Source organism: Schumannella soli (assembly GCF_006517435.1).
GTDB lineage: Bacteria > Actinomycetota > Actinomycetes > Actinomycetales > Microbacteriaceae > Schumannella > Schumannella soli.
On record NZ_VHQG01000004.1, the window covers coordinates 56533 to 112546 of the forward strand.

Annotated in this window: 52 protein-coding genes and 1 tRNA gene (1 of these 53 cut by a window edge); 15 read left to right on the forward strand and 38 right to left on the reverse strand. The window is 71.5% G+C overall.

Features of this window, described 5'->3' with window-relative positions; all coding sequences use genetic code 11:
* A protein-coding gene (locus tag FJ657_RS12935; protein WP_141164143.1) for an alpha/beta fold hydrolase crosses the window boundary here: on the reverse strand, nt 1–703 show its 5' portion. Its footprint begins 269 nt before the window's first position; the window shows 703 of its 972 coding nt (coding positions 1–703); its start codon is at nt 701–703; the stop codon falls past the left edge of the window.
* A gap of 90 nt (nt 704–793) precedes the next feature.
* Between FJ657_RS12935 and FJ657_RS12940 the strand changes: the two genes are divergently transcribed.
* Nucleotides 794–2026 carry an FAD-binding protein gene (locus FJ657_RS12940; protein WP_219995929.1) on the forward strand — a complete coding sequence of 411 codons (1233 nt, stop codon included), beginning with the start codon at nt 794–796 and terminating at the stop codon, nt 2024–2026.
* A 37-nt stretch (nt 2027–2063) separates the two neighbouring features.
* On the opposite strand, the gene FJ657_RS12945 is transcribed toward FJ657_RS12940, so the two are convergent.
* Nucleotides 2064–3158: an LLM class flavin-dependent oxidoreductase gene (locus tag FJ657_RS12945; protein ID WP_141164145.1), complete on the reverse strand. Its 1095-nt coding sequence runs from the start codon at nt 3156–3158 to the stop codon at nt 2064–2066.
* 119 nt (nt 3159–3277) lie between these two features.
* Here FJ657_RS12945 and FJ657_RS12950 point away from each other — a divergent pair, with 119 nt between their 5' ends.
* From FJ657_RS12950 to FJ657_RS12960, 3 genes are all read left to right on the forward strand, one after another.
* Complete coding sequence (locus tag FJ657_RS12950; protein WP_141164146.1) at nt 3278–4033, forward strand: DUF1353 domain-containing protein; 756 nt, start codon at nt 3278–3280, stop codon at nt 4031–4033.
* Between the two features lie 201 nt (nt 4034–4234).
* Nucleotides 4235–4924 (forward strand): endonuclease/exonuclease/phosphatase family protein, encoded by a 690-nt coding sequence (locus FJ657_RS12955; protein WP_255447331.1) that lies wholly within the window; start codon nt 4235–4237, stop codon nt 4922–4924.
* Between the two features lie 4 nt (nt 4925–4928).
* On the forward strand, nt 4929–5402 hold the full coding sequence (locus tag FJ657_RS12960) for an NUDIX hydrolase (RefSeq protein WP_141164147.1): 474 nt from the start codon (nt 4929–4931) through the stop codon (nt 5400–5402).
* Nucleotides 5403–5406: 4 nt separating this feature from the next.
* On the opposite strand, the gene FJ657_RS12965 is transcribed toward FJ657_RS12960, so the two are convergent.
* The 13 genes from FJ657_RS12965 to FJ657_RS13025 form a co-directional block, all read right to left on the reverse strand.
* Nucleotides 5407–5808, reverse strand: a complete 402-nt coding sequence (locus FJ657_RS12965) for an iron chaperone (protein ID WP_141164148.1) — start codon at nt 5806–5808, stop codon at nt 5407–5409.
* 28 nt (nt 5809–5836) lie between these two features.
* A complete protein-coding gene (locus FJ657_RS12970) occupies nt 5837–7168 on the reverse strand; it encodes a glycoside hydrolase family 26 protein (protein WP_141164149.1) in 1332 nt (443 codons plus the stop codon).
* Nucleotides 7146–7493, reverse strand: a complete 348-nt coding sequence (locus FJ657_RS12975; protein WP_141164150.1) for an STAS domain-containing protein — start codon at nt 7491–7493, stop codon at nt 7146–7148. Before FJ657_RS12975 ends, FJ657_RS12970 begins: the two co-directional genes overlap by 23 nt.
* Before the next feature lie 138 nt (nt 7494–7631).
* A complete protein-coding gene (locus tag FJ657_RS12980) occupies nt 7632–9554 on the reverse strand; it encodes a glycosyltransferase family 2 protein (protein WP_141164151.1) in 1923 nt (640 codons plus the stop codon).
* A gap of 594 nt (nt 9555–10148) precedes the next feature.
* Nucleotides 10149–10967 carry a hypothetical protein gene (locus tag FJ657_RS12985; protein ID WP_141164152.1) on the reverse strand — a complete coding sequence of 273 codons (819 nt, stop codon included), beginning with the start codon at nt 10965–10967 and terminating at the stop codon, nt 10149–10151.
* Nucleotides 10968–11086: 119 nt separating this feature from the next.
* A tRNA-Ala gene (locus tag FJ657_RS12990) sits at nt 11087–11159 on the reverse strand.
* A gap of 133 nt (nt 11160–11292) precedes the next feature.
* Nucleotides 11293–11664, reverse strand: a complete 372-nt coding sequence (locus tag FJ657_RS12995; protein WP_141164153.1) for a TFIIB-type zinc ribbon-containing protein — start codon at nt 11662–11664, stop codon at nt 11293–11295.
* Nucleotides 11665–11763: 99 nt separating this feature from the next.
* On the reverse strand, nt 11764–12144 hold the full coding sequence (gene rsfS, locus FJ657_RS13000; RefSeq protein ID WP_141164154.1) for a ribosome silencing factor: 381 nt from the start codon (nt 12142–12144) through the stop codon (nt 11764–11766).
* A gap of 61 nt (nt 12145–12205) precedes the next feature.
* Entirely contained in the window at nt 12206–14656 is a 2451-nt protein-coding gene (locus tag FJ657_RS13005; protein WP_141164155.1) for a hypothetical protein, read from the reverse strand.
* Nucleotides 14653–15255, reverse strand: coding sequence for a nicotinate-nucleotide adenylyltransferase (gene nadD / locus FJ657_RS13010; RefSeq protein ID WP_141164156.1), 603 nt, complete (start codon nt 15253–15255; stop codon nt 14653–14655). The genes FJ657_RS13005 and nadD overlap by 4 nt, the downstream gene beginning before the upstream one ends.
* A gap of 10 nt (nt 15256–15265) precedes the next feature.
* A complete protein-coding gene (locus FJ657_RS13015) occupies nt 15266–15499 on the reverse strand; it encodes a hypothetical protein (protein WP_141164157.1) in 234 nt (77 codons plus the stop codon).
* Between the two features lie 25 nt (nt 15500–15524).
* Complete coding sequence (locus FJ657_RS13020) at nt 15525–16799, reverse strand: glutamate-5-semialdehyde dehydrogenase (protein ID WP_141164158.1); 1275 nt, start codon at nt 16797–16799, stop codon at nt 15525–15527.
* A 55-nt stretch (nt 16800–16854) separates the two neighbouring features.
* Nucleotides 16855–17550 (reverse strand): GntR family transcriptional regulator, encoded by a 696-nt coding sequence (locus FJ657_RS13025; RefSeq protein WP_255447332.1) that lies wholly within the window; start codon nt 17548–17550, stop codon nt 16855–16857.
* Between the two features lie 64 nt (nt 17551–17614).
* On the opposite strand from FJ657_RS13025, the gene FJ657_RS13030 reads away from it, so the two are divergent.
* Nucleotides 17615–18844, forward strand: a complete 1230-nt coding sequence (locus FJ657_RS13030; RefSeq protein ID WP_181408974.1) for an MFS transporter — start codon at nt 17615–17617, stop codon at nt 18842–18844.
* Nucleotides 18845–18862: 18 nt separating this feature from the next.
* Here the strand turns inward: FJ657_RS13030 and proB are convergent, their stop codons facing one another.
* The 5 genes from proB to FJ657_RS13055 form a co-directional block, all read right to left on the reverse strand.
* Complete coding sequence (gene proB, locus FJ657_RS13035) at nt 18863–19720, reverse strand: glutamate 5-kinase (RefSeq protein ID WP_141164160.1); 858 nt, start codon at nt 19718–19720, stop codon at nt 18863–18865.
* Between the two features lie 62 nt (nt 19721–19782).
* Nucleotides 19783–21366, reverse strand: a complete 1584-nt coding sequence (obgE, locus tag FJ657_RS13040; protein ID WP_141164161.1) for a GTPase ObgE — start codon at nt 21364–21366, stop codon at nt 19783–19785.
* A gap of 140 nt (nt 21367–21506) precedes the next feature.
* The gene (gene rpmA, locus FJ657_RS13045; RefSeq protein WP_141164162.1) at nt 21507–21761 is read right to left on the reverse strand and encodes a 50S ribosomal protein L27; all 255 of its coding nucleotides are present in this window, start codon (nt 21759–21761) and stop codon (nt 21507–21509) included.
* Between the two features lie 11 nt (nt 21762–21772).
* Nucleotides 21773–22078: a 50S ribosomal protein L21 gene (gene rplU, locus FJ657_RS13050; RefSeq protein WP_141164163.1), complete on the reverse strand. Its 306-nt coding sequence runs from the start codon at nt 22076–22078 to the stop codon at nt 21773–21775.
* A gap of 187 nt (nt 22079–22265) precedes the next feature.
* Nucleotides 22266–22862, reverse strand: a complete 597-nt coding sequence (locus FJ657_RS13055; protein ID WP_141164164.1) for a hypothetical protein — start codon at nt 22860–22862, stop codon at nt 22266–22268.
* Nucleotides 22863–22904: 42 nt separating this feature from the next.
* On the opposite strand from FJ657_RS13055, the gene FJ657_RS13060 reads away from it, so the two are divergent.
* Entirely contained in the window at nt 22905–23180 is a 276-nt protein-coding gene (locus FJ657_RS13060) for a DUF4031 domain-containing protein (protein WP_141164165.1), read from the forward strand.
* Between the two features lie 39 nt (nt 23181–23219).
* Here FJ657_RS13060 and FJ657_RS13065 read toward each other — a convergent pair whose 3' ends face one another.
* A complete protein-coding gene (locus FJ657_RS13065) occupies nt 23220–25931 on the reverse strand; it encodes an Rne/Rng family ribonuclease (RefSeq protein ID WP_181408975.1) in 2712 nt (903 codons plus the stop codon).
* A 397-nt stretch (nt 25932–26328) separates the two neighbouring features.
* Between FJ657_RS13065 and FJ657_RS13070 the strand changes: the two genes are divergently transcribed.
* On the forward strand, nt 26329–26940 hold the full coding sequence (locus FJ657_RS13070; RefSeq protein ID WP_255447333.1) for a vitamin K epoxide reductase family protein: 612 nt from the start codon (nt 26329–26331) through the stop codon (nt 26938–26940).
* Nucleotides 26941–27004: 64 nt separating this feature from the next.
* Nucleotides 27005–27862, forward strand: a complete 858-nt coding sequence (locus FJ657_RS13075; RefSeq protein ID WP_141164168.1) for a DsbA family protein — start codon at nt 27005–27007, stop codon at nt 27860–27862.
* Nucleotides 27863–27940: 78 nt separating this feature from the next.
* Here the strand turns inward: FJ657_RS13075 and FJ657_RS13080 are convergent, their stop codons facing one another.
* The 7 genes from FJ657_RS13080 to FJ657_RS13110 all read right to left on the reverse strand — a co-directional run bounded on the left by FJ657_RS13080 (nt 27941) and on the right by FJ657_RS13110 (nt 35577).
* Nucleotides 27941–28288 (reverse strand): hypothetical protein, encoded by a 348-nt coding sequence (locus FJ657_RS13080; RefSeq protein WP_141164169.1) that lies wholly within the window; start codon nt 28286–28288, stop codon nt 27941–27943.
* A 189-nt stretch (nt 28289–28477) separates the two neighbouring features.
* Nucleotides 28478–28900 carry a nucleoside-diphosphate kinase gene (gene ndk, locus FJ657_RS13085; RefSeq protein WP_141164170.1) on the reverse strand — a complete coding sequence of 141 codons (423 nt, stop codon included), beginning with the start codon at nt 28898–28900 and terminating at the stop codon, nt 28478–28480.
* Between the two features lie 91 nt (nt 28901–28991).
* Nucleotides 28992–29384, reverse strand: coding sequence for a DUF4233 domain-containing protein (locus tag FJ657_RS13090; RefSeq protein WP_141164171.1), 393 nt, complete (start codon nt 29382–29384; stop codon nt 28992–28994).
* Nucleotides 29381–30766, reverse strand: coding sequence for a bifunctional folylpolyglutamate synthase/dihydrofolate synthase (locus FJ657_RS13095; RefSeq protein WP_255447334.1), 1386 nt, complete (start codon nt 30764–30766; stop codon nt 29381–29383). Before FJ657_RS13095 ends, FJ657_RS13090 begins: the two co-directional genes overlap by 4 nt.
* A complete protein-coding gene (gene ileS / locus FJ657_RS13100) occupies nt 30763–34047 on the reverse strand; it encodes an isoleucine--tRNA ligase (RefSeq protein WP_141164172.1) in 3285 nt (1094 codons plus the stop codon). The genes FJ657_RS13095 and ileS overlap by 4 nt, the downstream gene beginning before the upstream one ends.
* 223 nt (nt 34048–34270) lie before the next feature.
* Nucleotides 34271–35227 (reverse strand): DUF1648 domain-containing protein, encoded by a 957-nt coding sequence (locus tag FJ657_RS13105; protein WP_141164173.1) that lies wholly within the window; start codon nt 35225–35227, stop codon nt 34271–34273.
* The gene (locus FJ657_RS13110) at nt 35224–35577 is read right to left on the reverse strand and encodes a GntR family transcriptional regulator (RefSeq protein WP_141164174.1); all 354 of its coding nucleotides are present in this window, start codon (nt 35575–35577) and stop codon (nt 35224–35226) included. The genes FJ657_RS13105 and FJ657_RS13110 overlap by 4 nt, the downstream gene beginning before the upstream one ends.
* Nucleotides 35578–35694: 117 nt before the next feature.
* Here FJ657_RS13110 and FJ657_RS13115 point away from each other — a divergent pair, with 117 nt between their 5' ends.
* Both FJ657_RS13115 and FJ657_RS13120 read left to right on the forward strand, forming a co-directional pair.
* The gene (locus FJ657_RS13115) at nt 35695–37086 is read left to right on the forward strand and encodes an MFS transporter (protein WP_255447335.1); all 1392 of its coding nucleotides are present in this window, start codon (nt 35695–35697) and stop codon (nt 37084–37086) included.
* 157 nt (nt 37087–37243) lie between these two features.
* Entirely contained in the window at nt 37244–38329 is a 1086-nt protein-coding gene (locus tag FJ657_RS13120; protein WP_141164175.1) for a hypothetical protein, read from the forward strand.
* Between the two features lie 97 nt (nt 38330–38426).
* Here FJ657_RS13120 and FJ657_RS13125 read toward each other — a convergent pair whose 3' ends face one another.
* Nucleotides 38427–39383, reverse strand: coding sequence for a trypsin-like serine peptidase (locus FJ657_RS13125; RefSeq protein ID WP_141164176.1), 957 nt, complete (start codon nt 39381–39383; stop codon nt 38427–38429).
* A gap of 384 nt (nt 39384–39767) precedes the next feature.
* Between FJ657_RS13125 and valS the strand changes: the two genes are divergently transcribed.
* The 3 genes from valS to FJ657_RS13140 are packed head-to-tail and all read left to right on the forward strand — an operon-like array spanning nt 39768 to nt 43207.
* Nucleotides 39768–42386, forward strand: coding sequence for a valine--tRNA ligase (gene valS, locus FJ657_RS13130; RefSeq protein WP_141164177.1), 2619 nt, complete (start codon nt 39768–39770; stop codon nt 42384–42386).
* A complete protein-coding gene (locus tag FJ657_RS13135) occupies nt 42383–42901 on the forward strand; it encodes a GNAT family N-acetyltransferase (protein WP_141164178.1) in 519 nt (172 codons plus the stop codon). Before valS ends, FJ657_RS13135 begins: the two co-directional genes overlap by 4 nt.
* 57 nt (nt 42902–42958) lie before the next feature.
* Nucleotides 42959–43207 (forward strand): hypothetical protein, encoded by a 249-nt coding sequence (locus tag FJ657_RS13140; RefSeq protein ID WP_141164179.1) that lies wholly within the window; start codon nt 42959–42961, stop codon nt 43205–43207.
* 69 nt (nt 43208–43276) lie between these two features.
* On the opposite strand, the gene FJ657_RS13145 is transcribed toward FJ657_RS13140, so the two are convergent.
* Complete coding sequence (locus tag FJ657_RS13145; RefSeq protein ID WP_141164180.1) at nt 43277–43510, reverse strand: hypothetical protein; 234 nt, start codon at nt 43508–43510, stop codon at nt 43277–43279.
* Between the two features lie 2 nt (nt 43511–43512).
* A complete protein-coding gene (locus FJ657_RS13150; protein ID WP_141164181.1) occupies nt 43513–44220 on the reverse strand; it encodes a winged helix-turn-helix domain-containing protein in 708 nt (235 codons plus the stop codon).
* 93 nt (nt 44221–44313) lie between these two features.
* On the opposite strand from FJ657_RS13150, the gene FJ657_RS13155 reads away from it, so the two are divergent.
* The gene (locus FJ657_RS13155) at nt 44314–46347 is read left to right on the forward strand and encodes a M3 family metallopeptidase (protein ID WP_141164182.1); all 2034 of its coding nucleotides are present in this window, start codon (nt 44314–44316) and stop codon (nt 46345–46347) included.
* Nucleotides 46348–46539: 192 nt separating this feature from the next.
* Here FJ657_RS13155 and FJ657_RS13160 read toward each other — a convergent pair whose 3' ends face one another.
* The 7 genes from FJ657_RS13160 to clpX form a co-directional block, all read right to left on the reverse strand.
* On the reverse strand, nt 46540–47556 hold the full coding sequence (locus tag FJ657_RS13160) for an LLM class flavin-dependent oxidoreductase (RefSeq protein WP_141164183.1): 1017 nt from the start codon (nt 47554–47556) through the stop codon (nt 46540–46542).
* Nucleotides 47557–47858: 302 nt separating this feature from the next.
* A complete protein-coding gene (locus FJ657_RS13165; protein ID WP_141164184.1) occupies nt 47859–49067 on the reverse strand; it encodes a benzoate/H(+) symporter BenE family transporter in 1209 nt (402 codons plus the stop codon).
* A gap of 123 nt (nt 49068–49190) precedes the next feature.
* A complete protein-coding gene (locus tag FJ657_RS13170; RefSeq protein WP_141164532.1) occupies nt 49191–49943 on the reverse strand; it encodes an amino acid ABC transporter ATP-binding protein in 753 nt (250 codons plus the stop codon).
* Nucleotides 49944–50008: 65 nt separating this feature from the next.
* Complete coding sequence (locus FJ657_RS13175; protein ID WP_141164185.1) at nt 50009–51007, reverse strand: amino acid ABC transporter permease; 999 nt, start codon at nt 51005–51007, stop codon at nt 50009–50011.
* Between the two features lie 2 nt (nt 51008–51009).
* Entirely contained in the window at nt 51010–51906 is an 897-nt protein-coding gene (locus tag FJ657_RS13180) for an ABC transporter substrate-binding protein (protein ID WP_141164186.1), read from the reverse strand.
* A gap of 85 nt (nt 51907–51991) precedes the next feature.
* A complete protein-coding gene (locus tag FJ657_RS13185) occupies nt 51992–53647 on the reverse strand; it encodes an amidohydrolase (protein WP_141164187.1) in 1656 nt (551 codons plus the stop codon).
* Nucleotides 53648–53819: 172 nt separating this feature from the next.
* Nucleotides 53820–55097 (reverse strand): ATP-dependent Clp protease ATP-binding subunit ClpX, encoded by a 1278-nt coding sequence (clpX, locus tag FJ657_RS13190; RefSeq protein WP_141164188.1) that lies wholly within the window; start codon nt 55095–55097, stop codon nt 53820–53822.
* A 95-nt stretch (nt 55098–55192) separates the two neighbouring features.
* Between clpX and FJ657_RS13195 the strand changes: the two genes are divergently transcribed.
* On the forward strand, nt 55193–56011 hold the full coding sequence (locus tag FJ657_RS13195) for a hypothetical protein (RefSeq protein WP_141164189.1): 819 nt from the start codon (nt 55193–55195) through the stop codon (nt 56009–56011).
* The last annotated feature ends 3 nt before the right edge of the window (nt 56012–56014 follow it).

A 56014-nucleotide genomic window follows, 5' to 3' on the forward strand; every position in this document is an offset into this window, starting at 1 on the left:
TCAGAGCTATGCCGAAGACCAGAGGGGTCTCGTAGAACGCATCCTTCATCAGCAGCCGTGCCGCCCGAGCGAGTCGGCGCCGCGTCGGCTCGAGCGTCGGCGCCATCAGCACGATCCGCTCGGCGACCTCGGGATGCCGCTGCGCGAGCAGGGCGACGACGTTCGATCCCATCGAGTGGCCGACGACGATGGGCGGGCCGGCCGCCGGCCAGCGCTCGGCGACCTCGGCGATCACCGTGCCCAGCGCATCCGCGTGATCGGCGAGCCCGACGTCGCGACGCGGGTTCGGCGACGCGCCGTAGCCGGGCAGGTCGACGAGGTAGACCCGGCCGATCTGGGCGAGCTCGGCGGCGAGAGGCTGGTAGTAGCGCGACGAGACGCCGAGACCGTGCACGAGCACGAAGACCGGCGCCGTGGCGTCGTCGACGCCCTCCATGACGGGGAAGCGCTTGAGCATGACCGTGAGGTCCTGGTGCGCGATGCGGCTCGTGAAGAAGGTGGCGCCGTGATAGCGGCGGGTGCGGTACAGGGATTCGTCGGCGGCGGCGCGGCGCCCTCGGCGCTTCCAGCGACGAGGTCGACGGGTCGGCGAGGGCGCCTGCGCGGGCTGCGTCGACTGCGGCTGCACGGGATGCTGCTCGGGCGCGACCCGGGAGTCGGGAAGCGACTCTTGATCCTGCTCCTCCGGCGCCGACGTGCTCATGGATTCACTGTAGAGCGGCGGGCGGACGCGGCGCGGGCGGTCAGACCCCGCTCGCGGCGCCGCCCGGACCCGGATGCCTACGCTGGTCACGTGGCCGATGAACTGAACTGGGGACGCAACCTCGCCTACTCCGCCCGCGAGCTGCACCGCCCGACCTCGGTCGAGCAGCTGCGCGGCATCGTCGCCACCAGTCGCGGGCTCCGCCCGCTCGGCACCCGGCACAGCTTCAGCGCGATCGCCGACACGACGGGCGACCTCGTCGACATGACGCACCTGCCGCGCGTGTTCGAGCTCGACCCCGATGCGCAGACCGTGACCGTGGATGCGGGCATCCGCTACGGCGAGCTCGCCCCGCGCCTGCACGCCGAGGGCTTCGCCCTGCAGAACCTCGGCTCGCTGCCGCACATCTCGATCGGCGGCGCGACCGCGACCGGCACGCACGGCTCGGGGGATGCGAATCCGCCGCTCTCGGGTTCGGTGCGCGCCGTCGAGTTCGTGACGTCCGACGGCGGCACTGCGCGGCTGGCCCGCGGCGAGGAGGGGTTCGAGGGGGCGGTCGTCTCGCTCGGCGCCCTCGGACTCGTGACGCGGATCGCACTCGACCTCGTGCCGACCTTCGAGGTGCGGCAGGACCGCTATGCGACGCTCGCCTGGGGTGACGTGCTCGACCGCCTCGACGAGCTGTTCGCGGCCGGATACAGCGTGTGCGGGTTCACAACCTGGGCGGGCGACGACTTCGGCACCGTGCTGCTGAAGTCCACCGAGCGCGAACTGCCCGAAGAGCTGCTCGGCGCGCGTCGGGTTCCGGTCGTCGCGGCGAAGCCGGGCGAGGACCCCGGCAAGTCGACAGAGGTCGGCGGCGTGCCCGGACCGTGGCACCTCCGGCTGCCGCACTTCCGACTGGATGCGGTGCCGAGCGTCGGCGACGAGCTGCAGTCGGAATGGTTCGTCCCGCGGGCGCGGGCGCGTGAGTCGCTCGAGCTGGTGCGCGAGCTCGCCGACGACATCCAGCCCCACCTGCACGCGACCGAGCTGCGCACGACCGCGGCCGAGTCGCAGTGGCTGAGCGGCGCCTCCGACGCCGACACGCTCACGATCGGCTTCACCTGGAAGCACCACCCGGCCGAGGTCGGCCGGCTCATCCCCCGCGTTGAGGAGCGGCTGGTGTCGCTCGGCGGCCGCCCGCACTGGGGCAAGCTGACCGCCGAGCGGAACCTCGAGCAGCTCTATCCGCACCTCGACGACTGGCGCGCGCTCGCCGACCGCTTCGACCCGCGCGGCAAGCTGCGCAACCGCTGGCTCGACGAGCGCCTGTTCAGCTGAGCCGGCTCGCGGCGCTGCGACGCCGCGGCCCGGTGCGTCAGGACCCGGCGGGAGCCTCGCCGAGGATCGCGCGCACACGCGGCACGACCTCCTGGCCGTAGAGGCGCACGGCCTCGAGCAGGTGACGGTGCGGGATCGGACCGGAGGTGTACTTCAGGTCGAAGCGCTGGATGCCGAGCCCCTGCACGGTCGCCGCGATCTTGGTCGCGACGGTCTCCGGCGAGCCGACGTACAGCGATCCGCTCTCGATCTCGCCCTCGAAGTGCTCGCGGGTGATCGGCGGCCAGCCGCGCTCGGCGCCGATGCGCGCGTTCATGACCCGGTAGTGCGGCCAGAAGATCTCGCGCGCCTGCTCGTCGGTCTCGGCGATGAATCCGGGCGAGTGAACGCCGATCGGCAGCGCGGGCACCTCGAGCTGCGTCTGCGCGCGACGGTAGAGGTCGGCGTAGGGCTTGAAGCGCAGCGGCTCGCCGCCGATGATCGCGAGCATGAGCGGCAGGTTGTAGCGGGCGGCGCGGATGACCGATTCGGGGCTGCCGCCGACGCCGATCCAGGTGGGGATGCGCCCGCCCTCGGTCTTCGGGAAGACCTCCTGGTCGGTCAGCGGCGCGCGGACGGTGCCGTTCCAGGTGACCGGCCCTTCCTCGAGGAGGTGCGCGAAGAGGTCGAGCTTCTCCTCGAACAGCACCTCGTAGTCGGTGAGCGGGAACCCGAAGAGCGGGAACGACTCGGTGAAGGAGCCACGGCCCAGCTGCACCTCGGCGCGGCCGTTCGACAGCGCGTCCACCGTGGCGAAGCGCTCGAACACGCGCACCGGCTCGTCCGAGCTCAGCACGGTCACGCCGCTCGCGAGCGTGATGCGCTCGGTGCGGGCCGCGATCGCGGCCAGCACCACCTCGGGCGCGGTGACGGCGAAGTCGTCGCGGTGGTGCTCGCCGATCGCGATCGCGTCGACGCCGACCTGGTCGGCGAGCACGGCCTGCTCGACGACGTCGCGGATGACCTGCGCGTGCGGGACGGGGCTGCCGTCGTCGTCGCTCGAGACGTCGCCGAAGGTGCCGAGGCCGAAGCGCACGGGTCCGAGTTCGGCGGCGGGGATGTCGGGGCTGCTGTCGGCGGTGCTGTCGCTCATGATGACTCCATCTTCATGCGTTTGCATTGATCGGCACAACCTCGGCGAGGCGGACCGCATTCCCGCCGGCGTCACCGGCATCCGCTAGAACGGAGACGACCGCACGAACGGAGTGTTCCATGCCCTTCGTCGACCTCGACGGCCGACCGCTCGACCGCGTGCCGCTGCTCTACCGCGGCGGCCGCGACTTCCAGCTCGAGAGCGGGTTCGCCTGGATCGACCCGCGCGACGGCACACGTCACGAGGTCGCGCCGCACGATCCGAGCCGTCCGGCGAGCGGCCCGCAGAACGGCACCGATCTCGCGTCGGTGCCGCCGTTCCTCTGGGGTCTCGTCGCCAGTTACGGCCGTCAGACGCTGCCGGCGATCCTGCACGACCGGCTCGTGGACGCGGTCGACACCGCGGTCGACGACGCGGGACGCCCCGCCACCCCGGCCGGGCGGATGCGGCGCCGCGATCGCGCCGACGGCGTGTTCCGGCGCGCGCTCGAGGATGCCGGGCTGCCGCGCTCCCGGGCGACGGTGATGTGGTGCGCAGTGCGGGTCGAGGGCTACTGGCGGCACCGCCGCGCTCTCGGGGCGCTGCTCGTGGCGCAGCTGGCGCTCGGCGTCGCAGCCGTCGTCGCAGCCGTCGTGCTCGGCGCTGTCGCGCATCCGCTCGCGCTCCTCCTGCTGCTCGCCCCCGCGCCGTTCGCGCTCGCGTGGGGGCGCCAGGCGCGCTTCATGCTGCCCGCCGCCTACCTCGCCGCGCTCTACTCGCCGCTCGTGATCGCCGCGGCCCTCGCCTCGGGCGTCGAATACCTCGTCGCGCTGCTGCTCTGGCTCGGCGGCGGACGCACCGGCGCGACGCCACGCCCGGGCCCCACGATCCGCTGAGATCGACGCGCACGCCTGAGGGACCGCTATGCCGGGGCGGGCAACCGGCTGAGCGCCGCATGGGACTCCCCCTCGCTCGCGGGTGCGCGGTCTAGCGTCGAAACACGACAGAATGAACCGAGCTTCCGGCCACGGGACTCCGAACCCCTGGGGTACACCCCCGGTTCACCCGCGACCGCCACCGATCGAAAGAGCCTCTCCGTGCCGTCTGAACTGCGCATCGGCAGCTACAACCTCTACAAGAACGCCGCCGCCCACGAGCTCGAGCAGCTTGCGATCGATCACGAGCTCGACGTGCTCTGCCTGCAGGAGTGCGACAGCACCAAGCTGCCGGCCGCGATCGGCCCGCTGCAGCGCGCCGCCTCGACCGAACGCAATCGCCTCGGACTCGCGATCTATCACCGCGAGGACGCGTTCTCGGCGCTCGAGACCGCGGTCTTCACGCTGCCGAAGTCGTTCCACGACTACCTCATGTCTCCCGGCGAGGAGCGCCTGCTGGCGATCAAGCTCGTCGACCGCGCGACCGACGAGGAGGTCGTGGTCGCCTCGTTCCACGCGGCGCCGCTGACGACCATGAACTCGGCACGCCGCCGCCAGATCAAGCTCTCGCACCAGCTGCTCGCCGAGTGGGCTCCCGAGACGCCGATGCTCATGGTCGGCGACTACAACTACCCGCTCTTCCACGGCGGACTGCAGAAGCAGATCGACCGCTCGGGCCACGAGCTCACCTTCAGCGACTCGCACACCTACAAGCGCTACCGCTACATCCGCGGTCACTTCGACTTCGTCACCTCGCTGAAGATGACGATCGCGAGCGTCGCGACCCTGCCCAAGGGCGCGAGCGACCACATGCCGATCCTGGTGAAGGCGACGGCGCTCGGCGTCGCCTGAGTCGATGAAGAGCGCCGGGCTGCTGCTGCACCGCGACCGCGGCGCGGCATCGGGCGCGGGGCTCGAGGTCTGGATCGCGCACATGGGCGGCCCGTTCTGGGCCCGCAAACAGCAGGGCGCGTGGTCGATCCCCAAGGGCGAGTTCGGCGACGACGAGGAGCCGCTCGTCGCGGCGCTGCGCGAGTTCGCCGAGGAGGTCGGCGTGCCCGCGCCGACCGCCGACTACGTGCTGCTCGGCGAGTTCCGCCAGCGTTCGGGCAAGGTCGTGACGGTCTTCGCGGGCGCCGCACCCGAGTTCGAGGTGGATGCCGTGCGCAGCAACGCCTTCGAGCTGGAGTGGCCGCCGCGCTCGGGCCGGGTGCAGAGCTTCCCCGAGATCGACGATGGGCGCTGGATGCCGGTCGACGACACGCGTCCACTGCTCGTCGCCGGCCAGGTGCCAGCGCTCGACGCGCTGCTCGAGCGCCTCTCCGCCTAGCCGCTCAGGACTTGCGGCGGGCGGCGAGCAGCAGCGCGATGCGGTCGACGAGCTCCCACGGGATCGGCTCGCGCAACGGGAACCGCACCGTGTCCTTCGCGTGCCGGTACTCCGCGAGCGCGGCCTCGACGTCGTCGCCGCCGCGCGGCACCGGGTAGATGCCGACGTGCTTCGCCCAGGCGGCGAAGTACATCCGGTAGCCATTCGGCAGCTCGAAGGTCGGCATGCCGTACTTGATCGTCTCGCCGGCATCCGGAACGGCCGCGTGGATGCGCTCCCGCAGCTGCTGCAGCAGCTCGCGCACCTCCGCCGGGCGCCCGGCGATGTAGGCGTCGATGTCGGGCGGGGTGCTCGATGCGGTCGATGCGCTCGATCCGCTCGCTGAGGGCGTCGCTGCCGCGGTCATGGCCGCAGTGTAGGCGGCGCGACGGCGATCAGCATCCCCTCACATCCTCGGCGTAGCCGAACCAGTCGGGCAGCGCCTTCCGGAACGCGGACCGGGTGGCCGGACTGCTCGCGGCGCGCCAGTCGACCGTGTCGTCGATCTCGACCTCGACCTTGCTCCACTCGAACCAGTTGATCATCTTCAGCTGCGGGAACCGCGTCGGGATGTCGGCGGCGAACACCTGATCCCACCAGGCGCTCTTGACCGCGAGCTCGCTCGAGCTGTCGGGCTCGTCGGCGCGCGACGGGGTGTAGATCGCGGCCGTCTCGGGGATCGCGACCGGATGCCCGTGGTCGACGCCGTACTCCTGATAGAAGTCGGGCACCGCCGAGTCATCGCCGGCGGTGCCGTCGTAGGTGCCGGTCAGCATGTCCTCGAACTTGTTCGGCTCGGCGATGTCGTTGTCGCCCCACGGCCGCTGGTTTCCCCAGTGGTAGAGCGAGATGCCGACCCAGTCGACCGCGTCGTCGCCCGGGTAGTACGGCGCGTAGCTGTCGTCGGCCATCGTGAGCACCCCGTCCCCGTCGGTGTCGAGGTCGGCGAAGTCGGCCGTGCCGGGCTTCGCCGCGAACTGACCGCCGGTGAAGGGGTAGCCGCCGCCGTAGTTCGGCGCCCACATCATCGAGCTGAGCGGCGCCCGCTCGTGCACGGCCTGCGCGACGCGGCGGAAGGTCTGCACGTAGAGCTCGGGCTGCTGGCCCCAGGCGTACCAGGAGCCGTTCATCTCATGGGCGAAGCGCACGATCACGGGCACGCCCTCGGCGTTGATGTCGCGTAGATCCTTCGCCAGACGCTGGATGACGGTGTCGCTCAGCGTCGCGAGCCCGCCGTGCGGCTCGAGGGTGAGCAGCAGGATGCCGCCGTTCGCCTTCACCTGCTCGACGGCGCCGAGGGTGTGCTTCCAGGTCGCCCGGTCGTAGGGGATGTCGCTGAACTGCACCGACACCGCCGCCTTGTGGCCGATGTTCTTCGCGTGCTCGGCGAGCGTCTCGCTGTCCCAGTCGAGGTTGACGCCGAACAGCACGCCCGTCTTCGGCACGAGGGCATCGCGATCGCCGACGAGGCACGAGCCGATGCTCGAGGCGGGCGCGACGGCCTGCGAGGCGATCTGGTTCGAGCCGACGGCGACACCGCCGGCGACGAGCGCCATGATGACGAGCGGCACGAGGAGGCTGGGGCGTCGTCGGCGCTTCGGGTGCCCGACGAATCCCTGGTTCACATCGAATTCCTGGTTCGCGTCGAATCCCTGCTGCTGGTCAGATGCCGGCTCGCCGTCGGCGCGGGCGGCCGACGACGGGTCAGACGATGCCGGCGAGGGCATGAGCGCGTCCCCGGTAGACGGCGACGATCGTGGTGAGCTGCAGTGCGGCGCGGGCCGTCGCCAGTCCGGCGGAGTCGCCGATCACGCGCAGGTCGCCGCCCGCGGAGCGGACGATGCGCAGCAGTTCGAGCAGACCGGCGATGCCGGAGGCGGTGACGCGGTCGGCGGAGGTCACGTCGACGAGCACGACGGCGGGGCCGTCCTGCTGCGAGGCGATCACATCGGGACGCAGACGCAGCACGGCGGCGGCGTCGAGCGGTCCGTCGATCTCGAGTTCGACGGCGTCGGGGGCAGTGGTCGGCGCGGGGACGGTGAGCAGCGACACGGGGTTCTCCTGGGGGTTCGGCGGTGCGGGGGTGATGCCGTGGAGGGAGGGCGGCGGTGCGGGCTTCGGGGCGGGCGGTGGATCGGGCGGTCGGGTCGGGCGGTGGAGGCGGGCAGTCGGGCGGGAAGGGCAGTCGGATCAGTCGGGGGCGACCGGCAGTGCGGGCTCGCGGCGCGCATCCTCGTTCGAGACGAGCGCCACGACGCGGCGCAGCTCCTCCCCCGGCGGCAGCGGGTCGGAGATGTCGGCGGAGGGCCCGCGGTAGCGGGCGGCGCGGATCAGGGCACTGAGCAGGGCGAAGTCGAGTCCGACCCAGAGCAGCGTCAGCCCGGTCGCGATGAGCGGAGCCTCGCCCGTCGCCGCGCGCACGATGCCGATCACCGAAGCGACCGCGAGCAGGGCCAGCGCGGCGAGCTGCGGCCAGATCGCCCGGTAGTCGGCGCCGCCGTCGCCCTGCTTCTCCTTCGCGGTGACCGAGAAGGAGAGGTGCTTGCCCAGCAGCGACGCGGCAGCGCCCGAGAGCGCGGCCGAGATCCAGGTCGGGAAGAGCGCGAACGACATCTGCTGACCCCGCCACAGCCCACCGGCACCGCGCCCGGCGACCTGGAACAGCAGCTGGCACAGCAGGAACATCGGCGCGAAGTAGAGCACGAAGACGCCGGCGTCGGCGGCGAGCGGGAACACGCCGGTCGTGAGGAAGACGATCGGCGCCGCGAGGTAGACGAGCGCCGCGAAGCCGTTCAGGTAGCTCGTCATGGTCGCCAGGTACATGAGCCGCTGGGCGAAGCTGAGCCCGCGCAGCAGCATCGGGTTCTCGCCGAAGAAGACCTGCATCGAGCCGGATGCCCAGCGCTTGCGCTGGGTGAGCATCGTGCGCACGTCTTCGGGGGCGAGCCCGTGCACGAGCACCTCGTGGTGGTAGACGCTCGTCCAGCCCATCGCGTGCAGGTGCATCGCGGTGGCCATGTCCTCCGTGATGCTCGAGGTGTCGAGCGCGTGCACGGCGATCGCCTGATCGGTGCGGGCGACCTCGATCGACTCGACCACCGCATCCAGCTCGCTGATCACGGCCGGCGTCGCCTCGGCTTCGCCGTCGGTGACGGCCGAGCGGATGCCGCGCTGCAGCTCCCACGAGATCTCGCTCAGCACCTCGCCGGTGCGGTGCTGCCGTTCGGCGACCGTGAGCGCGGCGAGCGCGGCGTCGAGGACGGGCAGCTGGGCGGGATCGCGCAGCGCGAGCCGGCTCTGCAGGTCGATCAGCCGCCATCGCGCGCGACGCAGCGCCTGGCGCATGCGGCCGCGGGCGCCGCGCGAGAAGCGGGTCAGTCCGAGCGCCATGATCGCCTCGCGGCGCAGCACCGCGTTCGAGCCGCAGAAGAAGGCGGCGCCCCAGCCGTCCTTTCCCTGCTGGATCGGGCCGTAGAACAGCTCGGCCCGGCTGCCGAGCGGGTCGGCCGGGTCGACGTTCCAGAAGCTCTGCGGCGTCTGCACGAAGGCGACGGCCTCGTCGTCGAAGTAGCCGAGCACCCGGTCGAGGAACCGAGGCTCGGGAACCTGGTCGGCATCCAGGATCGCGATGAAGTCGCCGGCCGTGCCGTAGAGGGCGTTGTTGATGTTGCCGGCCTTGGCGAACCGCTGCCGCCCCTGCCACTCCGGCCCGCGCGTGATGTATCCGACGCGGATCGCGGCCGCCGCGCGCCGGAAGTCGGGCCGGTCGCCGTCGTCGAGGATGTACGTCGCGTGCGGGTAGTCGAGGTCGCGCGCGTGGATGGCGGTGTTGAGCACGAGCTCGAGCGGCTCGTTGTAGGTCGTGATGAACACGTCGACGCTGAGTCCCGGTCGGGCCGGGGGCGCGGTCGGGCGGCGCTTCGCGTTCCACATCGTCAGGGCGTACAGCACCGACTCGCCGAGGCTGTAGGTCTCGGCGATCACGAGCGGCACACCGATCCACCACACCGGCCACGGCACGGTCGAGCCCCAGCGCCAGCCGAGGTAGACGAGGCCGAAGGCGACGACCAGCACGGCGAGGATGCGCACCGCGACGAGGTGCCGCGGGCTCATCGTCGACTTCCGGGCGCCGCGCGGCGACGTCGGTCGGCGTCGTGGAAGCGCACGGAGCCGCACGATCGCGGCTCATTCGGGTACGCGGGAGTTCGGGGCGTCGCGGGCATGGGGGGATCCGCTCGAGCGTGGGGAGACTCGGGGTGCGCGAGGTTCGGGATGCGCGGGCACGACGTCGTCGGCGTGACGGCCCGGGTTCGGCCGACGTGGGTAGCGTGCGTGCAGTCTAGGCAGACGCGAGCATCCTGCAGGTTTCGGTGAGGTAAAACGTCGGCGCCGAGAGAAAGCTGGAGCGCCGCGGCTCCTTAATACATTTCCGAGCCATTCGCTCCTCGGAGACGCAGTTCATACGCGCTCGCGATGCAGTCGGGAACAGTCCTCAGCCACGATCGACGGGCCATGACGACCAGGCAGTCAGCCCCGTCATCGTGGAGGCAAGCAATCGGCGCGCTACTCGTGCCTGTCCGGGGCGGAGGTCGGTGCAAATTGGGAGTCCGCTCAAGGAAGACCGGCAACCCCAGATCGCTTCATTGAGCGCGCGAGTTCTCGGTCAAGACCGTCCGCTAGTCGCGATGGAGACCCGTTGTGCAGGGTCTATTCCCCCAGCTCAGGCCGACCAGACGAGTCGCTAGAGATCGCCTTGGGTGACTGAGAGTCGGAATCAATGAACATTCTCCGCGGACGCGTCTCGGGTTCGGGCAATGCGGAGAGCTCTCGCGGATCGTGACGTGCTATCTCGCTGACGCGTGGCCGGGTCTTCATCTCGCTGAGACGCGCCGACGCTTCAGATTCGAACTCCGCAGCTTCCAAGCGGGCCCTCTTGAGATCCGTCTTGCCGCGAACCTGTCTGGCACGTTGTTCGTGCCACTCAGCGAAGAACTTGGGAATGGCTCCGCCGAGGTCACCGGCGTTCTTCACAGCCAGGAGCAACAGACCAACCGCCACTGAGACGCCGGCTCCGATCGGGCCCACCTGGATCAGCAGATCGAGGGGCGATCCTGAACTCATTCGCTTGACAGATATCGGAGCGACTGATTCGGGGGGAACACCCACCGCTCGATTACACAAATTCCACAGCGCCTCCGTGGCGGCCAGCGTGCGGGCGATTTCCGCGAGTTTCCAGTCCTCTGAGTCAAATCGCAGCACAAATTCGCCCCACCCGGCGGGGACGAACGGGCTCTGCATCTCATCTGGCGCAATGATCTGATCCGAGTGCAAACGATCAAGCGCCAGGATTAGCCACTCCTGGGTGTAAACGCGCTCTACGCGCAATCCCTGCGTCATCCATTGAGGCTCGGGAAGCCTGTGGCTGTCGATCATCGCGCGAATTCCGCCCTGCGAGAGATCAAGAATCCGAGCGACGACACCGGTCGACAGCAAAGCGGCTTGATCGGGACGCGGCACCTCGGTCATGCCGTGAACCCTAGGCGGAACAATGCTCGACTAGCTTGTGGCGCGCCAGATGCAGAGGTTCGGGAGAGCGAAAGCCCCGCTCGAGGCGGGGCTTCGGTTCGTGCTGTCGGCTGTTTCGGTGGACCTGAGGGGATTCGAACCCCTGACCCCCTGCATGCCATGCAGGTGCGCTACCAACTGCGCCACAGGCCCGTGGCCCCCTGCGGGGCAACCCTTGAAGCTTACAACAGATCTGAGCGGGCGATGACCACCTCGTGAACGGAGCGCGGGCGGATGCGACGTCGTCGGCGCATCCACCCGGCCCTGATCAGGGGTTCGCCGCAGCTCAGTCGTCGAAGAGCTCGGAGAGCCAGTTCTTCTTCTTTCGGTGAGGCTGCTGTCCCCCGTAGCGCGGGTCGTAGCCGCGGTTGTCGTAGCGTCGGTCGTCGCGTCGATCGTCGTAGCGGCGGTCGTAGCCGGCGTCGTAGCGCGGATCGTAGACCGGCTGCGCGACCGGAGCCTGCTGCACTGGCGCCGCGGCGGCCACCGGAGCCACCGTCGGCGCGGCGGCGGCCGGCGCCTCGGGGGCGGCGCGCTCGATGATCTTGTCGAGCTCGCCGCGATCCAGCCACACACCCCGGCAGTCAGGACAGTAGTCGATCTCGATCCCGTTGCGCTCGCTCATCACGAGCGTGGTCTCGTCATTCGGGCATCTCATGCCCTCAGCCTCGTCGAGCCGCTTGTGGATCGGCACAGTTACTGCAGTGGATGCAGTTTGCGTCGCACTCACGTCCCCTCCGGACGCGACGCGGACGTCTCAGGCGGTGCGCTCGCCGTGCTCCGGCAGGTCGAGCGCGATGGCCGGGCAGTCCTTCCACAGCCGCTCGAGCGAGTAGTACGAGCGGTCCTCCTCGTGGAATACGTGCACGACGAGGTCGCCGAAGTCGAGCAGCACCCAGCGGCCCTCCGAGCGCCCCTCGCGGCGCAACGGCTTCGCGCCGGCCTCGATGAGCTTGTCCTCGACCTCGGAGGCGATCGCGAGCACGTTGCGCTCGTTGCGCCCGGTCGCGAGCAGGAAGACGTCGGTCAGCGGCAGCGGGCCGGTGACATCCAGCGCGACCAGATCTTCAGCCTGCTTGTCGTCGGCCGCGAGAGCGGCGATGCGCAGAAGCTCGAGGGCACGGTCGGATGCGGTCACGGATTCCTCAGGGTGGTGGTGGATGTGCGGGGTGCGAGTGCGGCGCAGGTCACGCGAGAGCTCAGAACTGGCCCGTGACCAGGCTGAACACGAGCACACCGGCGACGAGCACGGCGAGCGAGGCGCTCGCGATGATCAGCACCGTCAGCGTGCGGTTGCTGCGCGGCTTGGGATTCGACATCATTCCACGGGTCGACGTGTGCGTGCTGACGGCGCGGATGGCGCGCACCGGCTGCGAATCGGTCGACGCGACCTGGTGGTCGCCCGGGTCGAGCTCGTGATCGAGAGCCGATTCGTCGAGCTGAGTCGGGTGCGCGCCTGTCGACGACAGGCTGCGCGGCAGGTCGATCGAGCCGGTGATGATGATCTCGCCCGTCGTGGTGAGCGGGCCGGCCAGCTCGGGCTGCGGGATCGAGGGCAGCACGAGCGCGTTCGTCGTGACGACGCCGTGGCCGCCGATCACGTCGCGGCTGGCGACGAAGTCGCCGTGCGCGTCCTGGTCGGTGTCCGACCAGTGCGTCGCGGTCGAGGTCGCGTCGACCGGCGGGAGCGGCTCGGCCGGCAGCGGGGTCACATCGACGACGACCGGATGCGCCTCGACGGGAGCATCGGCGGGCGCCGGCTCGACGACGATCTCGTCGGCGTCGTCCTGCTGCGGGGGCTCGGGCGCGCGCCAGGCCGGCGGCGCCGGCATGTCGACGCGGTCGGAGACCGAGGGTGCGGCGCCGAGGAAGGAGTTCGGGTCGCCGTTCGGCTCGGCGGGAGCGGCACCGGGAGGCGGCAGGTCGCCGAGCGAGGGCAGCTGCGGCTCCTCGGTCGCGGCCTCCTCGTCGGCGGGGAGCTCGCCGGCCGCGGGCTCATCGGCGGCAGGCTCGTCGGCGGCAGGCTCGTCGGCGACGACGTCATCGGCCGTCGGCTCGTCCGCGACCGGCTCGGCGTCGTCGGCGTCCGCGACCTCGGGAGTCGGCTCCTCGGACCCGACAGGCTCGGACCCGACCGGCTCGGTCGCGGTCGACTCGGCGTCGTCGGCGGCGTCCGCCACGTCGTCGGACGACTCGGCGGGAGCCGCGATGACGGCGACCGGCGCCGTGTCCGGATCCGTCGACTCGAGGTCCACGGCGTCGACGGGAGCAGCGGCTTCGGCCTCGGCGGTCTCAGCCGCTTCCGGCTCGACGGCCTCGGGCTCGGGCTCGGGCTCGGGCTCGGGCTCGAACGACTCGACCGCGGCCGACTCGTTCGCGGCGTCGGCGACGACGCCGGCTTCCGCAGCCTCGGCCTGGTCCGCCTCGGTGGCGGGCGGCGGCGTCGGGGCGCCGAAGAGCAGCTCGTCGATGCTCGGGGCGGCGGGCGTCGCCGGAGCGTCGCCGCCGCTGAGCAGCTGGTCGAACACCGAGCTCTCGCCCGAGGCATCCGGGTTCCAGCGCGCGGGGGCCGGGGGCTCGACGAGCTCGACCGGGGTCGGGGGGCCGGCGATGACGGCGTCCGACGGAGCAGCGGGCTCGATCGGATCGACCACCTCGGCCTCGGTCGGCGTCGACTCGGAGACGGGCTCCGCGTCGTCAGCGTCCGCGGTCTCGGCGTCAGCGTCCGGCTCGGCGACGACGGCAGTGTCGTCATCCGCCGGCTCGGTCGCAGCATCCGCGCCGGCGTCACGACCGGCGAGGAAGGTCTCCTCCTCGGCGATCTCGGCCGCATCCGAATCAGCCGGAGCGGCGGACTGCGTGGGCTCGGCGACCGTCGGCGCGACGGCATCGGGCACGTCGGTGAAGACAGGAGCCCAAGCGGGGCGCTCGGTCGCGGGACGGTCGATCGGGGCCGGCTCGTCGACGACCTCCGGGGCGGAGGCCGGAGCCGCGACCGCGTCGCCGTCGCTCGGGCGCTCCTGCGGCAGGCCGGTGATCGAAGTCACGAAGATGTCGGGCGCGGGCACGCCGGTCTTCGCGGCCTCCGCGGCGCGAGCCTCGCGCAGAGCGCGCAGCTCGCGGCGGGTCATGGTGCGCTCGCCGTTGAAGATCGGGATCGACTCGGTGATGGGCGGCGGCTCGTTCACGCCGGTCTCGGCGGCCGGCGGCACGACCTCGTCGCGCCGTGCGGTCTGGTAGTCGAGCTCGCCGTGCTCATCCGCCTGACCCTGCGCGGCCTGGTCGGCGGTCGAGGCGAAGGGGTTGCGCGTCTGCGTGTACGCCGGAGCCCAGGAGGGGACGCCCGTACGTCCTTCGGGGCTGTAGTCGCGTGCCCGGTAGCCGGGGGTCTCGACCTGCTCGATGGCCTCGGTCGGCGGCTGCGTGTCGTCGTCGCGACGCGGGCGGAAGGCGCCGCCGTCAGAGCTGCCGCGCTCCTGAGTGATGTAGCTCAGCGGCTCGGCCGGACCCCGCGGCGACAGCGGCGTCGCCCGCGGCAGGTCGCCGGATTCGGCGGCGTCGGTCTCGGAATCGGAGCCGCTCGGGTCAGCACCGTGCGCCTCGTTACGGAGACGCCGACGCGACCACTGCTGGTCGTCGGGTTCGGTCATGTCTCACTCCGGTAGAGGTGGTGCTTGGAGATGTACTGGACGACCCCGTCGGGAACCAGGTACCAGACGGGATGCCCCCGCCCCACTCGTGCGCGGCAGTCCGTCGACGAGATGGCCAGCGCCGGTATTTCCAGAGAGCTTACGCCGTGCTCCGGCAATCCGCGAATGCTCAGCTGGTGCCCCGGGCGCGAGACGGCGACGAAGTGCGCCAGCTGCCACAGCTCGTCGTGGTCCTTCCATTCGAGGATCTGCGCGACAGCGTCAGCCCCCGTGATGAAGAAGAGATCGGCGTCGGGATGCTCGTCGCGCACATCCCTCAGCGTGTCGATCGTGTACGTCGGCCCGTGCCGGTCGATGTCGACGCGGCTGACCGTGAAGTCGGGGTTGGATGCCGTGGCCACGACCGTCATGAGGTAGCGGTCCTCGGCGCGCGAGACCTCGCTCTTCATCCACGGCTGACCGGTGGGGACGAAGACGACCTCGTCCAGCTCGAAGTGCTGCTTGACCTCGCTGGCGGCCACCAGGTGGCCGTGATGGATCGGGTCGAAGGTGCCGCCCATCACGCCGATCCGCCGGCGCCGCGGCTCGGATGCCGTCATGCGGGGAGGCTCAGTGAGCGCCCTGTCCGTGGGAGTGCCCGGCGGAGCCCTCGTCCATGCCCGAGGTGTGCTCGACGGCGTCGCCGACCTTGTCGCTGTGACGGTTCGCGACGTCGCGGTAGCTCCACACGACGAAGGCGGCGCCGATGAAGAAGACGGCCGCGATGAGCGGGAACACCCAGGTCGGGGCGAAGATCGGGTGGTGCTCCTCCGCTTCGGCGAGGACCAGGGCAAGCGTCGTCATGAGGCCGAGTCTAGCGGTCGCGGGATCAGCCGCGGACCTGCCCCGCGCCGCGCACGAGCCACTTCGTGCTCGTCAGCTCGGGCAGTCCCATGGGGCCGCGGGCGTGCAGCTTCTGGGTCGAGATGCCGACCTCGGCGCCGAATCCGAACTGGCCGCCATCGGTGAAGCGCGTCGAGGCGTTCACCATGACCGCGGCCGAGTCGACCTCGGCGAGGAAGCGCTCCGCGCGGGCGAGGTCGTTCGTCACGATCGTCTCGGTGTGGTGGGTGGAGTGGCGGCGGATGTGGTCGAGCGCCGCGTCCAGGCCGTCGACGACGGCGACCGAGAGGTCGAGGCTCATGTACTCGGTGTCCCAGTCGTCGGCGGTGGCCGGCTCGGCGTCGGCGACGATCGCGCGGGCGCGCTCGTCGGCGTGCAGCGTCACGCCCTGCTCGCGCAGCGCCGCGGCCAGCGGGGGCAGCAGGCGCTCCGCGTCGGCCGCGTCGACGAGCAGCGTCTCGAGGGCGTTGCAGACGCTCGGGCGGTGCACCTTCGAGTTGACGACGATCTCGACGGCCATGTCGAGGTCGGCGCCGCGATCGACGAAGGCGTGCACGACGCCGGCTCCGGTCTCGATGACCGGAACGGTCGACTCCTCGACGACGGTGCGGATCAAGCCGGCGCTGCCGCGCGGGATGAGCACGTCGATGCCGCCGCGGGCGCGCATCAGCGCGGTCGCGCCCGCGCGGCCGAAGTCGTCGACGGTCTGCACCGCGTCGGCGGGCAGTCCGGCAGAGGCGAGCGCCTCGCGCAGCAGGCCGACCAGCACGCGGTTGGTGTTCTCGGCGGCCGATCCGCCGCGCAGCACCACGGCGTTGCCGCTCTTCAGTGCGAGCGCGGCGATGTCGACCGTCACGTTGGGGCGAGCCTCGTAGATCGCGCCGACGACGCCGAAGGGCACGCGCACCTGGCTGAGCTTCAGACCGTTGGGGAGGGTCGATCCGCGCACGATCTCGCCGACCGGATCGGTCAGGGCGATGACCTCGCGCACGGCGTCGCCGAGGGCGCGCAGGCGGGCGTCGTCGAGCTTGAGGCGATCCTGCAGGCCGAGGCTCATGCCGTTCTCGCGGCCGTTCGCGAGGTCGAGGTCGTTGGCCGGCACGACGACGCCGGCCGAGGTCTCGACGGCCCGCGCGATGGCCTCGAGCGCCGCGTTCTTCTGGGCGGCGGTCGCGGTGGCGAGGATGCGGGCGGCGGCGCGGGCCGCATCCAGACGCTCGTCGATGGTGCGGGCGTCGGTGCCGGGCAGCGTGTCGGTCATGGCGGGATTCTAGGGCGTGGACGTCAGCCCGCGCGGGCGGGGGCGACCGGCGGGGTCAGGTGACGTGCAGGCCGCGCGTGCGGTCGGGGGCGAGCGCGGCCGCGGTGCGCTCGCGCGCCGCGCGGGCGTGCTCGCGCACGAGGCGCTCGGCCTCGTCGGCGTCGCCGGACTGCACGGCGGCGAGGATGGCGCGGTGCTCGGCCGCGCTGCGCTCGCGCGACTCGGCGGTGCGCACCTCGAGCCAGCGCGCCCGCTCGAGACGCGCGAGGGCCGCCGCGACGGCGTCGGCGAGGAAGCGGTTGCCGCCCGCCGCGGCGAGCCGGCTGTGGAAGCTGCGGCTCGCCCCGAGCAGCTCGTCCGGATCCCCCGGTGCGCCGTCGACGAGCGCGTGGAGGGTCGCGAGCTCGGACGCGGGCACCCGCCCGACGGCGAGCCGCACGGCGGCCGCCTCGACGGCCTCCCGGAACTCCGCCGCCTGGTCGAGCTCGTCGCGGTCGAGCGGCGCGACGATCCAGCCGCGGCCGTCGCGGCGCAGCAGCCCCTGCGCCTCGAGCCTCACCATCGCGGCGCGCACGGGCGTGCGGGATGCGCCGGCGAGCGTCTCGAGCCCGCGCTCGCTCACCCGATCGCCGGGCCGCAGCTCGAGTTCGAGCACGGCGGCGCGCAGGCGCCGGTAGGCGGCTTCGGCCTGGCCGGTCGCGGGCCTCGCGGACTCGAACGCCGCAGCGGCGGATGTGGTCTCACCGGTCACGCGGGGCTCCTTCGTCTCAGCGCTCGGTTTGGTATACCAACACGGTATCCCATACTCTCGCCGCATGACCACGTCCGCCGCGCCGCGCATCCGCCGACCGCTCCCCTGGCTCATGCTCGCGGTCAGCGTATTCGCCCAGGCCGCGGGCACCGTCGTGGTCGCGACGCCCGCGTTCCTCATCCCGCTGCTGCACGTGCAGCAGCACATGCCGCTCGAGCAGGCCGGCCTGCTCGCGACGGCGCCGAACCTCGGGCTCGTCGCCACGCTCATCGCCTGGGGCGGCGCCGCCGACCGCTGGGGCGAGCGCAACGTGCTCGCGATCGGCCTGGCCCTGGCCGCCGTCGCGGCCTTCGCCGCCACTCTCGTGCAGGGGCTTGCTCCGCTCGGCGCGCTGCTCGTGCTCGCGGGGGCCGGAACCGCCTCGGTCAATGCCGCCAGCGGCCGTGTCGTCGTCGGCTGGTTCCCGCCCGAGCGCCGCGGCCTCGCGATGGGCATCCGGCAGAGCTGTCAGCCGCTCGGGGTCGCCGTCGCCGCGCTCGTCGTGCCGGCCCTCGTCTCCGGCGGCGACGTCGCTCCCGCGCTCGTCTTCGGCGGCATCCTGGTCGCGGTCTCCGCGGTGCTCTGCCTGATCGTCATCATCGACCCGGCGCGCCCCGCGCGCGCCGACGCACCGGCCCGCCACACCGCGAACCCCTACCGCCGCGACGGGCTGCTGTGGCGCATCCACGCCGTCTCGGTGCTGCTCGTCGTGCCGCAGTACGCGCTGTCGACCTTCGGGCTGGTCTGGCTCGAGGTGGATCAGGGCTGGTCGCCGCTCGCCGCCGGCATCCTCGTCGCCGTCGCGCAGTTCCTCGGCGCGCTCGGCCGCATCGCGGTCGGCTGGCTCAGCGACCGCGTCGGCAGCCGCCTGCGGCCGCTGCGCTGGGTCGCCCTCGCCGGCATCGCGGCGCTGCTGCTCACAGCCGCAGCCGGCGGCCTGCACCTGGCGATCGCCGTCGCGATCACCTACGTGCTCGCGAGCTGCATCGCGGTCGCCGACAACGGCCTCGCCTTCACCTCGGTCGCCGAGATCGCCGGGCCGTTCTGGTCGGGCCGCGCGCTCGGAGCCCAGAACACCGGGCAGTTCCTCGGCGCCGCGATCGTCGGGCCCGGCGTGGGCGCGCTGATCGGCCTCGTCGGCTACCCGATCGCGTTCGCGCTCGTCGCCGTCGCCCCCGCGATCGCCACGCCGCTCATCCCGAAGGATGCGGCGGTCGCCCGACTGCGCGACACGCTCGAGTCGAGCCGCAGCTGACGCCGACCCGGCTGCGGGTCAGTCGCGGACGGCGCGCGGCGCGGCGTCGAACCAGGTGCCGACGACTTCCCCGGCGAGCGCGCGCGCGACGTTGGCCGTCGAGGTGAGGATCACCGGCGTGCCCGACCCGGCCGCGAACTTCGCCGCCTGGATCTTCGTGCCCGCTCCCCCGGTGCCGACGCCCGCGGCGCCGATGTCGCCGAGTTCCACCGTCGACAGGTCGTCGTCGGCGGCGACCACGTCGATGCGCTCGGCGCCGGGCTCCTGCGGCGGGCGCGTGTAGAGCGCATCCACGTCGCTGAGCAGCACGAGCAGGTCGGCATCCACCAGCTCGGCGACGAGCGCCGCGAGCCGGTCGTTGTCGCCGAAGCGGATCTCGTGCGTCGCGACCGTGTCGTTCTCGTTGACGATCGGCAGGATCCGCAGACCCAGCAGCCGCTCCATGGCGCGCTGTGCGTTGCCGCGCGGGGTCGCATTCTCGAGATCGCCGGCCGTCAGCAGCACCTGCCCGGCGAGGATGTCGTAGCGGTCGAGGCTGGTCTGGTAGCGCCACATGAGCACGTTCTGCCCGACCGCGGCGGCCGCCTGCTGCGTCGCCAGATCGGTCGGCCGGCCGTGCAGCTCGAGAAACGGGATCGCCGTCGCGATCGCGCCCGACGATACGAGCACGACCTCGACGCCGCGCGCGTGCAACGCGGCGAGCGCGTCGACGAGCGGCTCGATCTGACCGGCGTTCTCGCCGCTGACCGACGAGGAGCCGACCTTGACGATCACGCGGCGGGCCGAGAGCACCGGCTCGCGCAGAGCGCCGGCATCGCCCTGCGGCGACGCGGCGCGCTCGGCGGCGGACGCGGTCTGCTCTGCGGTGTCGGTCATCTCCGGCCCGCTCCTCTCGTCTGGAACTGCCTTGTGGTTCAGCGCAGCGGCGCCGCGGTGCGTCAGCTCTTCTCGACGGGCTCGTCGGCCGTGTCGAGATCGTCGTCATCGAAGCCGTCGTCGATGCCGTCCTCGGCGTGGTCGGCGGCATACTGTTCGGTCCAGATGCCCGCATCGCGCTCGCGGCGCAGCTCCTCGCGGGCCTCGGCCTTCGCATCCATGCGCTCGAAGTAGGCCGCACGACGCTCGTTGCGCGTGGCGCGGCGATCGTCGTCGAGACGCGAGTCGGTTCCACGCGGGCTCGTGATGAGCTCGGCCGCGGACGTGAGCGTGGGCTCCCAGTCGAAGATGCGGTCGTTGTCGGTGCCGATCACGACGGCGGATCCGGGGGTCGCGCCCTTCTTGAACAGCGCGTCCTCGACGCCGAGCTTCGCGAGCCGGTCGGCCAGGTAGCCGACGGCCTCGTCGTTGGTGAAGTCGGTCTGCTGGATCCAGCGCTCCGGCTTCGCGCCGAGCACCCGGTACAGCGGCTCGGTTCCGCCCTCGACCTTGATCTCGAACTCGGCGGCGTTGACGGCGCGCGGTCGCAGCACGACGCGGGGCGGTGCGGCATCCAGCGCGCGCGACGCGCGGTCGGCCTCGACGAGCTCGGCCAGCGCGAAGCTCAGCTCGCGCAGGCCGGCCCGACTGACGGCCGAGATCTCGAACACGCGGTAGCCGCGCTCTTCGAGGTCGGCGCGCACGAAGTCGGCCAGCTCGTGAGCATCGGGGATGTCGATCTTGTTCAGGGCGATCAGCTGCGGACGCTCGAGCAGCGGCACCTGCCCCTCGGGCACCTCGTACTTGCCCAGTTCGGCGAGGATCACGTCGAGGTCGCTGATCGGGTCGCGGTTCGGCTCGAGCGTGCCGCAGTCGAGCACGTGCAGCAGCGCGCTGCAGCGCTCGACGTGGCGCAGGAACTCGAGCCCGAGGCCCTTGCCCTCGCTCGCGCCCTCGATGAGGCCGGGCACGTCGGCGACGGTGAAGCGGGTCTGGCCCGCCTCGACGACGCCGAGGTTGGGGTGCAGGGTCGTGAAGGGGTAGTCGGCGATCTTCGGCTTCGCGGCGCTCAGCGCGGCGATGAGGCTCGACTTGCCGGCGCTCGGGTAGCCGACGAGCGCGACGTCGGCGACGGTCTTCAGCTCGAGGACGACATCGCCCTCCCAGCCGAGCGTGCCGAGCAGCGCGAACCCGGGGGCCTTGCGCTTCGTGGTCGACAGCGCCGCGTTGCCGAGACCGCCCTGGCCGCCCTCGGCCACGACGAAGCGCTGGCCGGGCTCGGTCATGTCGAGCAGCTGGGTGCCGTCGGCGGAGCGCACGACGGTGCCGAGCGGAACCGGCAGCTCGAGCGACTCGCCGGCGTAGCCCGCGCGGTGGTCGCCCATGCCGGGCCCGCCGTTGCCGCTGTGGCGGTGCGGTCCGCGGTGGTAGCCGAGCAGGGTGGTGGTCTGCGGGTCGGCGACGAGCGTGATGTCGCCGCCGTCGCCGCCGTTGCCGCCGTCGGGGCCGGCGAGGGGCTTGAACTTCTCGCGGCGCACCGACACGCAGCCGTTGCCGCCGTGACCGGCGCGCAGGTGCAGTGTCACCTGATCGACGAAGGTCGCCACGACGGGCCTCCCGGGTGAGTCAGTGATGGGTGGATGCGCTGCCGGGCCGAAGCGAGTCGGTGCGGCATCCGGGACAAAAAGAGGAGGGCGGGCCGAAGCCCGCCCTCCTGCTCGACGATCGAGCTCCGTGAGAAACGGGCTCAGACCGCCGGGACGATGTTGACGACCTTGCGGCCGCCCTTGGCGCCGAACTCGACCGAACCGGCCGAGAGGGCGAACAGGGTGTCGTCGCCGCCACGGCCCACGTTGGCGCCGGGGTGGAAGTGGGTGCCGCGCTGGCGGACGATGATCTCGCCGGCCTTGACGACCTGACCGCCGAAGCGCTTCACGCCGAGGTACTGCGCGTTCGAGTCGCGACCGTTGCGGGTCGAGGACGCGCCCTTCTTGTGTGCCATGTCGTCAGCCCTTACTTGATGCCGGTGATCTTGACGCGGGTCAGGTCAGCGCGGAAACCCTGACGCTTCTTGTACCCGGTCTTGTTCTTGAACTTCTGGATCACGATCTTCGGTCCACGCTCGTCGCGGATGACCTCGGCCGTGACGGTGACCTTCGCCAGCGCCTTCGCGTCGTGCGTGATCTTGTCACCGTCGACGAGGAGGACGGGGGCCAGTTCGATCTTGCCGTTCTCGGCCTGGGCGCGATCGAGGACGACGATCGAGCCGACCTCGACCTTCTCCTGACGGCCGCCGGCGCGCACAATTGCGTAAACCACGGGATTCCTTCTTGTCGAAAACTTGCGTGCGGAGCCAACTGGCCCTGCGAGCATCGGGGCCTCGAAACCCGAGGCACGGTGCGTGGGCTCAGCCCAGCTAGCACCAAGGGTCAAGAGTACGCGAGGAACGGGGATGCGGTCAAACCCGGTTCTCCCGGTCGGCGCGTCGCCGTGCGCACGGCCCGGCTCAGACCTCGTCGAGGGCTCCGCGCACCTCGTGCTCGCGCGGATGACGCTGCAGCCAGCCCCACAGCAGCACGGCGCCGAGCATGACCACGGCGAACTGGTTGATCATGTTCTGCGCGGCCCCGAGCACGCCCCGCGCGGTGTTCTGCCCGAAGCGGTCCAGCAGGCTCGTCAGGTTCTCGCTGCCGCCGAAGAGGTCGGGGACGCCGGCGAGGGCGGCGATGAACGAGACCAGCACGACGACCACGACGACTGCGACGGCGCCGACGACGGTCGCGAGAACCGCTCGGCTGAGCACATGGCCGAGCCGCAGCTGCGCATCCACGGGCGCGAGCTGCCAGAGACAGAGGAACACGCCGGCCGCGAAGGGGATCGAGCCGGTCAGCGAGACGGCGAGCTGGGCCGTCCACGCCGAGTCGGCGAAGCGCGACCAGTCGCCGCCGAGGGTTCCGACCGTGTACGCGCTCGCGATGACGCCGGAGAGGAATCCCTGCACGAGCACGGCCCCGAAGATCGCGACCGCCGTCACCAGCGCGGGCACGAAGCCCCGGCGCGTGACCGTCGCGGCGACACGGGAGCTCACGGACTTGTCGGCCATCGATGCCAGCCTTCCTCGGTCGCGAATCCTTAGACTCGGCGCGTGACGGTGCTGATCGACGAGCCTATCTGGCCGGCCCACGGCACCCTCTGGGCGCACCTCGTGAGCGACAGCGGCCTGGATGAGCTGCACGCCTTCGCGAGCGCCGCCGGAGTTCCGCGCCGCGCCTTCGACAACGACCACTACGACGTGCCGCAGGAGCGCTGGCAGGAGTTCGTCGACCGCGGCGCCGAGGCGGTGACCGGGCGGGAGCTGCTGCGCCGGCTGCAGGCCGCCGGTCTGCGTGTGCGACAGAAGGACAAGGGCGCGCGCGGCTGAGACCAGCCGCACGCGCCCTCGCACGTCACATCGACGCGATCACTCGCTCGGCGGAGTCACCACCGCGCCCGCGGAGCCGGCCCGACGCGATCCGCGCGTCGCACGCCCCTCGCCGGGGAGCTTGGGCTCGGGGAGGGCGTCGAGCACGGAGTCGAGGATGTCCTCGGCGTCCTTGGTGCTGATGCGGCGGGCGTTGCGCTTCGCCTTAACGACCGGCAGGTCGAGGATCTTGACGGCGGCCTCGGCGGCCGCTCCCGCCGCCTGCTCGGCGAGCTCCGCCTTCGGCTGCGCCTCGGCCTTCTCGCTCGCCCCGCCGTCGCGCGCGGTCGCCGCGGCCGCGACGGCCTGCTCGGCCGGGGCGCCTTCAGCGTGCTCGTCGCCGGCGTGCGCCGCGGCGCTGCTCTTGGCGATGAGGCCGAGCGCGTTGCGCACGTCGTCGGTGATGGCGTGGGTGCCGCCGTTCGGCTTGCCCCCGTTGGCGTTCGACCCGCCGTTGCCGCCGTTGCCGGCGCCGTTCGAGCCTCCGCCGTTCTGACCGCCGTTGCCGCCGTTCGAGCCGCTGCCGCCGCGACCGCGACGGCTGCGACCGGAGCCGCCCTCGCCGCCGCCGTTCTGACCGCCGTTGCCGCCGTTCGAGCCGCCGCCGTTGCCGCGGTGCTTCGTGACCGGGTCGTGGAACACGACGACACCACGACCGGCGCAGTGCTCGCACGGCTCGCTGAAGGTCTCGAGCAGGCCGAGGCCGAGCTTCTTGCGGGTCATCTGCACGAGGCCGAGCGAGGTGACCTCGGCGACCTGGTGCTTGGTGCGGTCGCGCGACAGGCACTCGACGAGGCGGCGCAGCACGAGGTCGCGGTTCGACTCGAGCACCATGTCGATGAAGTCGATGACGATGATGCCGCCGATGTCACGCAGACGCAGCTGGCGCACGACCTCCTCGGCCGCCTCCAGGTTGTTCTTCGTGACGGTCTCCTCGAGGTTGCCGCCCGAGCCGACGAACTTGCCGGTGTTGACATCCACGACCGTCATCGCCTCAGTGCGGTCGATGATGAGCGAGCCGCCCGAGGGCAGCCACACCTTGCGGTCGAGCGCCTTCTCGATCTGCTCCGTCACGCGGAACTGGTCGAAGGCGTCCTTGTCGCCCTCGTAGCGCTCGACCCGGTCGACCAGGTCGGGGGCCACGGAGCCGAGGTACTTGTCGATGGCCTGCTGCGCGTCGTCGCCGGCGATGACCATGCGCTGGAAGTCCTCGTTGAAGACGTCGCGCACGATCTTGATCAGCAGGTCGGGCTCGCTGTGCAGCAGGGCCGGAGCCTGGCCGATCTCGACGGCGCGCTCGATCTCAGCCCACTGCTGGGTGAGGCGCTGCACGTCGATCGTCAGCTGCTCTTCGGTGGCGCCCTCGGCGGCCGTGCGCACGATCACGCCGGCGTCGTCGGGGAGCACCTCCTTGAGGATCTTCTTCAGGCGCGCGCGCTCGGTGTCGGGCAGCTTGCGGCTGATGCCGTTCATCGAGCCGCCGGGCACGTACACGAGGTAGCGGCCCGGAAGGCTGATCTGGCTCGTCAGGCGGGCGCCCTTGTGGCCGACCGGATCCTTCGTGACCTGCACGAGCACGCGGTCGCCGGGCTTGAGCGCGAGCTCGATGCGGCGGGGCTGGTTCTTCAGCTCGGGATCCTGCTGCACGGCGTCCCAGTCGACCTCGCCCGAGTAGAGCACGGCGTTGCGGCCGCGGCCGATGTCGACGAAGGCGGCCTCCATGCTCGGCAGCACGTTCTGCACGCGGCCGAGGTAGACGTTGCCGATCAGACCGGAGTCCTGCGCGCGGGCGACGTAGTGCTCGACGAGCACGCCGTCTTCGAGCACGGCGATCTGCGTGCGGTTGTTGGCCTCGCGCACGACCATGGCGCGGTCGACGCTCTCGCGGCGGGCGAGGAACTCGGCCTCGGTGATGACGGAGCGGCGGCGGCCGGCGTCGCGGCCGTCGCGGCGGCGCTGCTTCTTCGCCTCGAGGCGGGTCGAGCCCTTGATGCGCTGCGGTTCGGTGATCGGCGCCGGCGGCTGCTTGGGCTGGCGCTGCTGCGGCTGGCGCTGCTCGCGCGGCTCGTCGGTGACGTCCTCTCCCCCGCGGCGACGGCTGCGGCGACGGCCCGTGGCCGACCCCGGCTCGATGTCGCCCTGGCTCGCGCCCTGACCCGGCTGCTCGGCGCGGGTGCCGCGCTCCGGGGGAACCCAGGTGGGCAGGTCGGGGGCGCGGAACAGCAGCGAGGTGCTGGTGATCTCACCCGAGAAGAGCGACTGCGGGCCGGATGCGGCGGGCTCCTCCTCGGCGGCCGGCGCGGTCGCGGCATCCGCGGGCGCCTGCTCTCCGACGGTCTCGTCGGCGACGATCGCCTCGGCCGGGGTCTCGACGACCTCGGGAGCCGGCGCATCGGCGGCCGGTCCGGTGGTCTGCTCGGCGGTCTGCTCCTCATCGGCCGGGATGTCGAGCGCGGGCTGCGCGCTGCTCTCGGCCGGGGCCGACTCGGCGGGCTTCGCGGCCGGGTCCTCGACGGTCTTCTCGACCGAGCGGATGCTGTCGAGCGCGTCGTTCAGCTCGGCGAGGGCGGGCTGCGCCTCGGTCTGGGCCGGCTGCTCGGGCTGAGTGCTGTCGGCGGTCACCGGCGTCGGCGCGGCGGCCTGAGCCGTCACGCGCCGCGATCGGCGCACGCCGAACAGTCCACGCCCCTTGGGCTTGTCTTCATCCACCATCGCTGGTGTCTCCTCGTCCGGAGGGGCGACCGCGCCACCCGTCCGGGTGCTCTTGTTCGACGGACCCTCGAGCCCGTCGCAATCCTGTCGGTGGGATCCGGTGAGGCGGCACGCGGGGCGCGGCCTCGCCGGCGGCGCTCTCTCACAACGCCTCGGAACTGGCATCCGACGCGGTGCGGTCATCGCACTCGCGGCCCGGTTCGGTCTGGTGCTGCGCTCGGGGCGCGGCCCCGGGACCCTGCCCGGTAAGCATTCAGCGTCGCCGAGCGCGGCCCGACGACAGGGCCACAGTATCCCAGTTCGCCCACCCGGACGGGCAGGCGCCTCGGTGCGCACCCGGAAAACGCGACATCCGAGGGTCAGGATGGGCTCCGCATCCGCGTGCGAGGATGCCAGCGTGACCGACACCGTCGCGGAGGCGCCGACCTCCCGCCGCTCCTGGATCTTCGCCGTCTTCCTCATCGTGGCCGGCGCGCTCGGCTGGTGGGCCGCGTTCAACCTGACGCTCGACAAGATCGCGGTGCTCGAAGACCCGAACGCCGCCCTGTCGTGCAACGTCAGCGCCTTCGTGCAGTGCGGCAAGAACCTCGACTCGTGGCAGGGCTCGGTGTTCGGCTTCCCGAACCCGCTGCTCGGTCTCGGCGGATTCGTCGCCCCCATCGCGGTCGGCGTCGCGCTGCTGGCCGGCGCCCGCTTCGCGCGCTGGTTCTGGATCGCCTTCAACGTCGGCATCGTCGGCGCCCTCGCCTTCGTGATCTGGCTCATCACGCAGAGCTTCTTCTCGCTCGGCACGCTCTGCCCCTGGTGCGCGCTCGTCTGGAGCGTCACCATCCCGCTCTTCTGGGCGACGTCGCTGCGCAACGCCAAAGAGGGCGTGTTCGGCGACGCGCCGCGCCGCATCGGCCGGCTCCTCACGCCGTGGATCGTGCCGATCACGGTGGCCTGCTACCTGATCGTCATCGTGATCGGGCAGATCCGGATCCCGATCATCCAGTCGCTGTTCCTCTGACCGGTTCCCGCAGCTGTCGGCGCGTTCCCAGCAAGCCGACACCGCCCTCCCCTAGTTTTGCCGCGTGCCGGAACGTCAGACCAAGAAGCAGCGCATCGAAGAGGCCCGCGAGGCCGCCCGTCAGGCCCGCGAGTCGCGCGAGAAGCGCCAGCGGCTGCTGAAGGTGCTCGTGCCGATCATCGCCACGGTCGTGGTGCTCGGCATCGGAGCCCTCATCGCGGTCGTCGTGATCGCGACGATCCCGAAGCCGGCGTTCCCCGGCGGACCCAAGAACATGGCGAGCGACGGCATCCTCTACACCGGCGACGGCACGACGGCCTCGGTCGCCCCGACGGCCGCCCTGAAGAAGGGCGAGAAGCCGAAGGCCACCGAGTGGGCGAAGGACGACGGCAAGGCGCACATCGTCACCTACGTCGACTGGACCTGTCCGGCGTGCAAGTCGTTCGAGTCGGCCTACGCCAGCCAGATCAACCAGATCGTGGCCGCGGGTGAGGCGACGCTCGAGGTCCACCCCATCTCGATCCTCGACACCCGCTTCACGGGCGAACGGTACTCGAGCCGTACCGCGAACGCCGCCGCGTGCGTCGCCCAGTACGACCCCGACAAGTTCCTCGACGTGCAGACGGCCGCGTTCGATGCACAAGCCACCGAAGGGACAGCGGGTCTGTCGAATGCGCAGATTCAGAAGTTCGTGAACGGGGCCGGAGCGTCCAGCGATGCCCTGAACACCTGCATCACGAGCGAGCGCTTCAAGAAGTGGGTCACCGCCGCAACCCAGCGGGCGACGAGCGACAAGGATCTGGTCGATCCCTCGTCGGGGCAGTTCAGCACGCCGACGGTCGTCGTCAACGGCAAACGCTGGAACCCCCAGACCGAGACCGACTTCGGCGCTTTCCTGCAGTCGGCGGTCTCGGGCAGCTGACCCGAAGCCTCAGCAGAACGTCGAAGGGCCCCGCCGCGATCGGATCGCGGCGGGGCCCTTCGACGTCGAGTCGCGAGATCAGACCGTCTGGGTCCAGGCCTGGTAGGCGGCCGGCGACGGGCAACTCGGGAACACGCTGGCCGGGAAGAGAATGTTGATCCCGATCGAGCCGGCAGAGGTCCAGCTGCTGTACTTCGTCCACCCCGGGAACGGCGCGATCGCGTTGCACTTGACGACGACCCGGAACTGGTAGTTCCCGCCCGCACAGGAAACGCTGGCGCCCCCGGACGATTGGTTGTACCCGACCGGCCCGCACCCGACGGCCGCGGGAGCGAGGGGCGCCGCCTGAGCGACCGACACGGGCGCGATGATCGCAGCGGCGCCGGCGAGCGCGAGAGCAGCGAGGATTCTGGCTGAACGAGTCATGAGTTGGAGCCCCAGTCGAAACGAGATGACAATGAGTCGACTAATCGACCCACGGTCTGTCTACCCTCGATAAGGTGGCACGAACGTCAGGGCTGGCACCGGCGCATCGACGTGGCCCGACAGAAAGCGGTCCGCCACGATCGATTCGTGGCGGACCGCTTTCGTGGTCGCAAGACTTCGAACTGAGACTCAGCCGAACCAGAGGCCGAGCTCGCGCTGCGCCGACTCGGGCGAGTCGGAGCCGTGCACGAGGTTCTGCTGCACCTTGAGGCCCCAGTCGCGGCCGAGGTCGCCGCGGATCGTGCCGGGCGCGGCATCGGTCGGGTCGGTCGTGCCGGCGAGCGAGCGGAAGCCCTCGATCACGCGGTTGCCGGCGATGCGGATCGCGACGACCGGTCCCGACTGCATGAACTCGACGAGGGGCTCGTAGAAGGGCTTGCCCTGGTGCTCCTCGTAGTGGGCGGCGAGCAGCTCGAGGCTGGGCTCGACGAGCTTGATGTCGACCAGCTGGTAGCCCTTCGCCTCGATGCGGCGCAGGATCTCTCCGGTCAGGTTGCGGGCGACGCCGTCGGGCTTGATCAGCACGAGGGTCTCTTCGACGGGGGCGGTCATGCGGTCGTGTCCTTCCGTTGGGGTGGTCTTCGCGGAACGGGCGACGCTGGCTGCGCCGGGTCTGAAGTCGGTGGGGTCTGTCGGATGCGGTTCAGCGGCGCGCGGCGCGCTGCTGCCTCTCGATGCGGCCGGCCTTGACGACGCACCAGATCCAGATGCCGACGAAGATCGCGCCGACGATGAACATCGACGGGTCGACGAAGCCGCAGGCCAGCAGTGCGACCTGGAGCACCCATCCGAGGATCTGCGCCCAGCGGTGCCGGGTCTGCGAGGCGGTGGCGAGCAGCACGACGATGAAGGCCGCTCCCCCACCGAGGGCCGCGCCCGGCGGCAGCGAGCGCAGGCCGAACAGGGCGAGCGAGGCGAAGATCAGCATGATCGCCTCGAGCACGAGCGCGACGGAGAGCAGCGACTCGCGCACGCGGCGCTCGCGCCGCGGGCGGCGGCCCGAGCCCGAGGCGGCGGCCTGATCCGTGCCGCTCACTGCTGCTTCCAGTCCTCGGCGTCGGCGAGCGCGATGACGTCGCCGACGAGCGTGATCGAGCCGGCGACGACCACGGCGCGACGCGGCGACTCGGCGGCCCAGCCGCGGGCCTCGCGCAGCGCATCCTCGACGTCGTCGACGACGGTGTGCGGCACGCCGAGCTCGGCGACCGTCTCGTCGAGCTCGTCAGCGGCGATCGCCCGCTCTGAGCTCGAACGGGTGACGACGAACCGGGCGGCGACCGGCGCGAGCTCGGCGAGGATGCCGTGGGCGTCCTTGTCGGCGAGGATGCCGACCACGAGCGCCAGCTCGTCGAAGTCGAAGTACTCCTGCAGAGCGCTGGCGAGCGCGCGGGCGCCGTGCGGGTTGTGGGCCGCGTCGACGAGCACGGTCGGCTCGATGCCGACGAGCTGCAGTCGACCGGGCGACGTCGCCTGGCCGAGTCCCTCGGCGAGCACGTCGCCGTCGAGCGGGCGGGTCCCCGCGCCGAGGAAGGTCTCGACGGCGGCGACCGCGACGATCGCGTTCTGGGCCTGATGGTCGCCGTACAGCGGCAGGAAGACGCCCTCGTAGCGGCCGGCGCGCCCGCGGATGTCGAGCAGCTGCCCGCCCACCGCGACCGTCGTCGACTCGAGCGCGAAGTCCTGCATCTCGATCGCGACCTCGGCCTCGAACTGGCCGGCGCGGGCGCGGATCTCGTCCAGCGCCTCGATCGTCTGCATCGCCGTGACGACGCTCGCGCCGGGCTTGATGATGCCCGACTTGGTGCGGGCGATCTCGCCGATCGTATTGCCGAGCCGCGCCTGGTGGTCGAGGTCGATCGGGCAGAACACCGCGACCTGCGCGTCGGCGACATTGGTCGAGTCCCACTCGCCGCCCATGCCCACCTCGAGCACGATCACGTCGACGGGGGCGTCGGCGAAGCAGGCGAAGGCCAGCACCGTCAGCGCCTCGAAGAAGGTCAGCGGGGGCTCGCCGTTCGCGGTGAGTTCCGCATCCGTCATCAGCAGGTAGGGGCGGATGTCGTCGCCGCCGCGCACGAGCGCCGCGTCGTCGATCGGCTCGCCGTCGATCATGATGCGCTCGTTGACCCGCACGAGGTGCGGGCTGGTGAGCAGGCCGGGCTTGAGTCCGCTCGCACGCAGCAGGGACTCGATCATGCGACTCGTCGAGGTCTTGCCGTTCGTGCCGGCGATCGTGATGACCGGGGCCGAGTTCTGCGGGTCGCCGAGCAGCTCGAGCGCGCGGCGGGTCGGCTCGAGGCGCGGCTGCGGGTTCGACTCGCCGATGCGGTCGAGCAGCTCGCGGTAGAGCGCGTCGGCCGCGGCGCGATCGTCGTCGTCACCGCCGGACGCGGCCGTCGGGTTCAGCTCGTCGGTCACGCGCGGGCCACCTGGATGCTCACAGTCCGATTGTCGCCCACCTTCGCCTCCGAGACCGCCGCGCCCTCGATCACGGCCGCCTGCTCGGGCAGGGCGGTCAGGTCGAGCGCGAGGGTCTCGCCGCGGATCAGGTCGGCGTGAGCGAGCACGGCGCGGGCGACGTCGGGGTCGCCGGCGACGACGAGGCGGATGCGGTCGCTCACCTCGAATCCGGCGTCCTTGCGAGCCTGCTGCACGGCGCGCACGACGTCGCGCGCGGCGCCCTCGGCCTCGAGTTCGGGCGTGAGCGCGGTGTCGAGCACGAGGAAGGCGTCGCCCTCGAGCGCCGCGTAGGCGCGGTCGTCGCCGCCCTCGGGCAGCTCGAGAACGAGCTCGAACTCGCCGGCCTCGAGCGGCGTGCCGTCGACGACCACGGTGCCGTCGGCCTCGACCCAGTCGCCGGCCTTGGCGGCCTTGATGATGCGCTGCACGTCCTTGCCGAGGCGCGGACCCAGGGCGCGCGCGTTCACGGTCAGACGGCGGGCGACGCTGGCACCGGGCAGCTCGGCGACGAAGCTCACGCTCTTCACGTTGAGCTCGTCGCGCAGCACCTCGGCGAAGCCCTCGAGCCCCTCCCCGGCGCCGACCACGGTCAGCCCGGCGAGCGGCAGGCGCACGCGCAGGCCGCTGGCCTTGCGCAGCGCGAGACCCGACGAGGCGATCTGCCGCACGCGGTCCATCGCGCTGACGAGGGCGTCGTCGGCGGGGAACGCGGATGCATCCGGCCAGTCCTCGAGGTGCACGCTGCGCCCGCCGGTGAGACCCTTCCAGATCTCCTCGGTCACGAGCGGCAGCAGAGGGGCGGCCACGCGGGTGACCGTCTCGAGCACCGTGTAGAGGGTGTCGAAGGCGTCGCGGTCCTCGCCCGACCAGAAACGGTCGCGGCTGCGGCGCACGTACCAGTTCGTCAGCACATCGCCGAAGTCGCGCAGCGCCTGGGCCGCAAGCGGGCTGTCGAGCGCATCCAGGTGACCCGTGACCTGCTCGACGAGCACGCGGGTCTTCGCCAGCAGGTAGCGGTCGAGCTCGTTCGCGGAGTCGGTGCGCCACTGCGCCTCGTAGCCCGAGTCGCCCGCGGTGTTCGCGTAGAGGGTGAAGAAGTAGTACGTGCTCCACAGCGGCAGCAGGAACTCGCGCACGCCCTGGCGGATGCCCTCTTCAGTCACGACGAGGTTGCCGCCGCGGATGACGCTCGACGCCATCAGGAACCAGCGCATCGCATCCGCGCCGTCGCGGTCGAAGACCTCGCTGACGTCGGGGTAGTTGCGCAGGCTCTTCGACATCTTCTGGCCGTCGCTGCCGAGCACGATGCCGTGGCTGATCACGTTCGAGAACGCCGGCCGGTCGAACAGCGCCGTCGCGAGCACGTGCATGACGTAGAACCAGCCGCGCGTCTGCCCGATGTACTCGACGATGAAGTCGGCCGGGTTGTGGCCGTTCGCGGTGTCGGTGCCGTCGAACCAATCGCGGTTCTCGAAGGGGTAGTGCACCTGCGCGTAGGGCATCGAACCCGAGTCGAACCACACGTCGAAGACGTCGTCGATGCGGCGCATGGTCGACTGACCCGCCGGGTCGTCGGGGTTCGGGCGCGTGAGCTCGTCGATGAAGGGACGGTGCAGATCGACCTCGCCGGCGTCGTTCAGCGGCAGCCGGCCGAAGTCGCGCTGCAGCTCGTCGAGCGAGCCGTAGACGTCGAGTCGTGGGTAGCGGGAGTCGTCGCTCTTCCACACCGGGATGGGCGAGCCCCAGAAGCGGTTGCGGCTCACCGACCAGTCGCGGGCGTTCGCGACCCACTTGCCGAACTGGCCCTCCTTGACGTTCTCGGGAACCCAGGTGATCTGCTGGTTCAGCTCGCCCATGCGGTCGCGGAACTCGGTGACGCGCACGAACCAGCTCGACACGGCGCGGTAGATGAGGGGATTGCGGCAGCGCCAGCAGTGCGGGTAGCTGTGCTCGTAGCTGCGCTCCTGCAGCAGACGCCCCTCGGCGCGCAGCAGACGGATGAGCGGCGTGTTCGCCTCGAACCAGTGCTGACCGGCGACCTCGGTGACGGCGGGCAGGAAGCGGCCCGCGTCATCCAGCGACAGGATGACCGGGATGCCGGCCTCGGCGCAGACGAGCTGGTCGTCTTCGCCGTAGGCGGGGGCCTGGTGCACGACGCCCGTGCCCTCGCCGGTCGCGACGTAGTCGGCGACGAGCACGCGCCAGGCGTTCTCGTTGCCGGGCGCGTCCGCGTAGTGGTCCCAGAGGCGGTCGTACTGCACGTCACGCAGCTGCTCACCCACGACGGTGCGCTGCACGGCGGCCTGCGCGGCCTTCGCGTCCGCGTAGCCGAGCGCCTTCGCGTAGCCGGCGACCGTGTCGGCGGCGAGCAGGTAGAGCGACTGACCCTCGGCCGCGCCGTCGGCGGCGCCGTCCGGCCCGGCGGGCAGCACGGCGTACTCGATCGCCGGGCCCACGGCGAGCGCCGCGTTCGTCGGCAGCGTCCACGGGGTCGTCGTCCAGGCGAGCGCCTTCACGGCGGTCAGCCCGAGCGCCTCGGCCTTCTCGCCGACGAGCGGGAAGGTGACCGTGACCGACGGATCCTGACGCACCTTGTAGACGTCGTCGTCCATGCGCAGCTCGTGGTTCGACAGCGGCGTCTCGTCGTTCCAGCAGTACGGCAGCACGCGGAAGCCCTCGTAGGCGAGGCCCTTGTCCCAGAGGCGCTTGAACGCCCAGAGCACGCTCTCCATGAAGTTCGTGTCGAGCGTCTTGTAGTCGTTCTCGAAGTCGACCCAGCGCGCCTGGCGGGTGACGTAGTCCTGCCACTCCTGCGTGTAGCGCAGCACGCTCGCGCGAGCGGCGGCGTTGAAGGCGCCGACGCCCATCTCCTCGATCTCGTCCTTCGTGGTGATGCCGAGCTGGCGCATCGCCTCGAGCTCGGCCGGCAGGCCGTGGGTGTCCCAGCCGAAGCGGCGGTGCACCTGCTTGCCGCGCATGGTCTGGTATCGCGGGAAGAGATCCTTGGCGTATCCGGTCAGCAGGTGGCCGTAGTGCGGCAGGCCGTTCGCGAAGGGCGGGCCGTCGTAGAAGACCCACTCGTCGCATCCCTCGCGGTTCTCGACGGAGGCGCGGAAGGTGTCGTTGCCCTTCCAGAACGCGAGGATGCCCGACTCGATCTCGGGGAAGCGCGGGCTGGCGGGGACGCCGGGGGTGGCGGGCGTCGCGTTCGCGTCGGCGGAGGAGGTGCGGGGGTACATGCGCGGTCCTTCGTGCTGTCGATCCGGATGAGTGATCTGTGTCGCACGAGGACGACTTGCGCCGCGGTACCACCTCGCTTGCCGCATCCCTGCGACCGCTCTTCTCGGCTGTGACGGGCCACCCGCTCGGGTCTAGTGGATGCGCGTTCCGCTCGCGCGGGTCGTGCACCGTTCTTCCGAGGACTCCCCGGTGATGGCCGGATCGACGTCTGTGCCGACGATCCTACGCGCTGCGCGGAGCAGCACGCAGCGCGGCGAGCAGGGCGACGGCGGCCTCGGCGTCATCGACGGTGACCACGAGGCGGCGCTGCCCGATCCGCTCGACCGAGATCGCCTCGCCCGCGCGGGTGATGACGCCGGTCGCCGTCGCCCCGACGCGCACGCCCCAGCCGCCGAAGTCGGCGAGCGGCTCGACCTGCACGGTGTCGGCGCCCGCGACCCGATCGAGCGGAACCCGGAACGCGGGAGCGCCGATCAGGGGACGGACGATCAGACCGGAGCGATCGATACGCACCCGCCACTCGAGGAAGCCGATGACCAGCACAGCGACGACGACCGGGATCGCGATGAGCGCCCACGCCCCGCTCTGCGCCGCCGCCCAGACGACGAGCGCGGTGACGGCGAGCTGCACGACGGCGAGGGCGATCGCGGCACCGCGACCGAGGGTCGCGTGGCCGAGCCAGACGGCGCGCTCGTCGGCCGCGAGCGGCAGGGGCGTCGCCGAGGTCGACCGCGACGGCGGAACCGGCCCGCGACCGGCCAGCACGACGACGAGCGCGCCGAGCGCGATTCCGCCGAGAGCCCCGAGCAGGAGCGGAGGGAGGATGTCGACCCGGCCGCCTTCGAGCTGGCCGCCCATCATCGTCGGCGCGAGCACCGCGACCAGCACCGCCGCCGTGACGACGACCGCCGACCCCAGCCGGGCTCCGGCCGCGACTCCGCGGCGCATCGCGATGGTCAGGCCGACGCAGAGCAGTCCGATCGCCGTCGTCATCACCGGAACCGTCCAGCTCGGTCCGCTGCCGTCGGCCACCCCGCTTCCGCTCCAGTGAATCGCGATCTCGGCGGGGAGGCGCGGCAGCCAGGCGAGCTCGAGGGCGAGCGCCACCACGGTGGCGAACGCCGTGATGGCGGTGGGCAGCCAGGTGACGGGATGCGCGGGCGCGCCGGGGCGGGTCATGAGCGGTACTCCTCCTGGATGAGGGCGGTCAGCGTGGGCAGGGCGACGCCGCGACGACGGGCGTCGGCGACGAGGACGCGGACGGCATCGCGCAGCTCGAGGGCGACGGTCGCCCCCGTCGCGACGACGGCGCCGCGGCCGCGGCGCAGGTCGACGACGCCCTCCTCGCGCAGCTCCTGGTAGGCGCGCAGCACGGTGTGCACGTTCACGTCGAGCGCGGCGGCGACGTCGCGCGCGGCGGGCAGCCGGTCTCCGGCGGTGAGCGCACCCCGGGCGATCTCCCGACGCACCGAGGCCGCGAGCTGCGCGAACAGCGGAGCTTCGGAGGCGGGATCGACACGGAGCAGCACGCGTCACATCCTATTGTTCTAATTGCACTAGAACAACCTCGATTGAGGGGCGCCATCCGCCGTCGCACGACGACGCGCGACGGGAATAAGCCGGCACGCCAGTAGGCTCCGGTTCTCGTGACCGATATCCACGGCGGCAAAGTGCCCACCGCCGAACTCGACCAGAACCCGTCCGGATCCCTGGATCCCACCGCAGCCCCCGCCGTCGCGGGCGTCTCCGGCTCCCCCGACCGCCGACCCGCTCGCCGGGCCGTGTGGGCGGCCTTCCTCGGCAGCTCTCTCGAGAGCTTCGACTTCTACCTCTTCGCCTACTTCAGCGCCTTCTTCTCGGCGAGCGTCTTCTTCCCGAACGACGACCCGGTCGTGGGCCGGCTCGAGGCCTTCGCGCTGTTCGCCCTGAGCTACCTCGTGCGGCCGATCGGCGCGATCGTCTTCGGCTGGGTCGGCGACCGCCTCGGCCGCCGCCAGACGCTGCTCATCACGATCACCCTGATGGGAGTCGCGACCGGCGCGATCGGCCTGTTGCCCGGCTACGACACGATCGGGGTGGCCGCGCCGGTCATCCTCGTCGTGATCCGCCTGCTGCAGGGTCTCTCCCTCGGCGGCGAATGGGGCGGCGGCATCCTCGTCGCCGTCGAGCACGCCGAGCCGAAGCGCCGCGGGCTCTACGCCGCGCTGCCGCAGCTCGGCTCGCCCGTCGGAACCGGCATCGTCGCGACCCTCGTGATCGTGCTGTCGGCGGTCATGCCGCCCGAGGACCTGGCGGCGTGGGGATGGCGCATCCCGTTCCTGCTCGCCTTCCCGCTGCTGCTCGTGTCGCTCTGGCTGCGCCTGCGCATCGACGAGACCCCGCTGTTCAAGGCGCTCGTCGCCGAGGACCGCCTCGAGCGCGTCCCCGTGCTGTCGGCCTTCGCGAAGCACCCGCTCGCGATGGTCGTCGCGATCGGCGCCGCCCTGCTCGGCATCGGCTCGTACTCGCTCATGAACACCTACACGCTGAGCTACGGCGTCGCGGTGCTCGGCTTCAAGTACGAGGAGCTGTCGCTCGCGACCCTGATCGGCAGCGCGCTGCAGCTCGTGACGATCCCGCTGTTCGGCGTGTGGGCGAACCGCATCGGCTCGGCTCGCGTGGTGCTGATCGGCGCGATCGGCACGCTGATCATCACCTTCCCGATGTACTTCCTGCTGCAATTCGCGACGTTCCCGATCCTCGTCGGCACGATGATCATCGGCGGCATCCTGCCGACCCTCGCCTGGGCGGGGCTCGGCGGGCTCATGGCGGATGTGTTCGGCGGGCCGATCCGCTACAGCGCCCTGTCGATCGCCTATGCGGTCGCCGCGACGATCTCGGGCTTCATCCCGCTGATCACGACCGGGATCGGCGCCGCGACCGGCAACGCCTGGTGGCACCCCGGGATCGTGCTCGCGGCCCTGTCGGCGCTGACCCTCGTGTCGGCGATCTTCGCCGCCCGCTGGCGCCGCCCCGTCGACACGCTGCTCGAGGCCTGACCCGCTGCCGACGGGCGCGAGCGCGCGGTCCGGTTCCGAGGGCGGGGTGACGACACCCCGCCCTCGGAACGGTGACCCGCGCTCGCGCCTGAACCGCGCGCGCCCCGGCGACTCGTAGGCTGTCGGCGACCTGCCGTCGGCGGGGGACGGAGACACCATGAGCGACGGACGCACGCCGCACGACGACGACGACCCGCTGGGCCTCGGATTCGGCGACACGGACCCGGCCGGCGTCCCCGCCGCCGCCGACGGCTCCGCGGAGCCGCCGCCCACCGAGCCGCTCGCCGCCGGCGACCGGCCGTGGACGCCGGCCGAGGGCACGTCGGCCGCCGATGCCGCCGCGACGGTCTCCCCCGCGACCTCCGGTGACGCCCCGACGACCGCCGACCCCTTCCCGTGGCTGAACGACGCCGCCGGCGCCTCGGGGCCGGCCGGCGCCGGTGCGGATGCCGCATCGCCGGCGAACGACGACGTCACCCAGGTCTTCGGCGCAGTCCCGCCCACGACCCCGCCGTCCCAGGCCGCGACCACCGTCTACCCGACCGGCTACGCGACACCCGGCGCCGGAGCGGCCGCCGAGACGACCGCGACCCGATTCGACCCGAACCTCTTCACCCCGCTGGCCAGCACCGGCGGCGACGACGAGCCCGACGAGGACGACGGTCCGTCGAAGAAGCCGCTCATCGTGCTCGGCAGCATCGGCGGCGTGCTCGTCATCGGGATCGCCATCCTGCTCATCGTGCTGTTCACCCGCGGCAGCGGCGACGCCGAGAAGGACAGCGCGACGGGCGAGGTCTCGTCGAAGCCGTCGACCTCGACCTCCGCCTCGCCGTCGAAGAGCGCCTCGCCGTCGGCGAGCGCCACCCCCAGCGCGACGCCGAGCGACCCGCCGTCGAGCGCGCCGCCGACGAAGGCGCCGACCACGGCGCCGCCCGTCGCGAAGCCGACCATCAACAGCTTCACCGCGAACCCGACTCAGATCGTCTGCGCGTCGAACTCCGCTACCGAGGAGGTCACCCTCAGCTGGTCGGTCAGCGCCCAGTACGTCTCGATCGACGGTGCGTCCCCGATCCCCTCCGACTCGCAGCCGCCGGCCATGCCCTTCAACTGCTCGGAGGGCACGCATACGTACACGTTGACGGCCTACAACCCGGGCACCGATGTCACCGCACAGAAGTCGGTGCGCGTGACCAGCATCATCTCGGCGCCCCCTGCCGATCCCGATCCTGGGATCGAGGGCTGACGATTCGAGCGCCTCGTGCCCTCGGGCAAAGAAAAAGGGCGCCCCGGGGATTCCCCGGGGCGCCCTTCCTTCTCCCCCGCTGTCGGGGTCGGGCCGCTTACGCGGCCGACGCCGCCTGGTAGGCGCTCTGGATCGCCGAACCCCAGTACGGTCCGAACATCGTGTTCGCGACGCCGTCGTAGCCGAAGCTGTTGATCGAGTTCTGCGTTCCGCCGGCGCCCGATCCGATGAACCAGGGTCCGCCCGACGATCCGCCGGTCATGTCGCAGTCGATGCCCTGCGACTCCGACTGGCCGAAGGGGTCGTCGCTCGCCGAGCTGTCGGTGCACGACTTGAGCGTCTCGCCGTTGAAGGGCGAGGCGGCCGGGTAGCCGTAGCTCGTGTAGCCGAGGCCGCGGCTCTGGTTGAACGAGACCGGCGAGGCGCCGACCTCATCCGCCAGGTTGCCGTTGCCGCTCACGACGGCGAAACCGGTGTCGTAGGTGATGTCGCCGTCGTCCGCCCACTGGTTCGTGGTGAACAGGTCGGTCGCGGTGAACTGGCCGTAGGGCGCGCTGCCGTTGTCGTAAGCGGGCACGAACACCCAGTTCGTCGCGAAGTCGCCGGGGCCCTCGTTGACGCAGTGGCCGGCGGTCGCGACGACGCTGCCGTTGCTCGAGCTGATGGAGTTGCCCGAGCAGACGTAGTCGCTGCCGCCGAGCGTGAAGAACACCTTGCCGATGTGCGACACCGGCGCCGGCGATCCGGCCTTCGGGCTGACCGCATTGACCGAGTAGGTCACGGCCTTCCCCTGGGCCGGCGCGGCGGTGGATGCGGTGCGCTCCCCCGTGCTGATGAGCGCGTCGGCCGGAGTCGCGGCGCGCATCCGGTCGGCCGACCAGTATGTCGCGGCCGTGGCGGCCTTGGTGCTCGGCACAGCGTAGTGCGCGACCTGCGCACTCGCGTCGGCGGCCGCGGGCTCTGCCTGAGCGCTCGTCGCGCCGGCGGCGAAGGCGGCGCCGCCGAGCAGCAGAGCCGCCGTCGTCGCTCCGATACGGAACCTCGTCGTCGTCATGTTCTCCCCAATCGATCGTTTCGGTTCTGCACTCGTGTGGCGGCTGTCCCTGGCGCCGATCCGGTTGTGATCCGCGCCGCCGCCTCTGAGGTGTCTCTGAGCCTGTCGGCGGTGAGGGGATTCCCAGGGCGTTCCTCGGAGACCGAAGCGACTCTTGTGGAGATCGAGAAAACACCCCCCGAATGGGTGACACGTGATAGCTTTTCGCCGCTCAAGGGCGAGCGGATCTCGACTCCGGGGTCCGGACCGATCGTCCCCCGGCCCGGCTGCCGGGGCCGTCCGCGCCGCCCTCGAACCCGGCGGTAGACTCGCGCGAGACCCCACACTCAGGCACCTCACCATCCGACTCGGTGCCGCCAAAATCGAAGCGAAAGCGGAGCCCTCATGTCCGACGCGCACGGCGACAGCACTCCCGAGACCGGCAGCAGCCGCATCCCCGACCGTCCGGCTCTGGAGGGCCTCGAGCCGAAGTGGGACGCCGCCTGGGCCGAGCAGGACACCTACTCTTTCGACCGCGCCGCGGCTCTCGCCGCCGGCAAGGAGAGCGTCTTCGCGATCGACACCCCGCCCCCGACCGCGTCGGGCAGCCTGCACATCGGCCACGTCTTCAGCTACACCCACATGGACCTTGCCGCGCGCTTCAACCGCATGCGCGGCAAGCACCTCTTCTACCCGATGGGCTGGGACGACAACGGTCTGCCCACCGAGCGCCGCGTGCAGAACTACTACGGCGTGCGCTGTGACCCGACGCTGCCCTACGACCCCGAGTTCACCCCGCCGCAGGAAGGCGGAGAGGGCAAGAGCACGAAGGCGGCCGACCAGCTGCCGATCTCGCGCCGCAACTTCGTCGAGCTCTGCGAGCGGCTCACCGCCGAAGACGAGGTGCAGTTCGAGGAGCTCTGGCGCAAGCTCGGTCTCAGCGTGGACTGGAAGCTCACCTACCGCACGATCGGCGACGAAGCACAGCGCGCGGCCCAGCGCGCGTTCCTGCGCAACCTCGCCCGCGGCGAGGCCTACCAGGCGGATGCGCCCACGCTGTGGGATGTGACCTTCCGCACCGCGGTGGCGCAGGCGGAGCTCGAGGAGCGCGACCAGCCGAGCGCGTACCACGGCCTCGCCTTCCACCGTCCCGACGGCGGCGTGATCGACATCCAGACCACCCGGCCCGAGCTGCTGCCCGCGTGCGTCGCCCTCGTCGCGCACCCCGACGACGAGCGCTACCAGGCGCTGTTCGGCACGACCGTGACGACGCCGCTGTTCGGCGTCGAGGTGCCGGTGCTCGCCCACCACCTCGCTCAGAAGGACAAGGGATCGGGCATCGCCATGATCTGCACCTTCGGCGACACGACCGACGTCACCTGGTGGCGCGAGCTCGACCTGCCCAACCGCACCGTCGTCGGCTTCGACGGCCGTCTCGTGTCGGAGGCGCCCGCCGCCGACCTGTTCACCGAGGCGGGCCGCGCCGCCTACGCCGAGCTGGCCGGCAAGACCGTGTTCAGCGCCAAGGCGCGCATCGTCGAGCTGCTGCAGGAGTCGGGCGAGCTGATCGGCGAGATCAAGAAGATCCAGCACCCGGTCAAGTTCTTCGAGAAGGGCGACCGTCCGCTCGAGATCGTGTCGACCCGCCAGTGGTACATCGCCAACGGCGCCCGCGACGAGGCGCTCAAGCAGCGCCTGCTCGAGGCGGGCAAGCAGATCGACTTCCACCCCGACTTCATGCGCGTGCGCTACGAGAACTGGGTCAACGGGCTCACCGGCGACTGGCTCATCTCGCGCCAGCGCTTCTTCGGCGTGCCGATCCCGGTCTGGTACCCGCTCGACGCCGACGGCAACCCGGTGCAGGGCTCGCCGATCGTGCCGAGCGAGGAGGCGCTGCCGATCGACCCGTCGAGCGACACCGCCCCCGGCTACGACGAGTCGCAGCGCGGCGTGCCCGGCGGCTTCGTCGGCGAGCTCGACATCATGGACACCTGGGCGACCTCGTCGCTCACCCCGCAGATCGCCGCCGGCTGGGGCACCGACCCGGAGCTCTTCGACCTGGTGTTCCCCTACTCGCTGCGCTCGCAGGGGCAGGACATCATCCGCACCTGGCTGTTCTCGACCGTGCTGCGCGCGCAGCTCGAAGAGGGCACCGTGCCGTGGACGAACGCCGGCATCTCGGGCTTCATCGTCGACCCCGACCGCAAGAAGATGTCGAAGTCGAAGGGCAACGTCGTCACGCCGGCCGGCATGCTCGACGACCACGGCTCGGATGCGGTGCGCTACTGGGCGGCCTCGTCGCGCCTCGGCACCGACGCGGCATTCGACCCGCAGAACCCGAAGCAGATCAAGATCGGCCGCCGTCTGGCGATCAAGGTGCTCAACGCGGCGAAGTTCGTATACTCTTTCCCCTTCGACGAGGCCGCGGCCGGCGTGACCGAGCCGCTCGACCTCGACGTGCTGGCCGAGCTCGCCCGCGTGGTGGAGCTGTCGACCGCCGCCTACGAGCAGTTCGACCACGCCCGCGCGCTCGAGCTGAGCGAGCAGTTCTTCTGGACGTTCTGCGACGACTACCTCGAGCTCGTCAAGGAGCGCGCCTACACGGGCTCCGGCGCCGCGCAGGCGAGCGCGGTGACCGCGCTGCGCGCCGCCGTCGACGTGCTGCTGCGCCTGCTCGCGCCCGTCATCCCCTTCGCCACCGAGGAGGTGTGGTCGTGGACCCACGAGGGCTCCATCCACACCGCCGCCTGGCCGGAGGCCTCGGAGCTGCGCGCACTCGGCGCGACCGAGCCCAGCGGCCTGCTGCCGGCCGTCAGCGCGGCGCTCATCGGCATCCGCCGGGCGAAGACGGATGCGAAGGCCTCGCAGAAGACACCCGTCACCTCGGCGACGCTGGCCGGTCCCGCGATCCTCGCCGGCGCGCTCGACGACCTGCGCGCCGTGGGCCGCATCGCCGAGCTGACGCACGTCGAGGCCGACGAGGTCGCGGTGAGCGACATCGTGCTCGAGGAGCAGCAGGCGTGAGCGCCGGCGGCGATGCCGGCGCGGCCGCGGACGAGTCCGTCACGACCGACTCGGGTCTCGTGATCCGCGCGATCACGGCCGACGACCTCGCCGCCTGGCGCGAGCTGTTCCGCGCCTACGGGGAGTTCTACGAGACGGTGTTCGACGACGCGCACCTCGACCACGTCGGCGCTCTGCTCGTCGCCGAGGGCTCCGGGGTCGACGCGCTCGTCGCCGTCGACTCGGCGGACGGCGACGCCCTGGTCGGATTCGCGCACTACCGCTCGCACCCCGACACCTTCAGCCGGCACCGCGACTGGTACCTCGACGACCTGTTCACCGCCCCGGCAGCGCGCGGCCGCGGTGCGGCGACCGCGCTCATCGCCCGCCTCGGCGAGATCGCCCGCGACGGGCGCGAGCGGGGCGAGGGCGGCACGCTCCGCTGGATCACCGCTGCATCGAACGAGCGCGCCCAGCGGGTCTACGACCGGATCGCGCAGCGCACGACCTGGCTGACCTACGAGCAGAAGCTCTAGGCCACGACGTCGGCGGCGTCGCATCCGCGTCGCCGCGCATCTTCGAGAGGAGCGGACATGCAGCTCGGAACACGCTGGAGCGTCGGGGCGGACACCCCGCCGCGACTGCCCGAGGCGGTCGTGACGGCCGTGCGTCAGGTCGAGGCGGAGCTCGCCGCCGAGGGCGTCGACACGTCCGTCTGGCGCTGGACGCTCACCTGGCTCGAGGGCCGGCCGGTCGTCGAGCTGGATGACGGCACGACCATCCGCTACTCGCCGGCCGCCGACGAGGCCGTGATCGAGGCGCCGCAGCCCGAAGACGGCTGACGGGCCCGAGCGCGCGTCGGCGCGGGCGCTGATGCCGGCGCGGGCGGGCGGTCGGCCGGTGCGGTCGGCTCAGCGGATGAGGAACGCGCGCTGCAGCTCGGCGCGGCGCTCGCGCTCGACGCGGGCGCGCGCGTTCTCGCGCAGCAGCGTCGCGTCGGCGCGTGTGCGGGCGTCGCGCTCGGCGGACTCCGCGGCACGGCGTCGCGCCCAGACGGTCAGCGCGAGTCCGAGCCGGTAGACGGCGAGGGTCGCGCCGCCGCTCGGGCGCACGCCCAGGGCCAAGGTGTGGATCGCGGCGGACATGGTTATCCCTCCTTCCGGTCGTGCGTGTCGGTGGTGCTGTCGGAGTCGTCGCCGGGCGTGACGTCGCCGCCCATGATCGGGAAGACGTTGAGCTGCGCCTGCACGGGGCGGGATCCCGGCTCGGTGCTGTCGCGGTAGGTGACGACGAACTCGTCGACGACCTCCATGAGCCGCTTGCTCAGCTGCGCCAGCTGCGGTCCGGTGAGGCGCAGGTTGGCGGTGGAGATCGTGGCGCGATCGATCCACTTCTCACCCAGCTCGTCGCCGTGCGTGAGGAACTCGTCGAGCAGGCGTCGCCGACTGCGCTCCCATTCGGCCTGGATCAGCTCGCTCGCGGCGCGCATCCCGCCGCCGGCACGGAACGCGTCCGGGTTCAGCGAGATGCCGCCGGGAACGCGTTCCCACCAGCGCTCGCGGGCGGTGCCCCGGCCCTCGACCTCGCGCACGAAGCCGTGCTTCTCGAGCTGGCGCAGGTGGTAGCTGGTCGAGCCGCTCGACTCGCCGAGCCGCTCGCCGAGGCCGCTCGCCGTGGCGGGGCCGAAGGTCGAGAGCACGTCGACGATCGCGACACGCAGCGGATGCGCGTAGGCCTTGAGCGCGGTCGCATCGAGGGTGCGGCCGACCGCGGCGCCGGCGGTCGGTGCCGCGTCGGCACCCGGTGCGGCATCGGCGGCCGACGCGGAACCGTCGTCCGGATCGGTGGAGGTCATGGTGCAAAGATACTTCTGCAAATATTTCTTTGCAAGGTTTTCTTTGCAACGTTTTCTCTGCATCCCTCGGGCGGCCGTTCTAGGGTGGAGCGCATGACCGCCACCCCCTTCTCGCAGCCGAGCACCCTCCCCCACGGGCTCCCGCCCTTCGCCGAGATCCGCGACGAGCACTTCGCGCCCGCCTTCGAGGAGGGCATGGCCGAGCAGCGGGCCGAGGTCGCGAACATCACGCGGGTGCGGTCGATGCCGACCTTCGAGAACACGATGGAGCCGCTCGAGCGCTCGGGCCGCATCCTCGACCGGGCCCTGCACGTCTTCTTCAACAAGTCGTCATCCGACTCGAACGACACCACGAACGCGCTCGAAGAGGAGTACGCGCCCAGATTCGCCGCGCACAGCGACGCGATCCGCCTCGACAGCCAGCTCTACTGGCGCGTGTCGACGCTCTGGGAAGGCCGCGAGAGCGCCGACTGGACTCCCGAGCAGCGCTACCTCGTCGAGCGCTGGCACACCGAGATGACGCTCGCCGGAGCGGGCCTGGACGACGAGGCCAAGACGAAGCTGAGCGAGCTGAATGCGCGACTGTCGACGCTGACGACGCGCTTCGAGAAGAACCTGCTCGCCGACACGAACGAGCTGGCCGTGGTCATCCGCGACCGCGCCGAACTCGACGGACTCGGCGAGGGCGAGATCGCCTCGGCGGCGGAGGCCGCCCGCGAGCGCGGCATCGAGGATGCCTGGCTCGTCACGCTGCCGCTGTTCACCGGCCACCCGTGGCTGGCCGCGCTGACCGACCGCGACGTGCGCGAGCGCATCATGACCGCGTCCCGCTCGCGCGGCATCCGCGGCGGCGAGCACGACAACCGCGAGGTGCTGCTCGAGATCGTGCGCCTGCGCGCCGAGCGGGCCGAGCTGCTCGGCTTCGCCAGCCACGCGGCCGCCGTCACCGCCGACCAGACCGCGAAGACCCCCGAGGCGGTCGCCGGGATGCTCGAGCGCCTCGCGCCCGCCGCCGCGCGCAACGCCCGCGCCGAGCAGGAGGCCCTCGAGAAGCAGTCTGGGCAGCCGATCGCGGCGCACGACTGGGCGCTGTTCACCGAGAAGGTGCGGGCCGCCGAGTACGACGTCGACACCGCCGCGCTGCGCCCCTGGTTCGAAGCCGAGCGCGTGCTGCGCGACGGCGTCTTCTTCGCCGCCGGACAGGTCTACGGCCTGAGCTTCGAGGAGCGCCCCGAGCTGCAGGCGTACCACCCCGAAGCCCGCGTCTTCGAGGTCTTCGAGGAGGACGGCAGCGCGCTCGGCCTCTACGTGCTCGACCTCTACACGCGCGACTCGAAGCGCGGCGGCGCGTGGATGAACCCGCTCATCTCGCAGTCGGAGCTGCTCGGCATCCCCACGTCGATCGTCGTCAACAACCTCAATGTGCCCAAGCCGCCGGCCGGATCCCCCACGCTGCTGACGCTTGACGAGGTCAACACCCTGTTCCACGAGTTCGGCCACGCCCTCCACGGACTGCTCGCGCACGTCACCTACCCGCGCTTCTCGGGCACGAACGTCTACCGCGACTTCGTCGAGTTCCCGAGCCAGGTCAACGAGATGTGGATGCTGTGGCCCGAGGTGCTGGCGAATTACGCCAAGCACGTCGAGACCGGCGAGCCGCTCGACCAGGCCATCGTCGACCGACTGCACGCCTCCGAGCAGTTCAACGAGGGCTTCGCGACCAGCGAGTATCTTGCCGCCGCGCTGCTCGACCAGGCCTGGCACCGGCTCTCGGCCGCCGAGGCGGCATCCATCACCGACGTGGCCGACTTCGAGGCGCGTGCGCTCGCGGCCGTCGGGCTCGACAACCCGGCGGTGCCGACGCGCTACTCGTCGACCTACTTCGCGCACACCTTCTCGGGGGGCTACGACGCCGGCTACTACTCCTACATCTGGAGCGAGGTGCTCGATGCGGATGCGGTGGAGTGGTTCCGCGAGAGCGGCGGCATGACCCGCGCGAACGGCGACCGCTTCCGCGAGTTCGTGCTCGGCATCGGCGGCTCGCGCGACCCGCTGGAGTCGTACCGCGAGTTCCGCGGACGACCCGCTGACCTCTCCCCGCTGCTGAAGCGCCGCGGCCTGGAGTAGGTGCAGAGCAGGCGGCGGCGACGACGGCATCGGCGACGCAACTCAGGAGCGACACAGCTCAGGAGGTCCGCACCGAGACGGGGCGCGCGCCTCGTCTGAGCACGGATCTCCTGAGTTGCGTCGGGGCGGGCGCGGCGCGGCGCGGCGCGCCCGGCGACCGTGGGGCCGTCGGAACGGGACCCCGCGCTCGGCTCAGGCCCGGGCCGCGGCCGGGGCGAGCGCCCGCACGGTGTCCAGCCGATCGCTGAGGCGCGAGCCCTGCACGGCCAACACGATCTCGTCGGCGCCGGTGCGGGCGATGAGAGCGTCCAGTGCGGCCCGCACCGTCGCCTCCGAGCCGACGGCCTGCTGGGCGAGGCGCGCATCCACCCACTCGGTCTCGGCGGCGGTCCAGGGGTGCTGCTCCGCCTCCTCGATCGTCGGGATGCGCGCGGGCAGCCGGCCGGTGCGCATGCGCAGCTGCACGAGCGCCTGCGGCAGAGCGCGGCGGCGGGCATCCGCGTCGTCGTCGCCGACCACGGTCGCGACAGCGACGGCGGATCGCGGCTCGCGCAGCACGACCGACGGCGTGAAGGCCTTGCGGTAGAGATCGAAGACGACGTCGGTCATCTCGCCGCCCGCGAAGTGATGGGCGAAGGCGAAGGGCAGGCCCATCATCCCGGCGAGGCGCGCGCTGAAGTCGCTCGAGCCGAGCAGCCACAGCTCGGGCGAGTCGCCCATCCCGGGGATCGCGACGATGCGGCCGCCCTGCCCGCTCTCGAGCGGCGGGATCGTGCCGAAGTAGGCGAGCAGCTCGATGACCTGGTTCGGGAAGTCGTCGACCGTCTCGGCGCCGACGTTGCGCCGGATCGCCGCCGACACGGTCGGATCGGTACCCGCGGCGCGCCCGAGGCCGAGGTCGATGCGGTCGCCGTGCAGGGCGACGAGGGTTCCGAACTGCTCGGCGATCACGAGCGAGGAGTGGTTGGGCAGCATGACCCCTCCCGAGCCGACGCGGATGCGCTCCGTCGCCGCCGCGATCGCGCCGATCAGCACGGCGGGCGCCGAGCTGGCGATCGAGGGCATGCCGTGGTGCTCGGCGACCCAGAAGCGGGAGTAGCCCGCTGCATCCGCCGCCTGCGCAACCGCGATGGTCTCGGCGAGGGCGGAGGCGTGGTCGCCGCCGCTGACGATGGGGGCGAGGTCGAGGATCGAGAGGGGTGCGCTCACCCGACCTGCAACGCCGTCGCGCCGCTCAGGATTCCGCGGGTCAGTCGGCGGCGCGGCGGCCGAACCGAACTGGTGAGCGGACTCGTCGTCCTCCGCTCTCCCTCCGCGACCCAGGTGCTTCGCAATTCAGGATCGGTTTCGCAATTCAGGATCAGCGGCGGGATCCGCACGGATAGCGGCCGGAATCCCGGTCGGATCCTGAATTGCGCGGCGACGGATCCTGAATTGCGGTCGGGCCGGCGAACTCAGGGCACGACGCGTCGGGGTCGGACGCCCGGATCCAGCGCTCAGGGATCCGCGGGTTAGTCGGCGGCGCGGCGACGCCCGACGCGCAGCACGAGCATGATCGCGCCGCCGGCGAGGAGTCCCCACACGGCCGAGCCGATGCCCGCGACGCTGACGCCCGAGGCGACGACGAGGAAGGTCGCGATCGCGACGACGCGGTTCGGCACCTCCTCGAGGGCTCCGGCGATCGCGGTCACGAGCGCGCCGAGCAGGGCGAGACCGGCGACCGACTCGATGAGGATGGGCGGACTCGCGCGCACCAGCGCTCCGGCGACGCCCGCACCGAACGCGAGCACCAGGTAGGCGACGCCACCCGTCACCGCGGCGATCCAGCGGCGGGCATGCGGCGTGTGCGAGTCGGGGCCGGCCATGATCGCGGCGGTGAGGGCCGAGAGGTTCACCTGGAACCCGCCGAACGTCGACGTCGCCGCCGAGACGATGCCGGTCGAGGCGAGCAGCGTGCGGGTCGGCGCGGCGTCGTACCCGAAGGTGCGCAGCACCGTGAAGCCCGGGATCTGCTGCCCGGCCATCGTGACGAGGTAGAGCGGCACGCCGAGGCCGACGATCAGCGCCGGGTCGAAGCTCGGCGCCGTCAACGTCACGACGGGGGCGAGCGAGGCTCCGTCGGCCCAGTCGGGTCCGGCGGCGACGAGCACGGCGACCGCGGTGGCGACCACGGCGGCGGGCACGGCCCAGCGCGGCGCGAGGCGGCTCAGCACGAGCCAGACGACGATCGGCGGCAGCGCGAGCCAGGGATGCTCGACGCTCGCGGTGACCGGCGCGACGCAGATCGGGAAGAGGATGCCGGCGAGCATCGCACTCGCGATGGGCTTCGGGATGCTCGTCGCCAGCCGGGCGAGCCAGGGCCAGAAGCCGGTGATCGCCATGAGGGCCGAGGCCACGAGGAAGGCGCCCACCGCGCCCGAGTAGTCGTGTCCCTTCGTCGCGGCTCCCGCGGCCACGAGGACGGCGGCGCCGGGCGTCGACCACGCGAAGGAGAGCGGCATGCGGAACCGCAGGCTCAGCACGATCGCGAGCACGGCCTGGCCGAGGCAGAGCGCGAGCAGCCCCGAGGCGGCCTCGGCGGGCGTGGCGCCGACGGCGGTGAGCCCGGCGATCACGAGCGCGAACGAGCTCGCGAAGCCGGTGACGGCGCCGACGAGCCCGGCGGCGATCGGCGCGGCGAGGGAGGAGGGCGCGGAGGCGGGGCGGTCACCGGCTGTCATGGCCGCACCAGCCTAGTGAGCGCGGCGACTCCGGCCCGCGCGACAGAAGGGCCCGCATCCTCTCCCCCGCCGTGACGGGAGACGAGGATGCGGGCCGCATCCGAACAGAGCCGCGAGCGCCGCTCAGAGCACCTTCGAGAGGAACGCCTTCGTGCGCTCGTGCTGCGGGTCGGTGATCACCTGGCGCGGGTCGCCGGCCTCGACGACCACGCCGCCGTCCATGAAGACGAGGCTGTCGGCGACCTCGCGCGCGAATCCCATCTCGTGCGTGACGACGATCATCGTCATGCCCGAGGCGGCCAGGTTCTTCATCACGTCGAGCACCTCGCCGACCAGCTCGGGGTCGAGCGCCGAGGTCGGCTCGTCGAAGAGCAGCAGCTTGGGCTCCATCGCGAGAGCGCGGGCGATCGCGACGCGCTGCTGCTGACCGCCCGACAGGGATGCCGGGTAGGCCTTCGCCTTGTCGGCCAGGCCCACGCGGGCGAGCAGCTCGGTCGCCCGCTTCACCGCCGCATCCCGCCCCTGCCGCTTGACCCGCTGCGGCGCCTCGATGATGTTCTCGAGCACGGTCAGGTGCGGGAACAGGTTGAAGCGCTGGAACACCATCCCGATGTCGCGCCGCTGAAGCGCGGCCTCCTTCGGGTGCAGCTCGTAGATCTTGTCGCCGCGCTGCCGGTACCCGATGAGCTCGCCGTCGACGAACAGGCGCCCGCCGTTGACCTTCTCGAGGTGGTTGATGCAGCGCAGGAACGTCGACTTGCCCGAGCCCGACGGCCCGATGATGCACATGACCTCACCGCGCCCGACCTCGAGCGAGATGCTCTTGAGCACGGTGTTCGAGCCGAAGCTCTTCATGACGTTCTCGGCGCGCACCATCGGCTCGGCGACGCGCGCAGCCGGTGTCGCCGGTGCCGCCGACGCGGCGGTGGATGCGGTGTCGCTCATGCGCCGCCCCTCTCGTTCGTGGCGTCTCCGCTCGCCGGCTCCCCCGCCGACGCGCCCGCGGCCGCGGCCGTCGGCGCGACCGGGTTGCCGCCCACGTCGATGAACCGCGTGCTGCGCGCGAAGCGCTTCTCGAGGAAGTACTGGCCGACCATGAGCACCGAGGTGATCACGAGGTACCAGATCGACGCGACGATGAGCAGCGGGATCGGGTTGAAGGTCTCGGCCGAGATGTCGCGGGTGCGCGTGTAGAGGTCGGTCGAGAGCGGCACCGCCGTGACGAGCGAGGTCGTCTTGAGCATCGAGATGACCTCGTTGCCGGTCGGCGGGATGATCACGCGCATCGCCTGGGGCAGGATGATGCGCCGCATCGTCTGACCCCAGGTCATGCCGAGCGCGACGGCCGCCTCATCCTGGCCCTTGTCGACCGAGAGGATGCCGGCACGGGCGATCTCCGACATGTAGGCCGCCTCGTTGAGCGCGAGGCCGATGACGGCGAGCCAGAAGACGCTGATCGCCTCTTGCGTCGTCCAGCTGACCGCGGCGGTCGTGAAGGGGATGCCGATCGTGATCGTCTTGTAGATCGTGGCGAGCAGGCCCCAGAACACGAGCTGCACGTAGACCGGGGTGCCGCGGAAGATCCACACGAACACCCAGGCGAGCGCGCGCAGCACCGGGTTCGGCGACAGGCGCATGACCGCGACGAGACCGCCGATGAGGATCGCGCCGATCATCGACAGCACGGTCAGCTCGAGCGTCACCAGCACGGCCTGCGACACGCGCCGGTCGAAGAGGTACTTCGCGACCGAGGGCCAGTCGTAGGTGGGCCGGTTGACGGCCGCGTCGTAGACGAAGAGCGCCAGGATCGCGACCAGCACCACGGCGATGATCCAGCGGCCGGGGTGGCGCAGCGGGATTGCCGTGATCGGGTCGGGCGAGGCGCCCGACGGGCTCGGGGCGCCGGAGCGCGCCGAGCCCGTCGAGGTGGTGTCGCTCATCGTCAGCTCGTGGCCCCGTTGATGTCGATCTTGTCGATCGCGCCGTCCTCGACGCCCCACTTCTTGAGGATCTTCGCGTAGGTGCCGTCATCCTGCAGCGACTGCAGAGCGGCCTGGAGGGCCTGGCCGAGCGTGCCGCGGTCCTTCGCGATCGGCATGCCGTAGAGGAACACCGAGTACGGGTCGCCCGAGACCTCGAGCTTGCCCTTCGACTGCTTCACCGCGTAGAGCGTGACGGGCGAGTCGGCCGAGAGCGCGTCGGCGCGGCCGAGCGTCACGGCAGCGGTCGCGTCGTCCTGGGTGTCGTAGCCGAGCAGCTTGATCTCCGCCTTGCCGGCGTCGGTGCAGGCCTTCGACTTGGCGGGGCCGTCGTCGAGCGCCTCGGTGGTGCCGTTCTGCACGGCGAGGGTGATGCCGCAGGCGTTGTCGGGGTCGACGGTCTTGCCCGCGGGCGTCGCCCACTGGATGCCGGCCTGGTAGTAGTCGATCATGTCGACCTGCTTCTGACGCTCCTGCGTGTCGAAGAACGACGAGAGGCCGACGTCGTACTTGCCGCCGGTGATGCCGGGGATGATGTTGTCGAACTTGGCGACCTGGTACTTGGTCTTCAGTCCGAGCTTGCCGGCCATGGCATCCGCGAGCTCGATCTCCCAGCCGATGGGGTTGCCGTCGGCGTCCTTGAACTCGTTGGGCGCGTAGGTCGCGTCGGTGCCGAGGGTCAGCGTGCCCGACTCGACGATGTCGGCGGGCAGCAGCTTCGCGGCGGCCTCGTCCTTCTTCACGTCGGAGGCGCCGCCGCTCGCGGCAGGGGTGTCGGTCTCGTTGTTGACGCAGCCCGACAGCGTGAGCGCGGTGACGGCGGCGAGGGCGACGAACGGCAGGAGTGCGGTGCGTTTCATGGTGTCCTTCTCGTGGTGCAGCGACGGGATGGTCGTGGCGGGCGGTGGTGCGGAGTCGGGGTGGTGCGGAGTCTCGGTGGTGCGGTCAGGTCGTGTGCACGCGCACGCCGTCGATCCAGGTCGAGGCGGTGCGGGTGTCGGAGATCGCGTCGACCGACCCCGCGAAGGGGTTGCGGTCGACGACGGCGAGGTCGGCGACGGCGCCCGGCTCGAGCGTGCCGGTCGGCTCGAAGGCGTTGATGCGCGCGGAGCCCTGCGTGTAGGCGCTGAGCGCCTGAGCGAGCGACAGCGCGCTCCCGGGGTAGAAGGGCTTCGGGTTGTAGTCGGCGTCGTCGTGCGGCAGGCGACGCGTGACGGCGACCTGGATCGCGGCCCAGGGGTCGGGCGTCGTGACCGGCCAGTCGCTGCCGGCGCAGAAGACGGCGCCCGCGTTCCACAGCTGGGCGAAGGGGTACTGCCACGACGAGCGCTCGGCGCCGAGGGCGACGAGGTTGATGAGCTCGTTCTGCGGCTCCCAGTTGGCCCAGAGCGCCTGCATGTTCACGGTCGCGCCGAGCGGGGCGAAGCGGGCGAGGTCGTCGGGGTGCACGACCTGCACGTGAGCGAGGTGGTGGCGGATGCCGCTGTCGCCGTTCGCGGCGCGCGCGGCTTCGATGGCATCCAGCGATTCCCGCACCGCGCGGTCGCCGATCGCGTGGATGTGCACCTGGAATCCGGCGCGATCGAGCTCGGTCACGTCGCGGCGCAGCTCGATCGGGTCGACGAAGGAGAGGCCCGTGCCGAGGGTCGGGGCGCCGCTCGCGTCGAGGTAGGGCTCGAGCATTCCCGCCGTGTAGTTCTCGGGGATGCCGTCCTGCATGATCTTGATGCTCGTCGCGCGGAACCGCGGGTGCTCGAGCGCCTCGCGCCGCGCGACCAGCTCGGGAATCTGCTCGACGCCGCGCGAGCGCTCCCACCAGAGCGCCGCGACGACGCGCGCGGTGAGCGCGCCCGAGCGGGCGGCCTCGAGGTACACGGGCCCGGTGTCGCTGTGGCTGCCGTAGTCGCCGACGATCGCGTCCTGCCACCCGGTGATGCCGAGCGAGTGCAGGTACTTCTGCGCCGTGAGCAGCGCCTCGGTCTCCTCGGCCGTCGTGTCGGCCGGGATGTGCCGGGTCACGAGCGTGCGGGCGCCCTCGTGCAGGGTGCCGCTCGGCGCTCCGTTCGCGTCGCGCTCGATCCGGCCGTCGGCCGGATCGGGGGTGTCGGCGCGCAGGCCCGCGATCTCGAGAGCGCGGCTGCTCACCCAGGCGCCGTGGTGGTCGCGGTTCGAGAGGAAGGCGGGGCGGTCGCCGATCACCGCATCCAGGTCGGTCGCCAGCGGAGCGCCGCCCGGGAACGCCGCGACCTGCCAGCCGCCGCCGAGGATCCACGGCAGCTCGGGGTTCGCCTCGGCGTAGTCGCGGATGATCGCGAGGTACTGCTCGCGCGTCGCCGCGCCGGAGAGGTCGCAGCGCATGAGCTCGAGGCCGCCCTCGACGGGGTGGATGTGCGCGTCGACGAAGCCGGGCAGCACGAGGCCGCCTGCGAGGTCGACGACCTCGGTGTCGGGCCCGGTCAGTTCGGCCAGCTCGTCGGCTCCGCCGAGGGCGAGGATGCGGCCGTCGGCGACGGCGAGGCCGGTGACGCGGGCGTCGGGCTCGGCGAGGCCGCCGGTGTAGACGGCGCCGTTGACGAACACCGTCTGCGCGCGAGATGACATGACGCTCCTACTCCGGATCCCCGCTCCATCGCGGGGCCGGTGTGCCGATGCTATTCCCGATCGAGCGACGCGATCCGCACCGAAACCAAACTTTTACAACCGGATCGGTGGACGGGCGCGGAGAGCACCGTCCACTTCACCCGTCGTTCAGCGAGCGCGCTCGAGTTCGGGATCAGGCCGACTTCTCGGCCCGACGCGGCTGGCGCGGCACGATCGTCGGCGCCGCGTTGCTGCTGACCGCATCCCGCGTGATGACCACGCGCGCCACGTCGTCGTCGGAGGGCACGTCGAACATGATCGGGCCGAGCACCTCTTCGAGGATCGCGCGCAGACCGCGGGCGCCGGTCTGTCGCAGCACGGCCAGGTCGGCGATCGCCTCGAGCGCGTCCTGCTCGAACTCGAGCTCGACGCCGTCGATCTCGAACATGCGCTGGTACTGCTTCACGAGCGCGTTCTTCGGCTCGGTGAGGATCTGCATGAGCGCGCTCTGGTCGAGCGGCGACACCGTCGTCACGACGGGGAGACGGCCGATGAACTCGGGGATGAGCCCGAACTTGTGCAGGTCCTCCGGCAGAACCGCGCTGAACAGCGTGGCCTCGTCGCGCTTCGAGTGCAGCGGGGCGCCGAAGCCGATGCCGCGCTTGCCGACGCGGCCCGAGATGATGTCCTCCAGCCCGGCGAAGGCGCCAGCCACGATGAACAGCACGTTGGTCGTGTCGACCTGGATGAACTCCTGGTGCGGGTGCTTGCGGCCGCCCTGCGGGGGCACGCTCGCGACCGTGCCCTCGAGGATCTTCAGCAGCGCCTGCTGCACGCCCTCGCCCGAGACGTCGCGGGTGATCGACGGGTTCTCGGCCTTGCGGGCGATCTTGTCGACCTCGTCGATGTAGATGATGCCGGTCTCGGCCCGCTTGACGTCGTAGTCGGCGGCCTGGATGAGCTTGAGCAGGATGTTCTCGACGTCTTCGCCGACGTAGCCCGCCTCGGTGAGGGCTGTCGCATCCGCCACCGCGAAGGGCACGTTGAGGCGCTTCGCGAGCGTCTGGGCGAGATAGGTCTTGCCGCAGCCCGTCGGGCCGATGAGCAGGATGTTGCTCTTCGCGATCTCGATGTCGTCGAGCACGGCGTCGGCGCTGACGAGCTGGCTGCGGGCGCGGATGCGCTTGTAGTGGTTGTAGACGGCGACCGACAGCGCGCGCTTGGCGGGCTCCTGGCCGATCACGTACTCCTCGAGGAAGTCGAAGATCTCGCGCGGCTTCGGCAGATCGAACTCGCTCGAGGTCTCCTCGCCGGCTTCGGCGAGGCGCTCTTCGATGATCTCGTTGCAGAGTTCGACGCACTCGTCGCAGATGTAGACGCCGGGACCTGCGATCAGCTGCTGCACCTGCTTCTGCGACTTGCCGCAGAACGAGCACTTGAGCAGGTCGGCGCTCTCACCGATGCGTGCCATTCAGGTCACCCTCCCCGAATCGTTCATCAGAGCCTAGACCGAACAGGGCTCGCGGCGTTGCACCCCGTAAGGGCGGTGCGTCTCGGGGCGTCCTCATGCTCTTTAGACTGGATGCGACGACCGACATCCCGGTCGCGACACCCCGTTCCGCCGCCCGAGAGGTCACCGGCATGTCGTCTGCTCTGCAGAGCCGCGCGGCGCGCACCGCGCGCGGCGCCCTCGCGGGCACGACGGCGATGGTGCTCGCGGCGGCGTCGCACGGCTTCGGCGGGGGCGACGTCCCCGGCTGGCTCGCGATCGCCGTCGGGCTCGTGGTCGCCGTGCTGCTCGGCACGCTGCTGACCGCGCGACGGCCCTCGCTGCCCCGGCTGCTCGCGATCGTGCTGCCGAGCCAGGCGGCGTTTCACTACCTGTTCGTGCTGCTCGGCGGGCCGGGCCTCGCCGTCGCACGCCACGTGCACCCGGGTGCGAGCTCGAGCGACTTCGCGTCCGCGGCCGCCACCTCCTCCGCTTCCGGAGCGGGAGCCGCCCATGTCGGCGCCGCGCACGCCGCCCACCTCACCGAGCCGCGGATGCTCGCCGCGCACCTCGTCGCCGCGATCGTGACGGTCGTGCTGCTGCGCTGGGCCGAGGCGGCGCTGTGGACGCTGCTCGTGCGCCTGGCCGAGCCGACGGGCGCCCCGGCCGCCGCGCTGCGCCGCGCGCTCCTCGGACTGGCCGCGCTGACCGCGCTCGTCGGCGGCGCCCTCGCCGACACCGGCGCGGGCTCGCGACGCACATCCGCGACCGCGATGGCGCTCCGCCGCGCGTTCCGCTCCGCCGCGGGCGCTCACGGTTCGGCCGTGCGCCTGCGGTCCGCGGTCCTCGTCCGCTCCTCCCCCCGGCGCGGACCGCCCCTCCTCTCGTTCGCCTGACAT

Excerpts from the sequence above, each read along its gene's own strand:
- FJ657_RS12945 (WP_141164145.1), bottom strand. The coding sequence starts at position 3,158 with ATGAGCGACAGCACCGCCGACAGCAGCCCCGACATCCCCGCCGCCGAA.
- FJ657_RS12950 (WP_141164146.1), top strand. The coding sequence starts at position 3,278 with ATGCCCTTCGTCGACCTCGACGGCCGACCGCTCGACCGCGTGCCGCTG.
- FJ657_RS12960 (WP_141164147.1), top strand. The coding sequence starts at position 4,929 with ATGAAGAGCGCCGGGCTGCTGCTGCACCGCGACCGCGGCGCGGCATCG.
- FJ657_RS12965 (WP_141164148.1), bottom strand. The coding sequence starts at position 5,808 with ATGACCGCGGCAGCGACGCCCTCAGCGAGCGGATCGAGCGCATCGACC.
- FJ657_RS12970 (WP_141164149.1), bottom strand. The coding sequence starts at position 7,168 with ATGCCCTCGCCGGCATCGTCTGACCCGTCGTCGGCCGCCCGCGCCGAC.
- FJ657_RS12980 (WP_141164151.1), bottom strand. The coding sequence starts at position 9,554 with ATGAGCCCGCGGCACCTCGTCGCGGTGCGCATCCTCGCCGTGCTGGTC.
- FJ657_RS12985 (WP_141164152.1), bottom strand. The coding sequence starts at position 10,967 with ATGACCGAGGTGCCGCGTCCCGATCAAGCCGCTTTGCTGTCGACCGGT.
- FJ657_RS12995 (WP_141164153.1), bottom strand. The coding sequence starts at position 11,664 with ATGAGATGCCCGAATGACGAGACCACGCTCGTGATGAGCGAGCGCAAC.
- FJ657_RS13005 (WP_141164155.1), bottom strand. The coding sequence starts at position 14,656 with ATGACCGAACCCGACGACCAGCAGTGGTCGCGTCGGCGTCTCCGTAAC.
- nadD (WP_141164156.1), bottom strand. The coding sequence starts at position 15,255 with ATGACGGCATCCGAGCCGCGGCGCCGGCGGATCGGCGTGATGGGCGGC.
- FJ657_RS13015 (WP_141164157.1), bottom strand. The coding sequence starts at position 15,499 with ATGACGACGCTTGCCCTGGTCCTCGCCGAAGCGGAGGAGCACCACCCG.
- FJ657_RS13020 (WP_141164158.1), bottom strand. The coding sequence starts at position 16,799 with ATGACCGACACGCTGCCCGGCACCGACGCCCGCACCATCGACGAGCGT.
- FJ657_RS13030 (WP_181408974.1), top strand. The coding sequence starts at position 17,615 with ATGACCACGTCCGCCGCGCCGCGCATCCGCCGACCGCTCCCCTGGCTC.
- proB (WP_141164160.1), bottom strand. The coding sequence starts at position 19,720 with ATGACCGACACCGCAGAGCAGACCGCGTCCGCCGCCGAGCGCGCCGCG.
- rpmA (WP_141164162.1), bottom strand. The coding sequence starts at position 21,761 with ATGGCACACAAGAAGGGCGCGTCCTCGACCCGCAACGGTCGCGACTCG.
- FJ657_RS13055 (WP_141164164.1), bottom strand. The coding sequence starts at position 22,862 with ATGGCCGACAAGTCCGTGAGCTCCCGTGTCGCCGCGACGGTCACGCGC.
- FJ657_RS13065 (WP_181408975.1), bottom strand. The coding sequence starts at position 25,931 with ATGGTGGATGAAGACAAGCCCAAGGGGCGTGGACTGTTCGGCGTGCGC.
- FJ657_RS13080 (WP_141164169.1), bottom strand. The coding sequence starts at position 28,288 with ATGACTCGTTCAGCCAGAATCCTCGCTGCTCTCGCGCTCGCCGGCGCC.
- ndk (WP_141164170.1), bottom strand. The coding sequence starts at position 28,900 with ATGACCGCCCCCGTCGAAGAGACCCTCGTGCTGATCAAGCCCGACGGC.
- ileS (WP_141164172.1), bottom strand. The coding sequence starts at position 34,047 with ATGTACCCCCGCACCTCCTCCGCCGACGCGAACGCGACGCCCGCCACC.
- FJ657_RS13105 (WP_141164173.1), bottom strand. The coding sequence starts at position 35,227 with ATGACCCGCCCCGGCGCGCCCGCGCATCCCGTCACCTGGCTGCCCACC.
- FJ657_RS13120 (WP_141164175.1), top strand. The coding sequence starts at position 37,244 with ATGAGCGACGGACGCACGCCGCACGACGACGACGACCCGCTGGGCCTC.
- FJ657_RS13125 (WP_141164176.1), bottom strand. The coding sequence starts at position 39,383 with ATGACGACGACGAGGTTCCGTATCGGAGCGACGACGGCGGCTCTGCTG.
- valS (WP_141164177.1), top strand. The coding sequence starts at position 39,768 with ATGTCCGACGCGCACGGCGACAGCACTCCCGAGACCGGCAGCAGCCGC.
- FJ657_RS13140 (WP_141164179.1), top strand. The coding sequence starts at position 42,959 with ATGCAGCTCGGAACACGCTGGAGCGTCGGGGCGGACACCCCGCCGCGA.
- FJ657_RS13145 (WP_141164180.1), bottom strand. The coding sequence starts at position 43,510 with ATGTCCGCCGCGATCCACACCTTGGCCCTGGGCGTGCGCCCGAGCGGC.
- FJ657_RS13150 (WP_141164181.1), bottom strand. The coding sequence starts at position 44,220 with ATGACCTCCACCGATCCGGACGACGGTTCCGCGTCGGCCGCCGATGCC.
- FJ657_RS13155 (WP_141164182.1), top strand. The coding sequence starts at position 44,314 with ATGACCGCCACCCCCTTCTCGCAGCCGAGCACCCTCCCCCACGGGCTC.
- FJ657_RS13165 (WP_141164184.1), bottom strand. The coding sequence starts at position 49,067 with ATGACAGCCGGTGACCGCCCCGCCTCCGCGCCCTCCTCCCTCGCCGCG.
- FJ657_RS13170 (WP_141164532.1), bottom strand. The coding sequence starts at position 49,943 with ATGGTGCGCGCCGAGAACGTCATGAAGAGCTTCGGCTCGAACACCGTG.
- FJ657_RS13175 (WP_141164185.1), bottom strand. The coding sequence starts at position 51,007 with ATGAGCGACACCACCTCGACGGGCTCGGCGCGCTCCGGCGCCCCGAGC.
- FJ657_RS13180 (WP_141164186.1), bottom strand. The coding sequence starts at position 51,906 with ATGAAACGCACCGCACTCCTGCCGTTCGTCGCCCTCGCCGCCGTCACC.
- FJ657_RS13185 (WP_141164187.1), bottom strand. The coding sequence starts at position 53,647 with ATGTCATCTCGCGCGCAGACGGTGTTCGTCAACGGCGCCGTCTACACC.
- clpX (WP_141164188.1), bottom strand. The coding sequence starts at position 55,097 with ATGGCACGCATCGGTGAGAGCGCCGACCTGCTCAAGTGCTCGTTCTGC.
- FJ657_RS13195 (WP_141164189.1), top strand. The coding sequence starts at position 55,193 with ATGCTCTTTAGACTGGATGCGACGACCGACATCCCGGTCGCGACACCC.